A 57,671-nucleotide genomic window follows, 5' to 3' on the forward strand; every position below is an offset into this window, starting at 1 on the left:
CAATACTTGCTCAGCCTTCCGCTGTTCACCAATTTCTTTCCGCACCACTGGGGCTACCTGCGTACCAAATAACTCAATAGCTTTTAAGATACCGGTATGCGAGGTGTGTCCGGTTACGAGTTGTGCCAGGAAACGCGTATTTTTAAACAAGTGATATTGCGACATTATTTTATCGATAGCCATTTGCACGTTGCCCACAACCAACGGTCCGTCGTTGCGTAGATATTCAAATTGCTCTTTGCTCATGGGCGACCAGCCCCGGTCTTTCCCCACCCGGTTCATGAGTGCCTCGTACGATGGGTAAAATTCGTTTGCAGCCTGCTGGTTAGTCTCCGCCAAATAAAACTGAGAGCTGATGCCTAATTGCAGTTGGCTCACATCATGGCCGGCCTTTTCAGCCGATTCGCGGTAAAGTTCTACAAACGGGACAAAGTGTTTAGGTGCGCTACCTAAAATAGCAATAGTCATCGGCAGGTTTAAGCGACCTGCGCGTTTGGCAGATGCAGGCGTACCGCCAACCCCCAGCCATATCGGGATCTCATTTTGCAGCGGTCGCGGGTAAATACCCTGGTTTTGGATAGGTGCACGAAACTCACCTTTCCACGTAAGCTTTTCAGTTTTATTGATCTGCATCAGCATATCCAGCTTTTCATTGAACAACGCGTCGTAGTCATTCAGATTGTAGCCAAATAAAGGATAAGATTCAATAAAAGAACCCCGCCCTGCAAGGATCTCTGCCCGCCCGCCACTGATCAGGTCAACTGTGGCAAAGTTCTGGAAGGTACGTACGGGATCAGCAGAACTTAATACTGTAACTGAACTTGATAGGCGGATGTTTTTGGTAACCGAGGCCGCAGCGGCCATAAAGATCTCTGGCGCCGAGATCACAAAATCCGGGCGGTGATGCTCACCAAAGGCAAAAACATCTAATCCAACTTCATCGGCCAGTTTAACCTCTTCCAATAATTGCTGCACACGTTTGTGTGCATTAACCGCATTTCCCGGTTTGCCATCCGGGCTAACTTCGCCAAATGTGCTGATGCCTAATTCCATGTTTTTAATCCTGTTTTGCCTGGTATTTATAATGTAATTGTTTCAGCGTTTCTTCGGCCACATCGTCTGCGGAATAACCATAACCGGTTACCAGTATGCCTTTGGCACCTGCCGGAGATTGGAGCGCATAAACCGTTGCTTCATCAGCCGGGTCTGAAGGGCCCTCGTAGCGGTATACATCAACAATTTCGAATTCATCTGCTGGGTAGCTTTGCTCGTCAGCTTTAAGATGATTCTGCTCCAGGTTAAAATCAAGCGTAAAGCCCTGCGTTTTTAATTTTTCGATAGCCTCGGTAACCGTGGCATAATGGAATTTCTGTTTCATAGGGTCCTGATCAGTTTTATATAACACAAACTTATAAAAAGCAGTTTGTTTTACGCTTGCCTGCAGGATCAATGTATTGTAAAGATGTGTGCTGCCTAAACGGCGTGTAGCTGTAGCTTTGACATCTATGGCTGCAATGCTAAGTGATGAAACTACCCTGGATCATTTATCATCTCCATCTTTTATAGGGAAGGCAATGATGCAATAATATTTATACTCGGACTTTCTTGCGGTAAGTTTTAACCGACGGGGGGGGCGAGATTTCATTATGCCAGTTATAATCAATCTTTTTAACCACCCATTCTTTTTTACCTTTGTACCGTGGCAGCACCCAGATCAACCAAACCTCCCGTAAAGCGCACCGCAAAACCGCCTGTGCGAAAAAAAGCCGTTAAACCGGCAAACAACTGGTGGAAATGGGCGGCGGCCGTACTGCTGATTGTTCTGCTCTCTCCCTGGTATTATGGATACATCCTTAACGGCTTTACAGCAACTTGGCGCTGGATGAGAGACATTGGTGACGACCCGCATTACCGAAGTTATAAAAGCTTTAAGATCAGGATCCCATCGGGTTATCAAATCCACGGAATAGACGTTTCCTATGCGCAGGGTAAAATAGACTGGCGCAAAGTTAAAGCGATGAAAGAAGATAGTGTACAGGTGAGTTTTGCTTTTATAAAGGCTACCGAAGGACTTCTTATTGTTGATTCCTACTTTAAGCGCAACTGGCGCGAAGCACCAAAATCGGGTATTACCTGTGGTGCCTACCATTTCTTCCGGCCAAGAAAAAACGGATTGTGGCAAGCCAGGTTTTTCCTGCAAAATGTAAAAACAGAAAAAGGTGACTTGCCGCCTGTTGCCGATATTGAAACAATTGATGGGGTAAGCCCGCAAAACATGCGGAAGGAATTGAAAGCCTTTTTAAAGCATATAGAAGGCAAAACTGGCGTAAAGCCGCTGATCTATACTAATATTACCTTTTATCAGGATTATCTGGCAGGTTATATCGATGGTTATCCCTTATGGATAGCACATTACTACCAGCCCAAATTAAAACTTAGCGGTACTACCGACTGGCGTTTCTGGCAGCACTCGGATAAAGCACGCGTAAACGGCATTAACCACGCCGTTGATTTTAATGTATTTAAAGGGGATAGTTTAAGTTTTCAGCAGTTGCTGGTAGAATAGTTGGCGGCTTACAAGGCCCGCATTTTATTGCCTTTAGCCTCATGGGTAACCTCTGCCAGGCCCAGGGCTTCCATAAGCGGCGGAATATACATCCCAAAACGGCCACGCAGCCCTTTCTTTAAGCCATACCAGCCACCAACCGGGTTATCAGCAGATCTGCCCCAGGCTTCCACCGTGCCATCTTTTGCCGGCTTCTGCTCATCGGCACTGCCGAGGTCCATCCAGTCGCCGTGTTCTGTAAGCATGCGATGTAAGTCGTCCAGGCATCGGTAGTCATAATGCAATATCGTTTTGCCAACAGTGCAAACCAAGATGGCCTTACCATCTTTGACATCGGTGTGCATAGTGTAATCTGACGAGAGGGGAGGCGTTTTTAATGCCATTGGATTTTCTTTTGTGCCTAAGTTAACTTCCACAATGGGGTATTTATTGGTTAGTCAAAAATAAGTTATTTAAATGATATGCAGTGGATTGCTGATATTTATTCGATGAAGAACGCAAAGACTTTAGTAAATGTTAACCATTCAATTTTTTGAAAGTGACATTTTTCCATACGCTTTAACGGGAAAAGCTGCGACTGCTTTTGTTTTCTCGAATTTATTTACAAAAATCATTTGCTAAATCGGTTTATAAGCTATTTATTTGCTAAATCAATTTAGCTTTATATGAGACGCATTTTATTTTTGTGCTTGTCCGGCTTGTTTTCGTTTGTTGCAGTATTTTCCCAAACCACGCCTCCATTTAAAAATGGAGATAGGGTGGTATTTACCGGAAATAGCATCACCGATGGCGGCCACTATCATTCCTATATCTGGCTGTATTATTTAACGCACTTTCCTGCAAAGCGGATCCAGGTTTTCAATGCCGGGATAGGGGGGGATGTTGCCCAGCAAATTTTTGAACGGCTGGATAGTGACGTATTTGCCCATAACCCAACAGTGGTTACGCTTACCTTCGGGATGAACGATACCGGCTACCAAAATTTGAAGGGCGCAAAGGCCGATTCGGTTTATGCCGCTAAAGTGGCCATATCGTTGAAAAGTTTTGGCCTGATAGAATCTAAACTAAAAAAATACCCGGAGGTGCGTGAGGTCATGATCGGATCCTCGCCCTATGATGAAACATCGAAAACGAAAGTGACGCCGCTGATCAAAAAAAATGCCGCTATTTTACAGATTTCTGCAGAACAGCAGAGGGCGGCAAAACGTAATAAATGGGATTTTGTGGATTTTAATGCACCTATGACAGCCATCAATCTCCACGAGCAACAGCGCGATTCGGCGTTTACCCTGCAGGGCAGCGACAGAATTCATCCTACGAATGATGCGCAGATGGTAATGGCTTATCTCTTTTTGAAAGCGCAGGGGCTTGCCGGACAAGATGTTGCAGATATTAAGATCAACGCCGCGCTTAAAAAAGTTATAGCTGCCAAGAATTGCGCCATCACTCAGTCGTTTATCAGTACTCACCAAATTAATTTTACATACCTGGCCAATGCGTTGCCGTATCCGATGGATACGATTGCCAGCGGGTTTGGAAGGCCGCAAAAATCACAGATGGAAGCTTTGAAGATTATCCCCTTTACGGATGAATTCAACAAAGAAATTTTACAGGTGAAAGGTTTACAGCATAATAACTACCTGCTGAAGATTGACGGTAAAGCCATCGGCACCTACAATGCGGAGGCTTACGCGAAAGGGATTAACCTCGCCACCATCAAAATTACGCCGCAATATCAGCAATCGCTGGCGGTGATGCATATCAATGAGGAGCGCTGGGCGATAGAACGCCGCCTGCGCGAATATTATTGGATTCACTACTCAATTTTAAAACCTCACGGATTGCTGTTTAACGACGGCGATGCCACGGTTGATTCCTTACAGAGATATGCAAAAAACGATTTTTTTACAGCCATCACCATACCTACCTACCAGAAGGCGCGGTTTAAAGCTGTACGTGATACCTGGCAAAAAGAAATGGACCTGTTAACTAATGAGCTGTATACCATCAACAAACCCCTGCCGCACCGTTTCGAGATCACCCTCGTCAATTAATATTTATGATAAAAAAATTACCTGCTTTGCTCATCGCTTTAAGCAGTTTTGTAATGACCACGAATGTGACAGCCCAAACTACAGCCTATTATATTGACGGCTATCACGGTGGTATCTGGGGGCATTACCCGGACTGGAACACCCGTTTTATGGCGGATATGCTAAAGAGTAATCCCGATTGGAAGATCAATATAGAGCTGGAACCAGAGACCTGGGACAGGGCGAAGGCGGTTGATCCTGCAGCCTATGCCGATTTTAAAGCACTTTTCGCCGATCAGTCCATCAACGGCCGTATCGAGTACGTGAACCCAGCCTATGCGCAAAGCTATAATTACAACATCTCTGGCGAAAGTATCATCCGGCAATTCAGCTACGGAATGAAAATGATCAAAACGCATTTTCCCGAAGCCATATTTACCACTTACTCCAGCGAAGAGCCCTGTTTCACCAGTGCGCTGCCGCAGATCCTTAAATCCTTCGGCATTAAATATGCTTCGCTAAAAAATCCTAATACCTGTTGGGGCGGCTACACAGCTCCGCACAGTGGCGAACTGGTGAACTGGATAGGGCCGGATGGCAGCAGCATTATTATCTCACCGCGTTATGACGTTGAAAAGCTGGCGCCTAAATCTAACTGGCAAACCATTGCCTGGAATAACTCGCCGCAATATATTAATGGTGCCATTGCAGAGGGAATGCGGCATCCGGTAGGCATGACCCTGCAGGATGCCGGCTGGAAGAATGGTCCGTTTATTGGCAAAGGTAATAAGGGCAATATCAAGAGCATTTATACTACCTGGCGCAATTACTTTGGCCATATTGCTAAAAACGATGCCCGGGAAAACTGGAAAGTATCGCAGGAAGACATGCTGGTGAGCCTGGTTTGGGGCTCGCAGGTGATGCAGCATATCGCACAGGAAGTAAGGGTGTCGGAAAATAAGCTGGTCATGGCAGAAAAGATGGCCGCGATGGCAAAGATCTATAAAGGAACTGCCTATCCGCAGTCACCGCTCGACTCGGCATGGCGAACGTTGCTCTTATCTCAGCACCACGATTGCTGGATTGTGCCCTATAATGGTAAGCCGGGCAGTTCCTGGGCCGAAGAGGTAGTGGGTTGGACCAACCATACCAACGCCATTTGCGATAGCATCATCGCTTCAGCGCAGGCAGGCAATGGCGGTATAGCAAATAAGGGCGATTATGTAACGATATATAATACCACGGGGACAGCCCGTACCGAACCGGTTAGTTTAGCGTTGCCGGCAACAAAAGATTTCACCGTGTTTGACAGCAAGGGCAGAGAAATAGTCAGTCAGTTAACAGCAGGTGTTGCCAGCCTTAAGGCGAAGCTGAGTTTTGAAGCGACAGTGCCCGCAATGGGCTACGCTGTGTATCAGCTGAAACCTAAATCAACTGCCGTTGCGAAAACATCGCTGGTTAAAATAATGCCTGATGGGCAGTGCCTAATTGAGACCGATTTATATAAAATGGTCATTGATCCGGCGCACGGCGGGTTAATCAAAAGCATCATTGCCAAAAAGCTTGGGAAGAAAGAATTTGTTGACCAGGCCAATAAATGCGGATTTAATGAAATGCGGGGTAATTTTTATAATGACGGCGGCTTTAAGTCGACCGCAGATGTGCCGGCTAAAATTGAATTGCTTGAAGACGGACCGTTACAGGTTAAGCTAGCTGTAAAAGGTTCAATAGCAGGACAAGTTTTTACCCAGGTGATCACACTGGCGCAGGGACAGCCGCGCATCGACGTAAGGTTAAATATTGATTGGAAAGGTAATCCCGGAATAGGCACGGCCACAGCGCCCAAATCATACCGGCTTGATAATCCGCAGAAGTCTTTTTATGATGATAAAACCAAGCTGCTGGCATATTTCCCACTGAACCTTAAACAACAAAAGGTATATAAGAACGCGCCCTTTGATGTGACGGAGAGCAAACTGAAGAATACCTTTTTCACCCGTTGGGACAGCATCAAAAATAACGTGATCCTGAACTGGGTGGACGTTACCGACGATAAGGGGCAGTACGGAATGGCCATCTTTACCGATCATACCACCAATTACGCACACGGCAGTGATTTTCCGCTGGCATTGGATATTCAGTACTCAGGCCTGGGCTTGTGGGGAAGGGATCATCGCATTAACGGACCAACCGAAATTCATTACGCGCTGCTGCCCCACGCCGGCAAATGGGACCAGTCGGGCATTCAGGCCGAGAACGCTAAATGGAACGAACCTTTATTGTTCAGTAGATCTGGGGAAGAACCGGACGTGCGGGAAAAATCACTAATTAAGGTACCGGCGGGTTATGAGATCACTGCGGTGTATTTCGAGGGAAAAGATCTGCTGGTGAGGCTTTTCAACACCGGAGCGGGTAATGTAAAAAGTAAAGTGATATTTAATTGTCAGGCAGACAGGGCCACACTGGTGGAACTCGACGGCAGGGTATTGCAGGCATTGCCGCTGGTGAAAATTAATGCGGAAACAAGTGCTGTTGTTTCAATGCCGAGGTTTGGAATCAGGACAATCAGATTAGTAAATGCAAGGGGAATATAGCTGACCGCCCTGCCGACGCCTACCGGCAACGCATAAGAAGAGTGAACGCGAACCTGCTACCAATTAATTTACAAAACATTTGCTAAATCGTTTTTTCTTATATAATATTGGGCTTATTATAAAACCTATAATATAAACCAACCTATATCTATAGGTTAGCAAATTTCATCTCCGCTTAAGAGAATTCGATGATCAGTAGCCTGCGCGCTTTATACTGTTGTGTTCATTGGTGGAACGTTTAAGAAAAGAATGTTAAATCATATCAAAAAATACTTAGCGGTCGTTGTCGCGCTCAGCGTATCGGCCATGCCGGCGCTTCGCGCGCAAAGTCTGGCCTCTTATGTCAATCCTTTCATTGGCGCCAGTACAAGTACGGCCGATGCGGGCGTATACCATGGCCTGGGCAAAACCTTTCCCGGCGCCACTACGCCTTACGGTATGGTACAAGTGAGCCCGAATACCATTACCGGCGGCGATAATGGCTCTGGCTACAGCTACGAACATAAAAGTATTGAAGGCTTCGCTTTTACACAAATGAGCGGCATCGGCTGGTTTGGCGACTTGGGTAACTTTTTGGTCATGCCGGCAACCGGGCAGTTAAAAACAAAAGCAGGTACGCTTGATCATCCCGAAGGCGGCTACCGCTCGGCCTATGATAAAAAGAGCGAGCAAGCATCCGCCGCCTATTATAGCGTTTTATTAACTGATAACCACATCAAAGCCGAAATGACGGCCGCGCCGCACAGCGGCATGCTGCGTTTTACCTTTCCGCAAAATAAGCAATCACGTGTCCAAATCGACCTGGCCCGCCGGGTAGGGGGTACCTCAACTTCACAATATGTAAAAGTGGTAGATGCCTATACCATACAGGGATGGATGAAATGTACACCGGATGGCGGCGGCTGGGGCAATGGCGATGGCCATGCTGATTATACTGTTTACTTCTATGCGCAATTTAGTAAACCCCTGAAAGATTACGGCGTCTGGAGTGCCGACATCCCGGATGGCTGGAGCCGCAAACGCGAGGATGTAGGCAGCGAAAAATACCAGGCGCAGGTAGCAAGTGCCGCTATCCTGAAAAGGATTAAAGAAAAGCAAGGCAAGCATTTAGGCTTCTTCACCGAATTTGCTACCAAAGCAAACGAGCAGGTATTGATGAAATCGGGTATCTCATTCGTGAGTATGGCCGGTGCCAAAACCAACCTGCAGGCCGAAATGAAAGACTGGAACTTTGATGCAGCGCACCGGCGTGCAGTAGCCCTTTGGGATCAAAACCTGGCCAAAGTAAGTATCCAGGGTGGTACCATCGAGAAAAAGAAGGTCTTTTATACCGCGCTGTACCATACCATGATCGATCCGCGCATTGTTACGGATGTAGACGGGCAATATCAGGGTGGCGATGGCAAAGCGCATAAGAGCTCGTTCTTTAAAAAGCGCAGTATTTTCAGTGGCTGGGATGTTTTCCGCAGCCAGATGCCTTTGCAGACCATTATTAATCCTGCTTTGGTGAATGATATGATCAACTCGCTGGTAACTCTGGCGGACGAAAAAAACAAAAACTATCTCGAACGCTGGGAACTGCTGAATAGCTATAGCGGCTGTATGTTTGGCAACCCTGCCGTATCGGTCATTACCGACGCTTATGCCAAAGGCATCCGCATATATGATGTTGATAAAGCGTATCAGCTATCTGTTGAGTCGGTAGAAAAGTTTGGCAACGGCGACAAGGGCTACTCGGCCGGGGGCAACAGCATTGCGCTCACGCTGGAATACGGCTATACCGAATGGTGCGTATCGCAAATGGCAGGCTGGCTAAAACATCCGGCCGATGCGGCGAAATACAAGGCACGCAGCGCGAGTTACAAAAATATCTGGGATAAAGACAAGGGCTGGTTCCGCCCGCGGGAAGAGGACGGCAGCTGGAAAGCCTGGCCAGACTCGGGCCGTTTAACGCAGTGGTACGGTACCTTCGAAACCAACCCCTATCAGCAGGGATGGTTTGTACCCCATGATGTAGATGGTATGGTGACGCTCATGGGCGGGAGCGACAAAGTAATTGCAGACCTCGATAACCTCTTTGCCAAAACACCCGATAACATGATGTGGAATGATTATTACAACCACGCCAATGAACCGGTGCACCATGTGCCTTTCCTGTACAACCGGCTCGGTATGCCCTGGCTAACTCAAAAATGGACGCGGGAGATCTGTCGACGGGCATATAAAAATGCTGTAGAAGGACTTGTGGGGAATGAAGACGTAGGTCAGATGTCGGCCTGGTATGTTTTGGCTGCTTCCGGTTTGCATCCTGTTTGCCCGGGAGATACCCGGCAGGAGATCACCAGCCCGGTGTTTGATCAGGTAACGATGAAACTGGACCCCACCTACGCTAAAGGGAAATCGTTTACGATTGTAGCCAATAATAATTTGGCCGCTAATATGTACATCCAAAGCGCAAAATTAAATGGTAAAACCTACAATAAATGCTACCTCGACTTTAAAGACATTGCAGCAGGCGGCGTGCTGGAACTAACTATGGGGGCCCAACCCAATAAAAACTGGGGAACAAACTAATATCTATATGAAGAAATTTTATTCTATACTCCTTGGCATCGGGATGTATACAAGTTTAAATGCCCAGACCGTAGCACCGTTTAAAACGGGCGAGCGCGTTGTATTCGTCGGCAACAGTATAACCGACGGCGGTCATTATCATTCTTACATCTGGCTATATTATATGACGCATTTCCCTAACCGCCGCATGACTTTTTTCAACGCTGGGATTGGCGGTGATGCCATTGGCCAGATAGCCGACCGGTTTGACGCCGACGTGCTGGCCCGGAAACCGACCGTACTAACCCTTACCTGGGGTATGAACGATACCGGCTATTTTGAATGGTACCGTAAAGATGCACAGGCTTTTATGGATAACCGTCTTACAGGAAGTTATAAAACCTACGAGGGTGTTGAAGAGAAACTTAAGAAACGTACCGACATCCGGAAGATTATCATTGCTGGTTCGCCCTATGATCAAACATCAAAGTTTACCACCAAAAATATATATCCCGGTAAAACCGAAGCCTTTGCCAAAGTGATTGCTTACCAGCAGGAATCGGCCAGGAAGAATAATTGGGGTTTGGTGGATTTTTACCACCCGATGGACGCCATCAACAAACGCGAGCAGCTGAAAGATTCCACTTTTAGCCTTACCCCGAACGATCGGATCCACCCGGATAATAATGGTCACCTGGTGATGGCTTACCTGTTCCTGAAAACACAGGGACTGGCCAATAATGCCGTGGCAGATATTAGCATCAGCGCAGCCGGCAAAAAGGTATCAAAGGCAGCAAATTGCACCGTGCTGAACTTGGCGGTTACTGCTAATTCAGTCTCCTTCAATTATCTAGCGAAGTCTTTGCCGTATCCGCTTGATACGATTCCGCGCGGCTGGGGCAATAACAAAAAACAGTCGGAAGCCTTAAAAGTGGTTCCTTTTACCAAAGAATTTAACCGGGAAATCTTAGCGGTGAAAGACCTGAAAGCAGGTACTTACAACTTGCTGATAGACGGCGAACGCATGGGAAGCTGGAGCGCAGCAGATTTTGCAGCGGGGATCAACATGGCAGAAATTACCATTACTCCGCAATATCAGCAGGCTATTCAGGTGCGCGAGCTGAACGAAGAACGCTGGGAAATTGAACGCCGTTTTCGCAACTATATGTGGATAGAGTATGATTTTCTGAAAGGAAAAAACCTCCTGTACAAAGACAATAATGCCGCCATGGATTCCGTCAGCAAGTACGCCCGGAAAGATCCGTTTGTAGGCGGTAACAAAGATAATTATAGCCGCGCCCGCTATCAAAGTGTGCGCGATGCATGGCAAAAAGAAATGGATGTACTTATTAACCAGATCTACGCCATCAACAAACCGCAAACGCACCGGATAGAGATCGTTGCATCAAAATAACGCCCAGATATATGAATATGAAAAAAACCCTAACCTTATTACTGATCAGTGCGGCATCGTTCGCGCTCAAAGTTCAAGCGGCTAACGTTGATACAGCCTTAACACACAGTGCCGCCATGAACAAGGATATCAAAGCGGTGATTGTTAAACCGGCCGACTACTCCGCAGCCAAAAAATACCCGGTTGTTTATCTGTTGCACGGCTTTAGCGGTAACTATAGTGACTGGATAAAAAAAGTACCTGCTATTACTGCATTGGCCGATACTTATCACCTGATTATCGTTTGTCCGGATGGCGCATTTGCCGGCTGGTATTTCGACAGTCCCGTGAATAAAGAATGGATGTTTGAAACCTATGTAGCCAACGAGCTGGTGACTTATGTGGATAAGCATTATGCTACCATTGCCAACCGGAAGGGTAGGGCCATTACCGGTTTAAGCATGGGGGGCCATGGCGCTTTGTTTTTGGCCTTTAAGCACCAGGATGTTTTTGGGGCGGCAGGCAGTATGAGTGGTGTATTGGATATTCGGCAGTTTTCGGATGCCTTTGGTATTGAACAGGTTTTGGGTAAGTATAGCGAGCATCCAGATGTTTGGGAGCAGCATTGCGTGGTGAGCCTGGTTTACCTTTTAAAACCAAACGCGCTGGCGCTTACGTTCGACTGCGGTTACGATGATGCTATGTACAGCGGTAACCAGGAATTGCACGAAAAATTGATGATGCGTAAAATCCCGCACGACTACTCGGTAAGGCCAGGCGGGCACTCCTGGGAATATTGGGCTAACTCGGTAAACTACCATATGCTGTTTTTTAGCCGGTACTTTAATAATCAGAAATGATCTGTCCGGTTCTGTTGAAAACATCACTTATAACCTCTTCAAAACTTATTAAAATGTCAAATAATATTCCTTTATAAGTGGATTTTATTAAAAATAAAAAATTGTAACAAAAACTTTGCTAAATCGTTTTTACGATCTATATTAGCAGTATAGTTCTGTACGGAATTATAAACCAATTATTTAATCAGCAAATACACAGCCCTTTTTAATTTCGTTCAGCGATAAGTGCTAAAACGATTTTTTTAAATTGATACCGTATATAATGCTGAAGCTTAAGTGCTTTATTGTAATAACCTATAATATGAGAAAAATTTACTTTCAGTTTTCTGTGTGCGGTTCGTTGCTCTTCTTGCTGTTGTCGGCATCGTGCAAAAAGGAGGGCTTTTTAAGCCAGACCACCACCTCCAATTTAACGGAAGAGACTGTGTTTAAGGATAGCGCCAATACGGTAAGTTTTTTGGCCGGGATTTACGCCAATGTGGGCTTTAGCGCTGCTGCCGATAGGTTTACTTATGGGCCAAATGAATTCAGTCAAACACCAAACGGTGGTCTCGATGCATCTTCTGATGAGGCCGAGGTCTACAATTCCGGTGGATCCACCGCCTTGGCCTGGGAAACCGGTACCATTAATGCCGCGGTAGTTACCAATGATGCGTACAAAAAATGTTACACCAATATCCGCGGTGTCAACCTGTTGCTTAAAAATATCGCTAAGGCACCGATCAATGCCTTTGTCAAAACGCAGATGAAAGCAGAAGCCCGCTTCTTAAGGGCCTGGTACTACGCCATTCTTTTAAAACATTACGGAGGGGTTCATTTGGTGGGAGACAGTACCTATAATTATACAGAAAGTATCCCGGCTGCACGTAATACTTACGAACAATGCGTCAACTACATTTTAGCCGAATGTGACGCTGCCGCGATTGATCTTCCTACTATTCAAAGCGGTATCAGTTACGGCCGGGCTTCCAAAGGCGCCTGCCTGGCACTTAAATCCCGTGTGCTGCTTTATGCTGCCAGCCCGCTGTTTAATGACAAACCTGCGCTTGGCGGCACAAAAAATGATCTTTTATTAGGTTATGGCAATACCGACCCAAATCGCTGGAAACTGGCAGAACAAGCAGCTGCCGCAGTAATTGGTTTAGGTTCTTACTCTTTATATTCTGACAACTCCAAACCTGGCATCGGATTCCAAAACCTTTTTACCCTGCGTTACAACAACGAATACATTTTCCAGCTGATGCGCCCCACCGGTAACGTGGATCTGGAAGCGCTTTTTGATCCGCCATCACGCACGGGTGCCCATGGCGCATTTCCGCTTCAGGGCCTGGTAGATGCCTTTCCTATGGCTACTGGTAAAGCTATTACCGATCCAACATCAAACTACAACCCGCAAAAACCATATGATGGCCGCGACCCCCGGTTGGAGTTTACCGTAATCCGCGATCAAACATCCTTGCAAAACAGGTTAGTATCGGGCTTTTCTCCGGTTAACATTTACCAGGGTACATTTAACGGCGTTGGGGCTGGTCCAGATGCCGTGCATGTAGGTACCTCTACCGGTTATTATTGCAACAAAATGCTTTCACCGGGCGCAGTTTCCCAGGATTTTATCCACCGTACCGACCGCGTATTACCATTGATACGTTATGCAGAGATCCTGCTGAACTATGCAGAAGCAGCTAACGAGTATGAGGGCCCTACAACTCTAGTGTACCAGGCTGTTGAGTCTATTCGCCAGCGGGCAGGACTAAACCCTTATCAATTGCCTGCAGGATTAAGTAAAGAAGACATGCGCACTGCGATACGGAATGAACGCCGGATAGAGCTTGCTTTTGAAGAGCACCGCTTTTGGGACGTCAGGAGATGGAAGATAGCCGACCAAACCGATAATATCCAAACCACCGGGATGGAAGTTAACCGCAACGGCAACGCCGCTACTTTTACCATATTTAACGTACGCAAACGCAATTTCCGCCCGGCAATGTATTTCTGGCCTCTACCACAATCTGAGGTGGCCAAATCAGCGGATGTGATACAAAACCCAGGCTATTAACCGGTTAAATCAATTAAATGAAAAATAATTTTATACTAATGCGATTGCTGCCGCTTGTGCTAATTGCAGCTCTGGCGGTATCCTGCAAAACAGAAAAAGTTCTTCCGCAGCAGGAAGGCGTAAAAGATATTGCCGGCAACTGGCAGGTCATCCGCGCTACCCGTAACGGTACCGATCTGACCGCCCTGGCAGACTTTAGCAAGTTCCGGATCAATTTTGGTACAGGTACCTATAAACTGGAAAACAAATTACCTTTCCTGGTTACGCAGGATGGGGCCTTTGCTTTAGACGATCCCCAGTATCCGTTTAAAATCACGTTCACAGCTGCCGGCGCAACGCCAATCTCTACGGCATTTACTTACCCCATTGTTAACGGTAAAAGGCAGTTAAGTTTGACTTTCAGTCCGGGTTGTGCCAATAATTCCTACGTGTATGTACTTCAAAAAGTCAATTAAAAAGGCCGAAACCAATTCAATTATGAGATCATATTTACATATAAAGGGTAAAAATTTATGGAGGATGTGTGCCTGCCTTATTTTGGGTATTGCACTGGCCTGCTGTGGTGAGCAGATAACCGGTGTAGACCAGCCGGATACCGCTACCGTTGGTGCTACCATACCCATTACCGTGCATATTTCTATCCCAACTGCCGGCAACGGCGGGCCGGATTACTTAATCTTAGGCGTGCTTGTTCCTAAAGGCTGGAAAGCCGCACAGAACACAACGGTTGGCTATACCAGTCCAACATCTGGCAACGGCACAATGACCCTGGTACCGGATGGTACCTTACCGAAAAATGGCGGCGGGTTAACCTGGTCGGCCTATATGAAAAAAACGTTTGGTAACGCGGGCAACCTGATAGACGATATGGAATGGGTAGCTTATCAGTCGGATAAATCCTTTACCCATAACGGCAATACTTTTACAGCCGATCTGAATATCAGAATGAAGGTAGCTGCTGATGGTAATAATACCCTCGTCAAACTTTCGTACGTGATTGCAGATACGGGCAACGGCTTTACCAGTGACGGTAATGGCACCTACTTTAGCCAGGTGACCAAGCCATGTTTTGAAGTGACCGGCGGCACAGGTGATATTGTAGATTTTTGTAATCCGCAACTAACCATCGTAGATCCGCCAAAATCTCTTGACAATGATTTTGTGACCCTCACCTTTGATGGCAACGTGATAGCAACTCCGCTTAGCGGTGAAACCGAACTTTACCTGTGTGCTACCGCATACACCAATGATGGCAAAACCATTACCGTATGCGAACAAACGGATAAGACCCGGATGGTGCAAACATCTGCAACCAGTAAAAAATACCAGGTAACCTTTTGGCCCAAGTCCTTTTTTGGCACTACCGACGCGCAAACCATCCTAAAAATGGAATACTTCGTAACCAATAAAGCCGGTACCAGTAAAGTGGGTTACGGTAATACACTGGCACCTTTTGTTTACACCTTTAAGTGCGGGTAATAACGCTTTCAATCATCATTGGCCTCCTGTAAAACAGGAGCCTGCTAAAACGATATTTAATTTTTTGCCAACAATTTAAACTTTATAAAATGGCTGACTGCTACTTAAATAAATATTTTACGGCTTTGGTAATCCTGATGCTGGCGCTGGCGACAACCGGCCATGCCATGCAACAGGATACGACCGCTAAAAGCATGACCCGCCCCGGCATGGCGGGCGGAATTTTGCTGGACGAATATGGTAATGCCTTTAGGGGCGTTAAAATAGCCGTTAAAGGCACGGGGGATACTGTTACAACCGATAAAACCGGGCGCTTCGAAATAGCTGCAGGTATAAACAGTGTCTTAATCTTTAGGTATCCCAATTACAATGTACGGCAGGTGACTGTAAAGACTAACCAAGAACTGACGGTAAGAATGTTGGATACTTACATTAAAGCGCCGGCCACCATTAATGTATTGTATGGTACAGCTAAAGCAAGTAATTTTTTAGGTGCTATCTCAACGGTTTATACCAACCAGCTCACTACCACGCCCGCAACGCTTTACACTTATGCATTGCCCGGCCAGCTAACCGGGTTGTATACGCAGCAGTTAAGTGGCTTTACCGCCCCGCAGACTACAGCGCAAACACATGGCGACTTTGTTGGTAACGTGGTGGAGCACAATAACTACTCGGCTAATGATAATACCGAATTTGGTTTATCGCTGCGCGGGCAAACCCCAATTACGATTATCGATGGTGTGCAGCGGGAAATTTCTTCAATCGATCCGGAAAGTATCGAATCTATATCAGTTTTGAAGGATGGCTTGTCTAACATCCTGCTGGGGGTGAACAGCTCCAGAGGCGTTATTTTAGTTACCACTAAGCGCGGAACCATTGGCGCGCCTAAGATATCTTTTACCGCACAAACGGGCGTTCAGCAGCCGTTGGGCCTGCCCACTCCGCTACCGGCCTACCAGTACGCTTATTTATATAACGAAGCCTTGCAGAATGATGGTAAGCCGCCGATTTACAGCGCTGCAGATTTTGCCGCTTACCGTGACCATACCGACCCTCTCCGCCATCCGGATGTGAATTGGTACAATACCATCCTGCGCAAAAGTTCACCCATGACCAGTTATAAGCTGAATGTAAACGGCGGATCGGAAATTGCGCGCTACAGTATCTCTTTAAATTACCTGGACCAGGCCGGTATGTTTAAAACCGACCCCGCAGTAACTTATAATACCAATAACGAACTGAGCCGCTATATCATCAACTCGGATGTAACCGTTAATGTAACCAAGAAATTTACCGTTGATTTGCAGTTATTTGGCCGCATTCAGCAGGGTAATCAGCCTGGCGGGGGTTATGGCAGTATATTAAACCAATTGTATTCAACGCCAAACAATGCCTATCCGGTTCGCAATCCCGACGGATCATTTGCCGGTACCACCACCTTCACTAACAACTTATTGGCGCAATCACAGTATTCCGGCTATTTACAGACCAGCAGCAATGACGTGCTGGCCAACCTGGATCTGAATTATGATATGAGCAGTATCACCAAAGGTTTAAGCGCTAAAGCCAAAGGCAATCTTTCCTTATCATCGCAGAATGTATTGAATCGCGGTCTTCAGAACAATGCTTACACGATCAAGTTAGACAGCACTTATGCAGCCATAGGGGGTCCTGTTTCGCAAAAGAACGATTATTATAACGCAGCTACCGCACGGTATTCGTTTGCACAACTGGCCCTCAATTACGACAGGACCTTTGGCAAGCACAATTTTACCGGCTTGTTGATGTATGATACCCGTAACGTGAATTTGAACTACGATTTAACCAGCGTAACTACCAACGAGGCTTTTAAGGCTGGTTATAACTACGACGGGAAGTATTTTATTGAAGGCGCTGTAAACCGCAGCGGCTATAACCGTTACCCCCCAAACAAACAGTTCGGGCTTTTTTACGCCGGCGGCATTGGCTGGCAAATGGCGCAGGAAAATTTTATAAAAGACAACTTTAGCTTTATTAATTCCTGGAAATGGCGCGCGACCTACGGCCGTACCGGTAATGGTAACGTAGATAATTTCGGCTACTATAACTTTTCGCAAACCTATGGCTCGCCCAACGGCTACCAGTACAGTACCGGAACCTTACGGAGCGATGTGCAAGGTATATTCGCTAACGCGCTGGCCAACCCCTATATCACCTGGGAGAAAGCCGATAAGTTTGACGTTGGTGCAGATATCGAGCTGTTTAGCAACCACTTCAAGATCTCCGCCGATTACTACCGAGACAAATACAAGGGTGTACTGCAGATCCGCGGCAGCAATATTGCTTTGCTGGGTATTCCTTATACCGCCGAGAACATTGGTGTAAACTTATACAAGGGCGGCGAATTCACATTAACTTACCAAAACCATATCAATAATTTCAACTACTTTTTATCGGCTAATGCCTCTATCCAATCAACTAAAATCATCTATAACGATGAGCCGGCTTCACCATATCCCTGGCTGCTGAAAAAAGGGAGCTCCCTGAGCGCTATTTATGGCTATACCGCACTGGGTTTCTTTAAGGATGCGCAGGATGCGGCCACCAGCGCCACCACGACCGGTTACAGCGCACAAGCGGGCGATGTGAAATACAAAGACTTGAACAATGATCACATTATCAATCAGTTTGATATTTCGGCCATTGGCGGGCAGAAAGCGCTTGTTTTTTACGGCGCATCTGCGGGCTTTAATTATAAGGGTTTCAGCCTGAGTATGATTATCCAGGGGCTTGCCAACAGGGAGTTGATGTTCAATAATGCGATGGTCAACCGTTTTGCCGGGATAGGCTTCCTGGGCTTAACTGCTGCCGGGCAAGGGTATGATAATCTTACTGGTAGGTGGACGCCGGAAACAGCCGCCACGGCAACGCTTCCGCGCCTGTCGTTAAATAATGCCAATAACACCGCTAATTCAACATTGTATCTCCGTTCGGGCAATTACATCAGGCTGAAAAATGCCGAGATCGGTTATAACCTGCCTTACACATGGGCTAAAAAGCTCAGGCTATCGGGTATCAGGGTATTCGCCAACGGCGAGAACCTGGCAACCTTATACGGATATAAGGGCATCGATCCGGAAGTAAGCAACGGTGCGTATCCAATTCAAAGAGTAGTTAACGCAGGAGTAAGCATCAAGCTTTAATTTTTTGCCATCATAAACATACGATCATGAAAAATTATAAAAATATTATAGCGGTCCTGGCACTGATAATCATGGCAATAGCCGGCTGCAAAAAATACGAACAGTTTCCCGTGGATAAGGTAGGATTGTCGCATGTATTCGACAGTAAGGACTCTGCCGGTGTAAGCGCCCAAAAGTATCTCTACGGCATTTACTCCGTGTTAAAGAATGGCCATAACCGGGTATCAGGCGATTATTTGGACGCAGCTGGAGATGATGCCATTTCATCCGCATCAGGCCCTACCAATGTGGCCACAATATTATCTACCGCCTCTTACAATTCTTACACCATCCCTGCAGACGAAAACCTTTGGGCAACTTATTACGCCGGGATCCGCCAGGCAAACGAGTTTGTAAACAACATTGATGTAGTACCCGTACTGGCTAAATACAACAATTACTCCATGAAGTACGTGTGGAAAAGCGAAGCGCGCTTTTTAAGGGCGATGTTTTATTTTGAACTGATTAAACGATATGGCGGTGTGCCGCTGATCGGTAATAAAGTTTTCACCATCAACGATGATGTATCGCTGCCAAGAAACTCTTTCGACGATTGCGTAAAATACATTGTAAGTGAATGTGATGCCATAAAGGATACGATGCTGGTTTATCCGGTAGCGGACCCCAATTCAGATAGCCACCGGCCAACAAAGGGAACGGCCCTTGCGTTGAAAGCCAAGGTGCTTTTATACGCGGCCAGCCCCTTATTTAACGGAGGAAACATAGACCCGACCAACACCCTGACTGGTTATACCGGCTTTAGTGCCGACCGTTGGGCAGCTGCAGCGCAGGCCGCTAAAGATGTAATGAATTTGGGTACTTATGCGCTTTTAGATAATTACAAGGATATTTTCCTCACGCAGAATAATTCGGAGACCATTTTCTTTAGGCAGGGTGGTACCGGGAACGGCATAGAAACGGCTAATGGCCCGGTAGGTTTTACCGGCGCTACCGGTAAGGGCGCTACCAGCCCTACACAAGAATTTGTGAATTCCTTCCCGATGGCAAACGGACTGGCGATTACGGATGCGGCATCAGGCTTTGATAGCAATAAGCCGGATGATAATCGTGATCCAAGGCTTACTTACAACGTCATATACAATGGTGCGCAATGGCTTAACACACAGATCCAAACATTTGAGGGTGGCCAAAGCAAACCTAACACGGCTTTACAGCAAACTAAAACGGGGTACTATCTGCGTAAGTTCATGGGCAACTTTGAGAATACCAACACCTACAGTTCGCACAATTCCGACTGGGTAATTTTACGCTATGCAGATATCATACTGGCTTATGCAGAGGCTCAAAATGAAGCGGCAGGTGCAACGCCGGATGTATACAGCGCATTAGGCAGCATCAGGAAACGCGCTGGCATTACAGCCGGCACAGGCGGTTTATATGGTTTGAAGGCCGGCATGACGAAAGACGAAATGCGTACAGCTATCCAGAATGAGCGCAGGGTAGAACTTGGGTTTGAAGAAAGCCGCTACTGGGATATTCGCCGCTGGAAAATAGCCGAAACCGTAATGAATCAGCCACGCTTAGGTGTAAGTATTGTAAAGATCGGATCGGGCTTTAACTATAACCCGCTTACGGCACTGGCTACCCAGTTTGTTGCCCCAAAAATGTACTTGTACCCGGTACCATACGATGAGGTACAAAAAAACCCTAATATGAAACAAAACCCCGGATGGTAATTCCTCAGGATCAATTAAACTAAATTAATTAAGCAGTTATGAGAAAAATAATACTTTTCTTTCAAATAATACTTGCATTGCTACCGGCGGCACTGTATGCTCAAAGTACAACTATTACGGGTAAGGTACGTGATCTTACGGGTGCATTACCCGGTGTATCCGTTGTTGAAAAAGGATTTGCTACCAATGGCGCTATCGCTGATGTTAACGGTAAATTCAGCCTCACGCTAAGGGGAGAAAGCAGGGTGGTGGTAGTCCGGTTTATCGGTTACATTACCCAGGAGGTAAAAGTAACCCTTGGAAAACCCTTGGATATTATACTGCAAACCAGCACTAATGGCCTGGATGAGGTATCGGTAGTGGCTTATGGTACCCGTAAACGTATTACCACCACAGGTTCGGTAAGTTCTATATCTGCCAGCGAAATACGCACGGTACCTACGGCCAACGTGCAAAATGCCCTAACCGGTAAGTTGCCGGGCTTCTTTTCCCAACAGGGATCCGGGCAGCCGGGTAAGGATGCATCAGATTTTTATATACGTGGGGTAAGTTCGCTGAATCCCGATGGTAATAAGCCGCTGATCATCGTGGATGATATCGAGTACAATTATGATCAACTGCAGCAGATCAATGTAAACGAAATCGAAAGCATTTCCATCCTGAAGGATGCATCCAATACGGCTGTATATGGTATTAAAGGGGCCAACGGAGTGTTGGTCGTAACCACCCGCCGCGGTAAATCCGGCATACCCAAAATAAATTTGAGGGTTGAAGGGGGGATGGCGGAGCCTACAAAAAAACCGGTATTTCTAGATTCGTACAACTCTGCGCTGCTAATTAACGAGGCACAGAAGAACGACGGGCTGCAGCAGTCCTTTACGCAGTCGGATCTGGATCATTTTAAAAACAATGATGACCCGTACGGCCATCCTAATGTGAACTGGTACGAAAAGGTTTTTAAGAATCAAACCTTCCAATCTAATGCCAACCTTGATATCTCGGGCGGGACCAATGCGCTGAAATATTTTGTATCAGGAGGAGCCTTAAACCAGGGCGGTTTGGTGCGCGACTTTGCCGACCCCCAAAGTTTGGTAAATACCAACTATTATTTCCGGAGATACAACTTCCGCTCTAACCTGGATCTGAAAGCTAACAAGACGCTTGATCTGCGTTTGGATGTAACCACCCGTTTCTCCGATCTGAATCAGCCCTATAATCAAAATGCGGTTGGTGAGGTTTATAACTTTACTAAACAGACACCTTTTACCGCGCCCTATTTAAATCCGAACGGTACTTACAGCTATGCCTATTCAAATTTTAACCCCGATCACCTGCCAACGCTGAATGCCAGGCTGGCAACCGGAGGTTACCAGCATTCCCGCCGTACGGATTTTAATTTCCTTTTCGGTGCAAATCAAAAACTGGATGCCATTACCGATGGGCTAACTGCAACGTTGCGGGTAGCGTATTCCAGTATTGAGCAATATACCAAACAGATCTTTAATGGAGGTATCCCCGCTTATCACTATGACCCCATAGCCGATAGTTATGCACTTAGGCCCGGTGCTACTTACGTTTACGATACTTATGCTTTAACCGGTAATACCGATATCAACACCAACAATTATAACTTACAAGCCTATTTAAATTATGACAGAAGTTTTAGTAATACCCATCACTTCTCTGGCCTGTTGTTATTTAACCAAACATCAAATACCTTATTTGCGTATCCCTTATTAACCGGCGATCTGGTAGGTGTGCCGCAGAAATTCAGGGGCGTATCGGGCCGGGCCAGTTACGATTACAAACAAAAGTATCTGATAGATTTCAACGTGGCGTATAACGGTACCGACCGTTTCGCGGCAGATCATCGTTACGGTGTATTTCCGGCTGTCAGTCTGGGCTACAACCTGGCTAAAGAATCTTTTTTTGCAAAGGCATTGCCCATGTTCAGTTTATTTAAACTGCGTGGCAGCTACGGCATAGTGGGATCTGATGCAGCGCCAGGCAACCGTTACGTATACAACCAGGTTTATAACACAGGCGGAGGTTATAACTTTGGCCAAACCCAGCAGCCCTACGGATCCATTTACGAAGGATCTTTAGGTAACCCTAATGTGGTATGGGAACGTGCCCGTAAGCTGGATATAGGTTTGGATATGAATTTATTTAAAGACAAAATTTCGGTAACGGTTGATTATTTCCACGATATCCGCTTAGACCAGTTAATTACTCCGGGCAGTACACCATTGATATTAGGGGTTGGCCTGCCTGCGGTAAACATCGGGAAAACCCGCAACCAGGGTTTCGACGGCAGCATTAGCTACCACAGTAACATTGGCGGCTTTCAATACAATGCAGGTTTGGTGTTCTCATACGCCAAAAACAAGATCTTGTATATGGATGAGGCGTCACCGGCTTACCCGTACCTGGCGCAAACCGGCCAGTCAATCGGCCAGCAATTCGGTTACCATTCGCTGGGGTATTATACAGCGGCCGACATTGCTTCAATTCCTGCTTATAAAGCAGCCCATGAGGGCTCTAATGCGGGTAACCCGGTTGCAGTACCGGATAATGGAATTCCGCTACAACCCGGCGACTTGCGTTATCAGGATTTAAATGGCGACGGTATCATCAATGTATTTGATAAACGCGCAATTGGAAATCCAAACCTGCCCAATACCATTTTAGGCTTGTCATTACAGGGGGTGTATAAAGGCTTCAGCGTGAGTGTATTATTCCAGGGTTCATTCAATTATAGCTTTGCCGTTTTGGGTACAGGTATCGAGCCGTTCCAGAGCCAGTTTCAGCCAATTCACCAGGAGCGCTGGACGCCGGAAACCGCGACTACAGCCAACTTCCCCCGTTTAGGTTTAAACCCTACATCGGTAAACAGCCCAACAGCTTACTTCAGCGATTACTGGCTGATCAACGCGTACTATATCCGGTTAAAAACGGTTGATATCGGTTACCAGTTGCCAAATAAATTATTGCCATTTAAAATAAGCAATGCGCGTGTGTATATGAGTGCTTACAACTTGCTGACTTTTAATAATTACAAGAAATATCAGCAGGATCCGGAAATTTCCACCAACACGGCGGGGGATGCTTACATCAACCAGCGTGTCATCAATCTGGGGATCCAGCTAGGCTTTTAGTAAGTTTTAAATCAAGTGTTAAGGGTTAGCGTTAGTAGCGCTAGCCCTTTGTTATTTTAAATGTCGAAAAGGCAGGGGTAAGCAAACAAAGTCAAGACAGCGGCTGAATTTGTTCAGGATGGCACAATGTTCGGGCATGTTCGGGCATGTTCGGGCATGTTCGGGCTTGTTCGGGGTGGTTTACAAATGGCCGGAATGCGAACGCGAACACCACCTGGTATGGCCCCGCTTGCATTGACACCTATAGGAACACTATATTTCTCGGTCCATTTTATACATTAGCAATATGTTTCCTACAATAGGCGATCTTGTTTACTACATGTTCGGGGTAAGGTTTACCTTCCCGGTGCAAACGTTGGGTTTCTTTATTACCCTGTCGTTTTTGCTGGCATATTTGGTGTTTACATCGGAGTTTAAGCGGTATGAAAAAGACGGGAAAATTCAATCCTTCAAGCAGAAGGTGCTGGTACGGCAACCCGTTACCCTGATAGATTTGCTGGTTAATTTTGCGCTGGGCTTTGCCTTCGGGTTTAAGGTGATTGGGGTAGCTTTCCAATTCGCCCATTTTCAGTCTGACCCCAGGGGGTATCTGCTATCTGGAGAAGGCAATTGGGTGGCAGGTTTATTGGCAGGTTCAGCTTTTGCTGCCTGGGCATATCTAGACCGAAAAAAGCACGCCTTACCACAGCCAAAACTAGTGGAACAAACCCGTCACCCATACCAGTTGATGGGGCTTATCGTATTCAGTGTAGGTTTCTTTGGCTTCATCGGCGCAAAGCTTTTTGATGCTGCCGAGCATGTCGATCTGTTAATGGCCGATCCGATCCGCACTATTTTCTCAACCAATGGCTATGCCTATTACGGGGGATTGATCTTCGGCGCACTTACCTATCTGTATATCGGCTACCGGCACGGTATGGCACAGGTGCATTTAGCGGATATCGGCTCGCCGGGCATGATGCTGGCATATGGCATTGGCCGTATTGGCTGCCAGCTTTCCGGAGATGGCGATTGGGGGATTGTTAACCCCTATACTCAACCCGGCTGGCTTGGCTGGCTGCCCAATTGGATGTGGGCGTTCAAATATCCACACAATGCCATCAACGCCGGCATCTCCATTCCCGGCTGTACCGGTAATTATTGTAACCAACTGGTAAACGCCGTATACCCAACCCCGTTTTATGAGTTAACACTCTGCATAGCTATGTTTTTGGTGATGTGGGCAGCTCGGCGCAATATTAAAATACCGGGATTAATGTTTTCTATCTACCTCATCCTTAATGGTGGAGAACGGTTTTTGATAGAACATATCCGGATAAATTTTTATTACCGCTTTTTAGGCTTTACATTTACACAAGCAGAATTATTAGGCGGCTTGATGTTGCTTGGCGGACTGGTGGGTGTTACGATCATTCTCGTTAAGCGTTACAAAAAGCCGGGCCGGGAATCTGCATCATCCTGATTAAATAAAATTATTAATTTCCCCCTGATGAAAAGGCTTGCGCTGGTTGCTTTATGTGTTTGCGGTATCATACTTTCCGCTTTGGCTCAAATCGCTGCGCCGGCTGCAATACAAAATCTCAGTGATATCAGGTTCACAGTAGAGGAGGCACCGGAATGGTCGGCCTTACTAAAGCGGAACTTCGGCTGGTTTGGTGGTGATGGCATATATACCATACCCATGAACGGTGTGGAAGGCAGGCAATCTAAACCTAATGATAAAGTGCTATTCATCTTCAGCGACAGCATGATAGGGGAGATAAAGGATAATACCATGCAGCCGGGCTATAAAATGATCCATAACTCCCTGGCTATCCTCAACGGTAACCAGCCACTGGAGAAGCAGATGAAGTTTTATTGGGATAAGGATGCCAAGGATCAACCGGAATCGATCTTCATACCAAAAACAACGCAAACCGATAGCAACGACTATTACTGGCTGGGTGACGGCTTTGTAAATCAATACAATGCCAGTACCTACATCTTTGGTTACAGGGTACGCAACGTGAGCAGCGGCGCGTTTGGTTTCAGAGAAGTAGGCAATACGCTGATCAAAATTCCGGCTGGCAGTAAGCCGCCCTTTAAGGACGCAGAGCAGATGGATACCCCATTTTACCTCACCGATGGGGGAAATGATATAGGATCTTTTGGCGCGGGGATTTATGTAAACACAAAGGAAGCTGGCTCATTAAAACCCGATGGCTATATTTACATATATGGGGTTAGAGGGATGGCTAAAACCCTGCTGGTAGCACGTGTACTGCCAAAAGATTTTGAAACTTACACAAAATGGACTTTCTGGAATGGTAGCAATTGGGTGAGCGATATGAACAAGGCGGCCGATGTAACTACAGGGGTTTCTAATGAACTCAGTGTATCTGCCTTGCCGGATGGGCGTTATGCGCTGATATTTCAACAGGGTGGTATGAGCACAACCGTTGGGATGCGGATAGGGGCGAGCCCTGCAGGTCCATTTGGGCCGGTTATAAAATTGTGGGATTGCAAGCCCGACCTTGTAGAGAAGACATTTGTAGTTTATAATGCCAAAGCCCACCCGTCGTTATCTAAACCCGGGGAATTGCTGATTAGCTATAACATCAACTCGGTTGAATTTATAAAAGATCTTGGCAAGCATCCCAACCTGTATCGCCCACGTTTTATCCGGGTGAAATTTCAATAATTCTCTATTTAATTTGCGACTTAATGAATAATCCTATACTTTAGCTAAATCAATTTAGCTTTTGCTACCAATTAAACTTCGATGAAAAAACTTTTAATGCTTTCAGCAGTGCTGGTGATGTGCAGTTTTCAATTAAAAAAACCTGTTAAAATAGTATTTTTTGGTGATTCGATCACTGAGTACGGCACAAGACCCGACGGTTATATTACCCTGTTTCGGCAAAAATTAAAAGACAACAACAAGTCGGCCGACTATGAAGTAGCCGGCGCGGGTATTGGCGGAAATAAGATCTATGATCTGTACCTCCGTTACGAGGATGACGTGTTAAGTAAAAACCCGGATTTCGTTGTGATCTGGGTAGGGGTAAATGATGTTTGGCACAAGCGGCTATCCGGCACCGGAACAGATTATGATAAATTCGGCAGGTTTTATACTGCACTTATAAAAAAGTTACAGGCAAAAGGTATTAAAGTAACACTCTGCACACCGGCCGCAATTGGCGAAAAAACCGATTACACCAATGAACTGGACGGCGACCTAAATAAATATTCGCACAGCATCCGTGAACTGGCGGTGCAAAACAATTGCGGCCTGATAGATCTCAGGAAACTGTTTCATGAATATGGACTAAAAAATAATCCGCAAAACCTGGATAAAAATATTTTAACCGGCGACGGTGTGCATCTTAACCCGGCAGGTAACCAGTTTGTAGCCGATTTGATGTACCAGTCGCTTATTAAATAATTAGTTGGTTTATATATTTTGGTTTGAAGGAGGCGGGAGCGCCTCCTTCTTTAAATCGATTAATGTAACCGCCTCTGAAAAGTCTTTATATATACCTCATCTGTAAATGGAAAAAGCGCTAAAGCTCTGTGCCTTTGTATTACTTATTACCGGTAGCTTATCTGCTCAGCAGGCCAATTTGGTTAAGTACGTAAACACCCGCCAGGGCACTAACACCAGGTACGAATTTTCATATGGTAATACCTACCCGGCTACAGCACTGCCTTTTGGTATGAACACCTGGACCCCCCAAACCGGTAAAAATGGTGATGGATGGAAGTATCAGTATTTTGAAAAAAAAATCCGCGGGTTTCAGCAATCGCACCAGTGCAGTTCATGGGTGAATGATTACGCCGTATTCTCCCTGATGCCGGTTACCGGTAAGCTAACAGTTAATGAAGATGAACGTGCAGCAGCATTTGATCATGCCAACGAGATTGCACAACCCAGCTATTACAAAGTAAAACTAGATAATAATATAACCACCGAGATGAGCCCAACCGAACGCGGCGCCCACCTGCGTTTCAGCTTTCCTAAGGGGCAGTCATCTTACCTGGTTCTGGATGGATATACAAAAATGAGCCAGGTAATTATCGATCCGGCGAAACGCACGATAAGTGGTTACGTGAATAACTGCCGCTGGGCACCACAGAATTTTAAAAACTACTTCATCATTACTTTTGATAAGCCTTTTGCTGATTATGGTACCTGGGAAAATATAAAAAATACTACAAAAGCAAAAGAATTAACCGCAGAAGGAATAGGTGCCGGGGCTTATATAAAATTCAAGAATGGCGAAACCGTACAGGCCAAAGTTGCATCATCTTATATTAGCCCGGAGCAGGCATCTGTTACGCTCAAAACTGAGTTGGGTGGCTATAAATCATTTGATGATACGCATAAAGCAGCCGACGAAGTTTGGAATAACTTATTGGGCCGCATGGCTGTTGAAGGTGGATCGGAAAAGGACAAAGCGACTTTTTACTCCTGCCTTTATCATGCTAACCTGTTCTCACACCAGTTTTTTGAGTATGGCAAGGATGGTAAACCTTATTACTATAGTCCGTACGATGGAAAATTGCATGACGGCTTTATGTACACCGACAATGGATTTTGGGATACCTTCCGTGCGCAATTTCCGCTAAATACGGTGCTGCATCCAAAAATGGAAGGGCAGTTGGTTCAGGCTTTGCTGGATGCACAAAAGCAATGCGGCTGGTTGCCAGCTTGGTCGTTCCCGGCAGAAACGGGGGGCATGTTGGGAAACCATGCAATTTCGCTACTGACAGACGCCTGGGCGAAAGGCATCCGCACCTTTGATCCGAAGCAGGCATTGGAAGCCTATTATCACGAAGCTACAAACAAGGGCCCTTGGGGAAGCGCTAACGGCCGGCCGGGCTGGAAAGAATATTTTGCCAATGGTTTTGTGCCTTATACGAAGAAAACAGAGGGAGCTACCGCCTGGACGCTCGAATTTGCCTATGACGACTTTTGCGCTTATGCTTTGGCAAAAGCAACCGGTAATACCTACTATGAAAATGTCTTTGGCAGGCAGATGTATAACTACAAGAACCTGTTCGACCCGAAGACCCGGTTTATGCGTGCCAAAGATGAAAAAGGCAATTGGATAGAACCGTTCGACCCGATGGACTGGGGTGGGCCCTACACAGAGGGTAACGCCTGGCACTGGACCTGGTCGGTTTTTCATGATACGCAGGGGCTTATTAACCTGATGGGGGGCGATCATAATTTTACATCCAAAATCGATTCCGTTTTTAGTGAACCTGGCACCATCAAAGTTGGCGGATACGGACAAGTAATTCATGAGATGACCGAAATGGCCGAATTTAAAATGGGACAGTTTGCACAGGGTAATGAGCCTATTCACCACATGCTATACATGTATAACTACGCCGGCCAACCATGGAAAGCCCAGATGCATTTACGTGAAGTGATGGATAAAATGTACAATGCAACAGAAAACGGCTATCCCGGCGATGAAGATGAGGGCCAGATGTCATCATGGTTTGTTTTGAGTGCCGCAGGATTTTATAGCGTTTGCCCGGGAACAGACCAATATGTGATCGGTAGCCCCTTGTTCAAAAAAATGACCATCGCTCTGGAAAACGGAAATAAATTCACCGTAGACGCAAATAACAACAGCCCGCAAAATGTGTATATTCAGTCGGCCACTTTAAATGGCACGCCGTACACCCACAACTTTATTACGCAAAGCGATATCATGAATGGTGGCACACTTCGCCTGGAAATGGGGCCGAAACCAAATTTAACCCGGGGGTTAGCTATTGCCGATAAGCCGTTTTCGTTGACCACAGCCAAATAGGATCAGGAGTGTTTTTTGGAATTTTGTTAGATTATTGCGGAGACTTATTTAGTAAAAGTAGCAAGATAACCACGAAAATTGGGGATAGCTTTGGTTGCTGTAAAGAATTCGTTTATTTTACCGAACCAATTTTAACAAAATTCAATCCTGCGTATGGACAGCAAGCCAAAGTTTACCGAACGTAAATATCTCGTCATACTGTTGTTTGTTACTTCCCTATTCTTTCTTTGGGGCTTGGCGTTAACACTTGGAGATACGCTTAACAAGCATTTCCAGAACGTTCTGCACGTTTCCAAATCCAGATCGGCCTATGTGCAATTGTCGTTATTTGGTGCTTATGCTGTTATGGGTATACCGGCTGGCTTATTTATGAAACGGTTCGGATATAAGAGCGGTGTATTGCTGGGCTTATGTTTGTATGCCACTGGCGCGTTTCTATTTATCCCTGCAGCAAATGCGCAATCCTTTAATTTTTTCCGGATTGCATTATTCATACTAGCCTGTGGCCTCGCAACACTGGAAACCGTGGCGCACCCCTTTGTAGCTTCTTTAGGCGATCAGCGTACCAGCGATCAGCGGATCAACTTTTCTCAATTTTTCAACGGCCTGGGCGGCATCCTTGCACCGTTCATTGGAGGCTACTTTATTCTTCAGGAAGGCCGGGAGCACTCAAATGATCTCATCGCTGTAAAGAATTTATATTTCATCATCGGTACAGTTATAGTTATAGTGGCCGTGCTGTTCTCCTTTGTGAAGGTCCCGTCATTAACTGATCCGCATGCTGTTTCGCCTCAAATGGATGCAGTAGGCGGGAAACACACCGAATCCAAAAGCTTGATCCAGCATAAGCATTTTGTTTTTGCGGCAATTGCCCAGTTTTTTAATGTTTGTGCACAAGGAGGCACGTGGGCATATTTTATCAATTATGGGCATGATATTATGGGGTATTCATCTGCAACTGCCAGCTATTTTTTCGGAATCAGTTTGCTTATGATGGTGATTGGCAGGTTACTTGGAACGCTGCTGATGCGGTATTTTGTTACACCCAGCAAGTTGCTCTGGATCTTTGCATTGTGCAATGTCTTCATGTGTTTGGTCGTAGCACAAAATCTGGGGACAGTGTCGTTCGTAGCCCTCATCATGATCAACTTTTTCTTCAGCATCATGTTCCCAACCATTTTTAGCCTGGGGCTCAAAAACCTCGGCAAGCAAACAGAACAGGCTTCGTCGTTTATTGTAATGGGCGTAGTAGGTGGGGGCATATTTCCCATTTTAATGGGTTTGGTTGCCAACCATAATGTGGCAACTGCTTACTATTTACCAATAATTTGTTACGCAGTCATTTTTGTCTTTGGCTTTAATTATAAGCGTTTGAATAAGGCTGCTGTAGAAGAATAAATGCTTACACAAACAGAGTAGGTAAAGCTCCATTTTAAACTGAATCCTCGCATTAAATCGTTTTATAACAGCGGAGTATTAATGTTGTTAACTATATTATTTTATATTTGAATTTAATAAAATAGCACGTGAAAAAACTTTCTATAGTTGATATTGCCAACCACCTAAACGTATCAAAAACCACCATATCGTTTATTCTCAACGGCAGAGCGCAGGAAAAGCGGATAGGAAAGGAATTAGTGGAGCGGGTTCAAAAATTTGTTGATGAGGTGGGTTATAAGCCAAATTCACTTGCTAAAAGTTTACGCACCGGCAAGTCTAATATCATAGGGCTGATGGTAGAAGATATCTCCAACCCCTTTTTTGCTGCTATTGCCAGGCTAATAGAAGACCGGGCTTATAAAAACGGTTACAAGATTATTTATTGCAGTACCGATAATGATACGGTAAAGACGCAGGAACTGATCAACATGTTTCGCGACAGGCACGTGGACGGTTATATCATTGCCCCGCCTGAAGGTATTGAGGAGGACATCAACTCTTTGATTAAAGACGGCATGCCGGTGGTGTTCTTCGACAGGCATTTGCCTAACGTCAGCACTGATTATGTAGAGATCGATAATCTATTTGGTACTTATAATGCTACCCGTCATCTAATTCAGCAGGGGTACAAAAAAATTGCCTTTATCACTTTTAAATCGCTGCAAACACAGATGACTGCAAGGGTACAGGGATATAGTGATGCGTTGAAGGAAAGCGGCTTTGAACCCATGATAGAAGAGATTGTATTTAACCCGGATGAAGAGCAGATCATCGAGCCTATTCATACCTTTCTTACTAATAACAAACAAATAGATGCGGTGATATTCGGTACCAATCACGTAGGTACCTGCGGGTTAAAGGTTATCAACGCGCTGGGTATCAAAGTTCCATCAGAACTTGCGGTGGTATCATTTGATGATTACGACGTATTTAAACTCTTCTCGCCCCCGGTAACTGCATTGGCTCAACCTATAGAAGCCATTGCAGATAATGTGATCACAGTGTTGCTTAATAAGCTCAACGCTTCCTCCAAAGATCATAAGCCCCAATCTATCATTCTCAAAACTGATCTCAATATCAGGGGATCTTCTAAAATGAAGCAATAAACTTTTTGGTCAATTCCTGTCCACTTGGAGTTGTTGATTTAGCAGCAAACTGCGGGATTAAAATATCGCCAGGGTGTAATTATTATTCTGATAGGTTGTATGGCGACGGGTTGTTTCTTTAGAAGAAAATTATAATTTAGCGGGATCATCTGCCGTTGTTTACTTGGGAGGTTTTGTGCCTTTGAGGGCGTATTGCCCGATGCCGATTGTAACCGATCCAGGAATACCGAATAAAATGCCAAAAGGGAAAAATTACGATTCTGATTTTTGTGGAAGTCTGCCACTTAGCCATATCAATATCATCCAGGATTATGGTTACTTACTAGTTTTAGAAAACGATACGCTCCGTATTATCCAGGTGAGCGAAAATATTGCTGAGTTGCTGTCGTTGGATTTGGATACCATAGTTGGGAGTTTGCTTGCAGATTACACCGATGCATCTATAGTTTCCGAATTAAAACAACGTTTCGGTGAGCAGATAAAAGATAAGATACCTTTTATCCTGCAGCTCGGTGATCAAAAAATGGCAACTCTGGCACATTTTAGGAGTGATTGCCTGGTGCTTGAATTAGAAAAAGCTAACCCGGAGAATGAGCGTTCCTTCACAAGTGTATTTGATGATTTAAGGTACGCCATGGCAGCAATTGAACATGCCGGCAGTATTGAAGAAGTAAGTGAAATTGCCATTGCCGAACTACGTAAGATTAACGGATTCGATGGGGTTATGATGTATCGTTTTGATAGCGACTGGAATGGTACCGTGTTAGCTGAAGAAAGGGTTGAAGGGCTGGAGAGTTACCTGGGCCACACCTTCCCCGCCTCGGATGTGCCTAAACAAGCAAGGCAATTGTATCTGCAAAACCCATACAGACTTATTCCAAACCGAAACTTTAAGCCGGTAAGGCTTTATCCGGTTATTAATCCGCAAACAAAAACTTTTACAGATCTGGCCGATTGCAACCTAAGAGGCGTTGCTGCCGTGCACCTGGAATATTTAAAAAATATGAATGTGCAGGCATCCATGTCTATCCGTGTGATTTATCATGATCAGTTATGGGGCCTTATTGCCTGCCACCACTTAACACCGCGCTACCTTAGCCTGGAACTTTGCGGCGTGTGCGAACTGCTCTCGTTACTTATATCTAATAAGGTTACTGCAATTTTATACAAGCAATCTTTTGAGGAAGAATCCAGGCTGCAGCAAATTCAAACAGCTTTAGCATCGGCAGTGTACGCCGAGAACGATTTGGTTGCCGGGTTAATGAATGCTGAAAAGACAAACCTGTTGCAGTTATTTAATGCGAATGCTGCAGTAGCTGTAGTTGATGGGCAACAGCATATAATAGGCGATGCCCCGGATGAATCCTTCATCGAAAACATGGTGCTTTGGTTACAAAACAAGCAAACCGACCGTGTTTTTGCTACAGATCAATTGCCCGAATTGTTTGAAGACGCTCTGCCATACGCTGAATCCGCTAGTGGCGTATTGGTTATACCGGTTGATGCTGAAACAGGTGATTTTATCATTTGCTTCCGGCCGGAGGTGGTACAAACTATCAAATGGGGTGGCGACCCCAATGCTGCGATAAATTTTGAACCTGATGGTAAAAACTATCATCCAAGAAATTCCTTTAAAATATGGCAGCAAACCGTGCATCACACCGCCATATCGTGGACAGAACAACAACTGAGGGCAGCAGAAAATCTGCGAAGTTTTATTTACGAATTTATTACCCGCAAAATATAAATTAGATTTTGGCAAAGGCTAGCAAATTACAATTCATGGAATCCAGCTCTCCGGATCGCTTTATCATAGCTATCGGCGCATCGGCCGGTGGGCTGGAAGCCATCCATGAGTTTTTTGATCATATGCCGGCCAACTCGGGTTTTACTTTTGTGGTGATACAGCATCTTTCGCCAGATTATAAAAGCTTGTTGGTAGAACTTGTATCCAAACATACCCACATGCAGGTTTTTGAAGCTGCTAACGATGTGACCCTACAGCGCGACTGTGTGTATATTATCCCCAATAAAAAACTGATGACCATCCGCGGGCACAAGCTTAAGCTTGCGGATAAGGTAAAAGATAAATCGCCCAATACAGCCATTGACACCTTTCTGTTTACAATGGCTAAGGAGAAAAAGGAGAAGGCAATTGCGATTATCCTCTCAGGCACCGGTACAGACGGTACCAAAGGTATTGAAGCCATAAAGGAATATGGCGGCATGGTAATAGTTCAGGATCCGGCAACAGCGAAGTTTGATGGGATGCCCAATAGTGCCATTACTTCAGGCAATGCAGATCATATTTTGGCACCGGCAAAAATGCACGCCGAGGTTTATAATTACGTGCATCAGATCAATATCCCACAGATAGAAGAGGGTGGCTTTGATGATGGTAAACTGAACGACATTTTTACGCTGGTATCAAAAAGCAGCGGGCATGATTTCAATCTATACAAAACACCCACTATTTTAAGGCGCATTACCAGGCGTATGGCGGCGGTAGCACTGTTGCATTTGGAAGATTATGTTGCTTTGCTGCACAAGGACCCCGCTGAAGTTAAACTGCTTGCCAAGGATTTTTTAATTGGAGTTACCAGCTTTTTTAGAGATAAGCAAGCGTTTGAGTTACTGGAAAAAGAGATTATCCCCAATATTGTTAAAAAGAAAAACGACGGCGATATCCTTAAAGTTTGGGTATGCGCCTGCAGCACCGGGGAAGAGGCCTATTCAATTGCCGTATTGTTGAATGAAAAGGTGGAGGAAAGCGGTAAAAACATCGAGATCAAAATTTTTGCTACCGATGTTGATGATGCCGCTATTGAAGTTGCAGCAAGGAATTGCTATCCGCTTACCGCAGGCAGGGAAATTCCGGAGCATTTATTGAAAAGATATTTTATAAAAGATAACAAAAGCTATTCGGTTCTGCCGGGCATCCGCAAGCAGATTGTTTTTGCGCGCCATAATGTGATCAAGTCGCCACCATTTATCAAGAACGATTTGGTCACCTGCCGAAACATGCTTATTTACATGAATAGCCTATTGCAGCAAAAAGTAGTAGCTACATTCCATTATGCACTTAATAAAGAGGGGTACTTATTCTTAGGGTCAAGCGAAAATGCGGCAAGTATTAAAGAGGGGGTAACTGAAATCAGCAGCAAATGGAAAATCTACCAGCGATCCGGCGCTATCACTTATGGGCTTCACCATACCTACACCGCAGTTGCGCCTGGTTTAAAATATGATGAAAAACAAATTCCTGTAAAAAATAGCGATAAGCCAAAGTCCATAGATGAAGAGTTTCGTGACCTGCTGATAGAGGAGTTTGGTCCGGTTGGTATTTTTATCGATAAGAGCTACACGGTAAAAGAAACGATTGGCGACTTTAACAGGTTTTTGATGATGCCCGAAAAAAAGCTGGATCTAAATATCCTCAATATGGTGGGCAAGGATGTTTCTATTGTACTGAATACCGCAATCCGCAAAGCCTGGAAAGAGGGAAAGAAAGCGCATATTGATAATATTAAGGTTAAGCGCGAAAAAGAGGTTATGCTTTTGCAGATCACCGTTAAGCCGCCGGATAGCCGGTCGCCGAATGGCTACACCCTCGTTTTGTTTTCTGAAAATAAGGCCGAGCCGGTGAAGCAAGGTATTGTATTGCCACCGGTAGACGGCGACCAGCATGGCGAGTACCTGATGGAGATGGAGGCAGAATTAAGCGAAACCCGCATTAATCTCCAAATGGCTGTAGAGGAGATGGAGACTACCAATGAGGAGCTTCAATCCAGCAACGAGGAACTGCTTTCGGCAAATGAAGAATTGCAATCTGGGAATGAAGAATTGCAGTCTCTTAACGAAGAATTACACACCCTGAATACCGAACATCAGCTGAAAATAAGGGAGCTGGTGGAACTTAATGACGATCTGGATAATTATTTCAGGAGCACTGCTATCGGTCAGATCTTTATCGATGCTAATTTACGTATCCGTAAGTTTAACCCTGCGGCGGTAAAACTGATCAATTTGATAGAAGCGGATATTGGCAGGCCTATTAATCATATCTCCAATAACATTTTGTTAGATAACCTGGTGAACGATCTGCATACTGTTCTGGGCAAGGGAAAGATGATAGAAAAAGAAGTAGCGCTTAAAAGCGGTACCAACAGCCTTATGCGCATTATGCCCTATATCCGCAAGGATAAGCAGCCGGATGGGGCGGTTATTACTTTTGTTGATATATCGGTAATTACCGAACTGAATAATATGATTACCGGCGTGTTTAACGCCAACTCATCCGCTATTCTTGCATTTCGCGAAATAGCTGCCACAGGCAGTAAGCCAAAAGATTATAAGTGTATAGCCTTTAATCAATCTGCTTTGTCGCTAATTGATAAAACGGCTGACGACATGAATGCACAGCCATCTATCAGCGAGTTTCCCGAACTGATGGCGGCCATGAATTTTGAGCAATATTCGAAAGTCGCCGAAACGGGTAAGCCCGTTCAGGCAGAGATCCAAACTACAGACGGCCGGTATTATCAATTATCCAGTGCCAAAATGAATGATGGTTTTGTACTTAGCTTAAGCGATGTAACCATCCGTAAAAATGCGGAGAAAAAGCTTAAAAAGAATTATAATGAGTTGATAACTGCAAGAGAGGGGCTGCGGAATCTCAACCAGCAATTAGAACAGAGGGTGCAGGAACGTACCCAAAAGCTGGCAGAAAGCGAAGAGCGTTTTAAACTTGTATCAAAAGCTACCAACGATACCGTTTGGGATTGGAACCTGGTGACCAACACCATGTGGCGCAATGAGAACTTTACCGTAATGTTTGGCTACGGGCAGGGCGGAGAAAGCAATAACGTGGATTTTTGGTTTAGCAAAATCCATCCTGACGACCGCAAACGGGTAGAAAGCAGTGTATACCAGGCCATAAATAAACATGAGACCAACTGGTCTGCCGAGTACCGGATACTTAAGGCGGATAATACTTATGCAGCAGTGCTTGATAGAGGGAGCATCTTAGAAGATGAATTACAGACCCCATACCGGCTGGTTGGCTCCGTAGTTGATATAACACGGCTGGTAGAAACAGAAAGGCGTTTGAGCAGCAGCGAAAGCAAATTTAAAAAGGTGTTTGAATCCAACCTGATAGGGATGCTTTTCGCAACGCTGGATGGCGAAATGCTGGAAGCTAATGATGCATTTTTAAACATGTTAGGCTATACCCGTAATGATCTGGAAAGTAAAAAGTTGAACGGGCAAGAAATCACGCCGGAAGAATATTTGGATATCAGTAACTGGGCGGTAGCGCAGTTGAAAGAGCACGGTGTTTGCCCGCCTTTTGAGAAAAGATATAATAAAAAAAATGGTGGGACTGTATCTGTCCTCATGGGGTCGGCGCTGTTAGATGACAATGACAGTGTAACTTCAGTAAGTTACATTATCGATATCACCCTGCAGAAAGAAGCGGAAGCAAAGAGACAGCAGTTACAGAACCTGGTGCAGAAACAGCAGGCCGAATTCTCTGATATTTTTAGTAATGCCCCTGCTTTGATCTCTATAAGGCGGGGTGCAGAATTGCGTTATGAATTTGTAAACAAGGCCTTTGCCGAATTTGATGGCTGCGAAAATTATCAGGGCAAAACGGTGCAGGAACTGCATCCGGAATTTGCCGGATCGGAGTTGCTGGAGATAGAGAAACAGGTTTTCAACACAGGTAATCCATATTACGGCAAATCTCACTCCATCAAAAAATTGGGTTGGAAAATAGGTGATGACGTGGAGCGCTGGTTTGATTTTGTGTATACACCCGTTTTTGCAGATAATGGCGTAATTGATGGGATAGCGTTTTTTGGATTTGAAGTAACTGAATTGGTGAACGGGCGTAAAGCCACCGAGGAACTAATGCATAAAAAGGATGAGTTTATGAGCATTGCCAGCCATGAGCTAAAAACACCTATTACCAGTTTAAAAGGGTCGCTGCAAATTGTTCAACGAATGATAGAAAGGAATGGTGAGCAGGGGCAGATGTCGAGATTTATTGATAAGGCAAACAGCCAGACTGATAAATTAACAGACCTGGTTGGCGACCTGCTGGACGTAACCAAGATCCAGGAAGGAAAAATGCTTCTCAATTACTCTACTTTCAATGCCGTTGAAATGGTTAAAGATTGTGTGGACGATGTAAAAGCACAGGGCACAAATCATAAACTTATTCTACAGGCCGACTGCAGCATCAACGCTACGGCCGACAAAGCCCGCTTAGAACAAGTGGTGCATAATTTCTTAACTAATGCCATTAAATATTCGCCGGATGCTGACACGATCCTTATTAGCTGCTCTATGGTAAACGAAAGTTTTAAAGTATCGGTAAAAGATTTTGGCATCGGTATTCCGGATGATAAAAAGCCCTATATTTTTGATCGTTTTTACCGTGTTCAGGAGTCGTCCACTCATTTTTCCGGCCTTGGCCTTGGGTTATTTATATCCGCCGAAATTGTGAATAGACATAATGGCCATATTGGAGTGGATAGTACCGGCCAGGATGGCTCAACGTTTTGGTTTACGATCCCGGTTCGGTAGGCACCGCTGAAGCATCATGATTTTTATTTCGTAGCAGGCAAAACATCATAATCTGAAATTTAGCGCTATTTATATTTTTTAATTCTGTTTAAGCAATTATTGTTAATACTAAATAGCGTATAGTATAACAATTTGTTAACATGTGGGTTAAGACAAAGCGATACCTTTCGATGTTATTTAGATCACATGCTCGCTATTTTATCCCTCCCGCTTATTGGCGAAACCGAATTGAGCGGTTCGCTCTTACTGGTGTTCTTTGTTTGTCTGTTAGCTGTAGTAGGCTTTGAGTTTGTTAACGGCTTTCATGATACGGCAAACGCCGTCGCAACAGTAATTTATACCAAGGCGCTAAAGCCAGCTTATGCAATTCCCTGGTCGGGCATGTGGAATTTTTTGGGGGTATTGCTTGGTGGCGTAGCAGTAGCAATGGGTATTCTTAAACTACTACCCCTTAATGATTTGATGGCCCTGCCGATCGCTGTAGGAGCCTGTATGGTTTTGTCTGTACTGCTCGGCTCTATCATTTGGAACCTGGGCACTTGGTACATGGGTATACCATGCTCTAGTTCGCACACGCTGATTGGCTCAATGATTGGTGCCAGCCTTGCTTTCACGTGGTACTACGGTGGCAGCGGGGTAAACTGGGAAAAAGCGAAAGAAATAGGTTCGTCCCTCATATTTTCACCGCTGCTCGGTTTTGGCGCTGCCATGCTACTAATGTACCTGCTTAAGAACGTTTTTAAGGCAGCACATTTATTTCATATCCCGGCGGGAGAAAATGACCGGCCACCATTGATGACACGGATACTGCTTATCACAACTTGTACTTTGGTAAGCTTTTTCCATGGGAGCAACGACGGGCAAAAAGGAGTTGGTCTGTTGATGCTTATCCTCATTGCATTTGTTCCGGCAAGGTTCGCGGTAAATCGCAATATTTCAGATGCTGAAATATTAAAATCACTTAAACAAACTCAAGTGGTAATAGCCAGGTATCCTGCAGATACCAATGCACGCAAATTACTTAATCTGGTTGCGCAAACTGAGACGACCATTCAGCAAAAAAGCCATACCAAGACCGAGCACACTTATAAATTCCGCAAACAGCTCCAGGATGTAATAAATGGCATGGCCGTACTGCACCACGAAGACAATACTGCGATAGCCGGGCCTGATCGCGCGGCGTTGCAAAAGCTTTCAACAGCTATAGACCGCACGGTTGATTTTGCGCCGCTGTGGGTAGTGCTGACCATTTCTATTTCCCTTGGCCTTGGTACGATGATCGGTTGGAAACGAATCGTCGTTACTATCGGTGAGAAAATAGGGCAGCAACATTTGAACTATGCTCAGGGTGCCACCGCAGAAATTGTTGCAGCATCCACTATCGGATTAAGCACTGCCTTCGGTTTACCTGTAAGTACCACGCATGTACTATCCAGTGGTATTGCCGGTGCAATGGTAGCATCTGGGGGTACCAAGAATCTCAACAACGGTACTATTAAAAATATCGCCATGGCCTGGGTGCTTACTTTGCCCGTTGCCATTATTTTATCCTTCCTTTTGTTTATGGGCTTTCATCTTTTTATTTGATAAATTAGTTATATGAAGCAGATTCTTGTTGCCACCGATTTTTCTCCCAGCGCTGCAAATGCTATGGCCTACGCGGTTTCATTGGCGAAATTGCTGGATGCTGATATCTGCGTTATCCATGCCATTCATCCAACCGAGGGGATCAATAATAATACGTATAACGCGATATTTATAGAGGATTACTACAACGCTAAACGACAGGCTTTAAAGGAGTGGGTATCCGGCTACGAAGGGGTAGAAATATCTACCCTATGCAGCGTAGGGTTCTTGAAAAACGTAATAACCCAGTATATTGAAGAAAATCATGTGGAGTTGCTGGTAATGGGGATTACCGGTTCTACGGGGATCAGCGGCATTGTAGGTAGTAATGTGAGCATGATGGTGAGCAAAGTGAAAATTCCTACGCTCATCATACCGCTGGAAAGCAAATTCTCCAAAGTGCCCAGTATAACGCTTGCCACTGATTACGAAACCCGCCTCTCTGCAGAAGATGTGCGCTCACTCAACGAAATGGTAAAGGCTTTTGGATCGGAACAAATGCAGGTACTTTATGTTACCGAAAAATCCAATCCGAAATTTATTGAAACACGTGAATTAAAACTGCGCGCATTGATCAGGAATATCGAATTAAAATTCAACTATATAACTGACAGCCGACCTCTCAATGGTATCCTCGACTTTGTAGAAAAAGAACAGACTGATCTCCTTTGCCTGGTAAAACACCATCATAATATCGTATACCGCCTTTTTAACCGCAGTACCGTGAACCAGGTAATGAACAGGTCTGTTAAGGCAATACTTGTCTTGCACGAATAGCTGAAGCAAAATTAGGTTTGTTATATTAAGCATAAAAAAATGGCTGCCGGAACGTTTTTCCGGCAGCCATTTTTGCGTTATTGGTAATCTATTTGGAACCTACCAGAATTTAACATATAGCATGGTAAGCAGCATTAAGGTTACGATGATAAGTGCCAGTGTACCCTTATCAACCTTAAACATATGTTTAGGGATATCCAACGCTTTAGGGTTGATCTTAGGCCCTGCAAGGCTGATAACTGCCATTACAATTACCGTAAAGAAAAAAGAAAGGCCCATACAGATCAGGAATGGAATCTGCCAGGTTCCTTTTGCATCGCCGGTTGGGAAAGCGGTGTACAGCAGCGTTTCGTGCCCGAATAGGGCGGGAGCGAAGTTGTTAAATAACACCGACATGGCAAAGCTGGTTAAAATACCGGCAATGGCCGCAGTTCCCGTTGTGCGTTTCCAAAAGAAACCTAAGATGAATATGGCAAAGATCCCCGGGCTAATGTAACCGGTGTACTTTTGAATATAAGTAAAACCTCCTTCGCCGCTGATCCCTAAAAGATCTTTCCAGGTGAGGATGATAGAAAACGCCAACGCTGCCAGGATCACAATTTTGCCCGTGATGACCATTTTCTTTTCGCTTGCACCTTTATCGATGTGCTTCTTGTAAATATCAAGCGTAAATATGGTACTGATACTATTAGCCTTACCCGCCAGTGATGCAACGATAGCAGCTGTAAGTGCGGCAACCGAAAGGCCCTTTAAGCCGGTGGGTAAAAAACCAAGGATGGCAGAGTATGCATTATCCGAATTGAAGTGCCCGCCCGAATTCATTTCCTGCTGAAGTCCACCATTTTTGTAGAGTACATACGCGGCAATACCCGGCAAAACCACGATGATCGGCATTGCAAGTTTCATTAAACCGGCAAACAGGATTCCTGTACGTGCAGTTTTTAAATCAGCACCCAAAGCGCGTTGGGTTATATATTGGTTACAGCCCCAGTAGTTAAGGTTTACAATCCATTGGCCGGCAAAATACATGGCGATACCCGGCAGTGCCAGGTATTTATTGATTTCCGCCTGTGGCGCGCCCGGTTGTGGTTTCGCCATGATCATTTTAAAGTGATCCGGCGCATCTTTGAACATTGCAGTTAAACCGGCAATGGCATCATGACCAAAACCAAATTTTTCGCTTACCAGTGTGAGGGCAATATAAGTGGTAGCCAAACCGCCCACTACTAACACGAGTACCTGTATTACATCGGTAAAACCAATCACCTTCATGCCGCCTAGTGTAATGAACAAAGCAAAAACGGCTAGTGCGATGATGATTTCGTGGAGATATCCGCCACCGGCAAGGCTGTTAATGGCCAGGGCACCGAGGTATAAAATGGATGTCAGATTTACCAGCACGTACAGCAGCAACCAAAAAATGGCCATGATAAAGCTTACCGTTTCGTTGTAACGGGTATGCAAAAACTGCGGCATGGTAAAAATCTTATTTTTGAGAAAGATGGGGATAAACCATACTGCAACGATAATGAGCGCTATGGCGGCCACCCATTCGTAGGCTGCAACAGCTAAACCAACTGCAAAGCCCTGCCCGCTTGTACCGATGAACTGCTCGGCCGAGATATTAGAGGCGATGAGTGAAGCACCGATGGCCCACCAGGTAAGCGATCCTTCGGCGAGGAAAAAATCCTTGCTATCTGATACACCTTTTATTTTTTTTCGGCTGTATACCCAATAACCGTAACTGGATACTACCACGAAATAGATCACGAAGATGATGTAATCTATATGCGTAAATTTATTCATAATTTAATTTTAATTAGGTTTTATTGTTTTGGTAAAGCAGGCAGCAATGATCCCATCCGGCTGCCTGCTTTATATAAGATTATCGGTAAGAAACTTCGTTCCAGCGTAATTCGTTGCGGAATTGTTCAATTGTAGTTCCTTTGCCTATGCGCAGAAACTCTATCCCGGCCATATCTGCAAAATCCTGCAACTGCTCTGCGGTTAAATTCTGGCTGTAAGCGGTATGGTGCGCACCACCGCCGTAGATCCAGGCTGCACAGCCTGTTTTCATATCGGGCAGTGGCTTCCAAAGCACTCTGGCCACGGGAAGTTTAGGCAGGTCGTTCTGCGGTTCAACAGCTTCTACCTCATTGATCAGTAACCGGAAACGGTTGCCCATATCAATTAGTGATGCATTAAGCGCATTTCCCCCTGCCACGTTAAATACCAAACGCGCAGGATCTGCTTTGCCGCCAATACCCAGCGGATGAACTTCCAACGCAGGCTTGCCGCTGGCCAATGACGAATCAATCTCCAGCATGTGTGAGCCTAAAACCAGTTCGTTATTAGGGTCAAAGTGGTAAGTATAATCTTCCATAAAGGCATTTCCACCAGGCAGTCCGCTGCCCATTACTTTAAAGGCCCGTACCAGTGCGGCTGTTTTCCAGTCGCCTTCGCCTGCAAATCCGTAACCGGCCTCCATCAAGCGCTGGGAGGCAATGCCCGGCAATTGCATCATGCCATGCAGATCTTCAAAGGTGTCGCTGAAGCCCTTAAAGCCGCCGTCTTCCAGGAATTTCTTCAATCCCAATTCTATTTTGGCCGCCTCGTAAACCGATGAATAGGCTTCGCCGCCTTTTTTCAATCCGGCATCCATTGTGTAGCTTTCTTCATACTCATCGGTCAGGGCAGTTACTTCAGCTTCGCTGATGCTATCTATCACGGCCACCAGATCGCCAATTCCATAGGTATTTACAGAAAAGCCGAACTTGGTTTCTGCTTCAACTTTATCACCATCCGTAACGGCAACAAAACGCATGTTATCGCCAAAGCGGGCAAATTTTGCGCCTTGCCAATCGTGCCAGCCAGCTGCAGCGCGCGCCCAGCCGTTGATCTGGTTCAGCACTTCCTGGTCTTGCCAGTGGCCAACCACTACCTTACGGTTTTTGCGCAGGCGCGATACCATGAAACCAAACTCGCGGTCGCCATGGGCGCTTTGATTCAGGTTCATAAAATCCATATCTATGCTGCTCCAGGGAATATCACGGTTGTATTGCGTGTGCAGGTGCAGCATGGGCTTCTGCAGTATGTTCAGCCCGCGAATCCACATCTTGGCAGGTGAAAAAGTGTGCATCCAGGTGATGATACCGATACAATTTGGCGCTACGTTAGCTTCCTGTAAAGTATTGTAAATCTCTTCTGTTGATTTTACTACGGGTTTGTAAACTATGCGCACCGGAATTTTGCCTGCATTGTTGAGGCCCTCTGCAATATGCTGAGAATGAATGGCTACCTGTTTAAGGGTTTCTTCGCCGTATAAGTTCTGGCTCCCGGTGATGAACCATACTTCAAATGTTTTTAGATCGATCATGTAATTATTTAATGAATTATTGAATGAGTGATTTAGTGATTGTTTAAGGTGTTATAATGGCGATAACTTAAATAAGGCGGCGCCGTGCAGGTTAATGTTTTGCTTGTAGGATGTATTAAACTGGCCAACATCCTGCTTCTTCCACAGATCGCGCACTTTTACGTTGCCTTTTAACCCCAGGCTGGCAAAATCAACAGAAATAGTTTTGTTATTTTCGCCGATATTAAAAAGTGCCACGTAGAGGTCACTACTGCCCTGCACATGCGAATACCAAACCATCCCGCCATCTTTTTTATACAGCTGTTTTGGGTTCTCTCCTTTTTGATTGGCAGCCAAGACTTCGGCATTGGTAAACAGTTTCAATTCTAGTTCACGATTTTCGGGAAGGTTGCCGCCTATCATTAGTGGCGAGCGGTAAATGCTCCAAAAGGTCATGTGGGTATATTGCTCATCTTCGGTAAAGCGGCTATAGCGTTCGTTGCCCACGGGCCCCCGTTTAGAAAGCTTACCTATTTGGATCATGTCGCAATCGGGCCAGTGGCTTGGGCCGCTAACGCCTTCCCAGCTTTTGGCATAATCAAACATATGCAGAATCTCTTTCCAGTTATCCCAAAAATCATCCGCCATGCGCCACATGTTGGCATATTGGGTAGCATGTGCCGACTGTGCCAAAGGTGTTTCGCCCGGCGAGAGACTTAATACCATCGGCCTGCCGCAACTTTGTATCGCTTTTTGGTAGCCTTCTACTTCGGGTTGGCTATATGGGCGTGAAAGATCATCTACCTTAATAAAATCTACACCCCAGGAAGCATAAAGTTCCAGTATGGAGTTCAGATATTCCTGCGCACCTGGTTTTTTCATATCCAGGCCATACATGTGGTTCATCCAGGGGCATTTTGAGTTGGTGTCGGCAACCATATCTGCTGTGATACCATTGGTGCCTTTAACGGGCGATTTAGACCAAACCGCCTGGCGGGGAATGCCCCGCATTACATGAATGCCAAACTTTAAACCCTTACGGTGCACGTAATCTGATAGTGGCTTAAACCCGGCCCCGTTTATTGCCGATGGGAACTTATTAGGTTGCGGCATCAATCTGCCCCATTTATCCATTGTTAACCATGGCACGTAAGAACCATCATACAAACGCATCTGGAAAGGGTTGCCAATATTGCTTCCCGGTGGGTTGTCATAGCTCCATAAAAAGTCCACCACAATATATTCCCAGCCAAAAGCCTTTAGCTTGCTAGCCATGTAATCGGTATTGGTTTTCACCTCATCCTCGTGCACAGCCGAACCAAAACAGTTATAACTGTTCCAGCCCATCGGCGGGCTTTTCGCGATTATATTTTGCGCGGACAGGTTAACGCTGAAAAGGGCAACCACTAAAAACGTAAACAGGTAGCGTATTCTCATATTCTATAGTTGATTTGTGATCTCAAATCGCATATCTCAATGTTCACATTTAACTCTGTCCGTAGTAAGAATCCGGCCCGTGTTTCCGTTCATAATGCTTTTTTATCAACGCATCTTTCAACCGTGGCGCATTAGGGTTGATCTGTTCGGTTAGCAAGGCCATCTGTGCTACCGCTTCTAAAACTGCACTATTATAGACGGCTTTATCAGCTGTTTTGCCCCATGTAAAGGGGGCATGGTTACCCACTAATATCATTTCTACTTCCTCGTAGCTTAGCCCAAGTTCTTTAAAGTGATTGATGATCTGGAAACCGGTTTGGTATTCATAATCGCCCTGTATCATTTCATCGCTCATTGGCGGCGCGCAAGGGATATCGGTAGTTAAATGATCGGCATGTGTGGTGCCAAATATGGGAATGCAGCGTTGCGATTGCGCCCATGCTGTGGCAAAGGTGGAATGCGTATGTACAATACCGCCAATGTTTTGCCAATTTTTATACAACACGGCATGTGTTTTTGTGTCTGATGACGGGCGGTGATCGCCTTCAATCGTATTGCCTTCAAAATCTACGATCACCATTTTATCGGGCGTGAGGTCATCGTACGGTACGCCGCTGGGCTTAATCGCAAATACGCCGAGTTCGCGGTCGGCGGCGCTCACATTGCCAAAAGTAAAAAGCACAAGGCCAAGTTTTGGCAATTGCATATTTGCCTGGTAAGCTATTTTTTTGAGGTGTTGATAGTTGACCATTTTTATGCGTTTTGAAGGGCGGGGTCAGATTTCAATTCAGTTTGTTGCGCAATATAGCCGCCCAGTTTCTTAAATTCCTGGTAGCGTTTTTCATAAATATTTTTCAATTCAGGATTCGGTTCGTAAACTGCATCAAAGCCGCCACCCATAGCGTTCATGGCATCCTCCACATTGGGGTATATGCCGGCTACAACCGCAGCAAACATAGCCGCACCCAAAGCGCAGGTATGCGTAAACTGGTGAATGCGGATAGGCATGCCCAATATATCGGCCATCATCTGCATTACAAAAGGTGATTTTTTAGCAACCCCTCCAATACCGATAATTCCTTTAACAGGAATGCCTTCGCTGATGAATCGATCTACGATACTTTTAGCGCCAAAACAGGTAGATTCGGCTAGCGCACGGAAAACACGGGGGGCATCACTGCCCAGATTAAGGCCGGTTATTGCCGCTTTCAAGGCTTGGTTAGCGTCAGGCGTGCGCCGGCCGTTCAGCCAGTCTACCGCCAGTTCGCTGGCTTCGTCAATAGGTAAAAGTGCAGCCTGTCTGCTTAATTCAGGTATAATCAAATCTGCCAGTTCCTCTTTTAACGCATTGGCTGTAGCAGCGTCGATAAGCTTTGATTCCGAAAGCAGGTTGTTCAACGGCCATGCTACCATGCTTTTAAACCAAGCATAGGTATCGCCAAATGCAGATTGCCCGGCCTCTAAACCCGCCATGCCTGGGATTACGGATCCGTTTACCTGCCCGCAAATACCTTTAACCAGGGTGCCTTCTATTTCCTGCGATGGGGCTACTAATATATCGCAGGTTGAGGTGCCCATAACTTTACTTAGAAAGTAAGGCTCAATCTGCCCGCCAACTGCACCCATATGCGCGTCGAAAGCGCCTGTACCAATTATCACATCGGTCGAAAGGCCTAACCTTTCGGCCCATTCAGGGCTTAATTTTCCTGCAGATTGGTCGGCAGTGTAAGTGTCTTTATATAATTTGGCGGTTATGCCGGTGAGAATTGGGTCTAATGAACTGAAAAATTCATCAGGTGGCAATCCGTCAAACTCTTCGGCCCAAAGCGCCTTGTGGCCGGCCGAGCAGCGTCCACGTTTAATTTCACCTGCATTTGTGCCACCGGTGAGTAGGAAGGGGATCCAGTCGCAGTGTTCAACCCAGGAGTGCATGGCGGCCTTAACCGCCCCATCTACTCTTAGCACATGCAGCAGTTTGGCCCAAAACCATTCGGACGAATAAATACCGCCTACGTATTTTAAGTAATTGATATCAAATTTTTCGGCATGAGCGTTTATCTCGGCTGCTTCTTTTATCCCGGTATGATCCTTCCATAAAACAAACATGGCATTAGGGTTGGTTTCAAATTCGGGCAACATAGCCAACGGTGTACCAGCAGCGTCGACCGCAACCGGGGTTGAGCCCGTGGTATCTACCGATATACCTTTAATAGCTTTGGCAATAGCCTCGCCGCCAGCAATCCGGATGCAGTTCTTTATGGTGGATTCTAGGCCTTCGATATAATCTAAAGGGTGTTGGCGAAATTGATTTTCGGTTGGTTTGCAATACAAGCCATCGCGCCAGCGGGGATAATTAAATACAGATGAAGCTATTTCTTTGCCATCTGCGGCGTTTACAATCACAGAACGAACAGAATCCGACCCGTAGTCGATCCCGATCACATATTGATCCATACTCATAAATTGGTTTATAATTGTCTAATTAACACTTATTTATTTACAATTGGAAATATTTACCCGAAAAGATTTAATTTATTTAAGCGTGGCAAACGCTACGATTAATTCTGAAGTGTATCAGGGTTGGGGATAATATTGATAAATGCCTGGAAATTAGCAGAGTACTTTTTCATATCCAATCGATAGTAATAAGCGCCGCGTTTGGATCCTGCTTTATCTTTATCAGTAAGTTTGATAAGCAAGCCGGTAGCCAGTACCCTTTTGCTAAAGTTACGTTTATCAATACTGGCGTTAAAAACACTTTCGTAAAGGTTTTGCAGTTGGGGTAAAGTAAAGCGGGGCGGAAGCAGTTCGAACAAAATGGGGTGCAGGGCAGCCTTGTACCGGATACTTTTTTTAGCCATCTCCACCATTTCCTGGTGATCAAAGATTAATTTCGGCAAACTGTCAAGCTGAACCCATTCGGCATGAAAGTCGGCACTGATTTGCTTCTCATATTTGTGGATATCTATAAGCGCAAAGTAACTTACCGAAATAGTGCGCTCGATAGGGTCGCGGAAGGTATTCCCGAACGAATACATTTGCTCCAGATAAACCCCTTCTAGGCCGGTTAACTGTTTAAGAATCCGGTTCGCCGCTTCGTCAAGGCTTTCTGTTGGCTGCACAAAGCCTCCCATAAGGCTCCAGTTGTCTTTTTCAGGATTGAAACTCCTTTTAATAAGCAATAGTTTCAGCGTTTCGCCATCAAAACCAAATACGATACAATCCACCGCCAGCAGATACCTGCTTTGTTTTGAATATTTAGTCATCCGATGCAGTTGGGATCATTTTATTTCAGCAAATATACTTTACACTAACTAATATTATAAGCGCTTTATCAAAATCATGACAATTGCGCGGTATTTGTCTTTCCTACGGTATTATAACAAATTGTTTAATGGTATTTTTGCAAATAAGAAGACTATTGACTCCGTATTAACTGCTAAAACTCCTTTCTGTTTTTTACCATCCACCCTTGATGGTGTTACCCTGTTGTGGAAAAGCAATTGTAACTATTAAAGCTATTCAAATCCGGCGCTCTCACTTGGCCGGTGCTGAGAACGTACAAATGATTTGTACTACGTTTCGGCACGGTTGAAAACAGATGCCGCAAATATATTTAGTAAAGTGTATTTGTCTGGATAAAGCTCGTGTTGGCGGTATTGAGGAGGGGCGTGCCTTCTATTATTTAGCCAATTGCGAATATGTCTTGTAGTTAAATTAGAATAGTTAATTGTGAGCAAAACATTTAAATTTTGATTTAAAATGTTTTGCCTATTTAAACGTCTAATAGTTTAACAGCTTACCCTGTTGCGGCAGGCTTTATTTTATACTTTTGCACAAATTATGCTAAAACACCTACTAGTCGCTTTTTTAACATTAAGTTCGTTTTCAGTTTTTGCGCAAAATAAGCAAATCATCAGCGGTACCATAAAAGACGCCGCAACAGGAGAAACCCTGATAGGTGCTACTGTACGGATCAGGGAATTACCAAACTCCGGGGCGGCAACCAATAATTATGGCTTTTACTCGATAGCCGCTCCCACCGGTAATATAACCCTGATAATTACCTATATCGGGTACGAAACGGTATCCATGCCGGTAACCCTTCAGAAGGTACAAACCATTAACATCTCATTAAAAGCCAAAAGTGATCTGCAGGAAGTGGTGGTAAGAGCCAATCGACCGAATAATGACCAGATTGCATCGCCGCAAATGGGAGTGGAGAAGCTAAACATGGCGCAGATTAACCGCGTACCGGTAGTACTTGGCGAGAAAGATATTTTAAAAACTATCACTTTAATGCCCGGCGTGAAATCGGGCGGGGAGGGTAACTCGGGCTTTTACGTACGTGGTGGTGCTTCGGACCAAAATCTTATCATGCTGGATGAGGCCACTGTGTATAATGCTTCGCACTTATTTGGTTTCTTTTCCACTTTTAATTCCGATGCCATAAAAGATGTTAGTTTGTACAAAGGCGGCATGCCGTCTGAATACGGCGGGCGCTTATCCTCTGTGCTGGATATTAAGATGAACGATGGTAACAATAAAGATTTTACGGTGCAGGGCGGCTTGGGTTTGATTGCCTCCCGCCTTAAAATTGAAGGCCCCATAGTTAAGGATAAGGGGTCTTTCATGATCAGTGCCCGGCGAACTTATATCGACGTTTTTTTAAATGCATCTAAAGATACCACCATTAAAGGAAGCTCTCTTTATTTTTATGATCTCAACGCCAAGGCTAACTATCACTTTGATGACCGAAACGCCATTTATTTGTCGGGTTATTTTGGTAAAGATGTGCTTGGTCTAAAAAACCTTTTCGGCACTAACTGGGGTAATTCTACAGGTACGCTAAGGTTTAACCATGTCTTTACCAATAAGCTATTTTCAAACACATCGCTCGTATTCAGTAATTACAACTATGTAATCGAAAGCTTTCAAAGCGCTACCAGCTTCAAGGCAACCTCTAAAATTACCGATTTTAACTTTAAGGAGGATCTGCAATATGCCGTAAATAATGAGCATCGCCTTAAATTTGGCCTCAATATTTTGCACCATTCCATTGCCCCCGGCGATATTACTACCGATGCGACTTCCAGTTTCAATACCCGCAGCGTAGAGCGAAGGTATGGCTACGAGAACGCAGCCTATATAAATGATGATTGGAAGGTAAATGATAAACTAAGCATTCTTTATGGTGTAAGGTTAAGCGGCTTTTCCTTAATCGGCCCCGGCACTTTTAAAACTTACAATGCATCAGGTAATACTACTAGTTCCGCCACTTACGCATCCGGGGCATCTGTAAAAAATTATTACAATCTGGAGCCGCGTATTTCTGCTGGTTACCAGTTAAATGAAGCCAGTTCGGTAAAGCTATCCTATAACCGCAATACTCAAAACATTCACCTGCTTACCAATTCAACCACCAGTTCGCCAACGGACCTGTATGTAATGAGTAGTAATAATATCAAGCCCGAAATTGCAGATCAGATTTCAGCTGGTTGGTATCGCAATTTCAAGGATAACATTTTTGAATTCTCGGCAGAGGTATATTACAAAAAGCTGCAAAACCAGATAGATTACAAAGATGGTGCGCAGCTGATCGTTAATGAAAATGTAGAATCGCAGTTAACCTTCGGCTCGGGCAGGGCTTACGGTTTGGAACTATTCCTGAAGAAGAAGTACGGGCGATTTAATGGTTGGGTAGGATATACCTTGTCAAGGGCTGAAAACAGGTTCCCTGCCATAAACGGCGGAAATTATTATGCAGCCCGGCAAGATCGCACGCATGATCTTTCGGTAGTTGGTATTTACCAGTTAAACAAGCGCTGGTCGTTCTCCGGCTCGTTTATTTACCAAACGGGCAGCGCGGTTACCTACCCAACAGGCAAATATTCCGTAGGCGGTTTAACTACATTTTCTTATTCGGAACGGAACGGTTACCGTAAGCCGGATAACCACCGACTGGACATAGGGGCCACACTGGAGGGAAAACAACATAAAAAATACCACTCCAGCTGGACGTTTAGCATTTATAATGTGTACAAACACCGCGACCCATACAGTATCATGTTCCGGGATAGCAAAACAATGCCCGGTACCACCGAGGCTGCTGCCACAAGTATTTTTGCAACCCAAATACCATCTGTCACCTGGAACTTTAAATTTTAAGCCATGCAAGTATTTAAAAAATATAGTCTTTTGTTGCTGATACTGCCAGTAATGGCTTCGTGCACCAAAGTGATTGACCTTAAATTAGGTAACGACACCGGAAAGCTGGTAATAGAGGGTAATATTACCAATAAACCCGGTGCGCAAACCATAATGCTCAGCCGTAACGTTGCCGTAACCGCTACCAATAATTATCCGGCTGTGAGCGGCGCCACAGTTACCGTAAAAGATCAGGAAGGCCGTATTTACCTGTTTAACGAAACTTCGGCAGGTATTTATACCAATAGCTTGCTTACGGGTGCAGTAGGGAACACTTATACAATGTCTGTCTCCACTGATTCAAAAATATACAGTGCCAGTTCGGAAATGCCGCAACTAATTCAGTTAGATTCATTGACTGCCAAAAATTCGGCCATAAGTTCCAGCAAGCAGCGTAAAGTCCTTACCGTGCATTACCAGGACCCACCGGATATGGCTAACCAATACCGGTTCCTGATCTGGATCAACGGCGTGCAGGTAAAAACCGTTTACGCTTACAACGATGACTTTAACGACGGGCGGTACGTAAGCCTGGATCTGCGCGTGCGTGATAACGACGACAGCGATGTAGGTGTTTTTGCAGGCGATAGCGTAACGGTAGAGATGCAATGTATAGATAGACCAATTTATACCTATTGGTACAGCCTGCAGCAGCAGGGGGCAACCAATCCCGGCGGCAGTGTTACCCCGGCAGATCCACCAACAAATATTTCGCCTGTATCCCTGGGTTATTTTAGTGCGCATACCACTTTGGTGAAAAGCTTGGAGGTGAAATGACGGGGCGATTTGGATTAGCTATGCTTAAAGTTTTTTTTATACCGAGAGCATAAATTTGCAATACAGTATGCCCTTGTTTAACTCAAAATCAGGCGAACGTGTAGCTGGAAAGCTAATTTTGGTTTAATAGGGCCTTAATTGGTAGCCTGTGTCTTGCCTTTTGTATCCTGTTACCTCGGAGGGCTGTTGTGTTGAATAATGCTTAAGAATTAGAGCAAATGTTCGGCAGGCGTAACTAAAAGATAATTGCTGGTTTGGTGATAAGTTTGTTGACGGTAGCACTGTTAGGAGGGCGGCCTGCTTATACTATAAGCAGGCTTGTCATTGTACTATCTTTAAAAGATTTGGAAATGCAGGGTTGCCATAAAGGCTTCCCGCTTTTAAGTTGATCACCTTATGGCTTTCTAAAACATGCGCAAAAAAAGCCGGTCGGCTGTTGCCCCATTTTACCGAGCTGTTCCTGATCACTATATCAGTAGCGTTATCAAGGTAAAAACCAGAAGTATTACCTTTGATAAGCCCTTCTACATTGGCGGGGCGGCGGTCGTATATTCCGCCGGCTATCTTTGTGGTTTTATTGATTCGCAGATCTACATTGTCAAAATACACGCCGCTGATCTTATCAGCAGATTCGCCGCCAACATAAATGCCGTTCTCGCTTTGACATTTAATGTTGCTGAAGTAAATGTTTTTTACTTCTCCTACTTTACCTTCCTTTTTTCCGGGAGGTAAACGCCAGCCTGCATCTTTGTTAGCGGTATTTGCTCTGCGGTAAGCTGTTACATAAATCGGTTCTGCCTTACCCCACCATACGTCCGAAAAAAGATGTGCATCAACAATGATGTTCGAAAACACAACATCGCTTACGGTGCCTTCGTCGCGGTTTTGAATGCCCAGCCCACGGTTACTATTCTTTATAATACAATTGTTGATCAATACATGGCTGATCCGGTCTACATTTTCCGATCCGATCTTGATAGCGCATGAGCTCGAGGTCATGGTGCAATTGCTAACCACTATGTTTTCGCAGGCACCATATTCTTGATATTCGCGCCTGTTCTTTAAACAAATACAGTCATCTCCAGATTCGATAAAGCAATCACTGATGCGTACGTTCTTGCTATGGTCCAGATCGATACCGTCGCTGTTGCGAACCTTAACGCTGTTTAAAAGGGTAATGCCGCTAATTACTACATCGTTGCAGCCCGCCAAATGGATGGTCCAATATGCAGCGTTGCGGATAGTGAGATCGCGGATGCGTAATTTACTGCAATTTACAAGCGTTAGTAAATGCGGGCGCGGGTCTACCGCATTAAAAGGCTTTAATTCGTAGGAGTCATCCAGTTCTTTACCCATAAAGGCGATGCCGTTTCCATCTATAATACCGCCGCCGCAAATACTGATTTCCTCCAGGTCCTTACCACCTATCCAGATGGTACCCTCTCCTTTATTTTCGCGAAATGCACTCTCTTTATAAACAGATTCATCCGCATTGGCCAAAATCCTGGCCCCGGCCTCCACATACAATTCAACGTGCGACGCTAAATTAAAAGGCCCAGCCATATAAGTACCTCCGGCGGGCACAAATACCCGGCCACCCCCAGCTAAAGTACAGGCCTTTATTGCTTTTTGTAAAGCAAGAGCGTTATCCGTCCGTCCGTCTGCTTTAGCGCCATACCGCGTGACATCGAATATTCGCTGTGCCCGTGCAACCAACGGTAGTGTTCCGAAGGTAGTAAGTACAAGCATTGCGATTATAAAACTGTTTTTTTTTGAGCTCATATCTATAGTATTTAACCGCGGGGCCTTGGTGCCTACAAACTGCAAAGAGAAAAAAAGAACTGCGCGTTCAATGAGCAATAAAAACCTTCTATAATTTAACCGTAGGCGGCAAATATTTCGCTATTAAATCCTCGTAATACGGCTTCAACTCCGCTACCACCGGAGGCTTTGGGCTTTTGGAATAAAGATCATACGGATTAAATTTGTCTACCCATTTAAACATTTCATGATCATGAGCATTAAGCAGATGATCGTAAGCCCGCTCGCGGTGTTGCGAATAAAAAGAGTGATAGCGAATCATATACAAAGCAGGTTCGGGCAGATGGTTTTTTGTAATATGATACAAATACTCATCGTGGCCCCAAGACATGTGAATATTATCTAATCCGCATTGATGCGTGTAAACACCGTATTTGGTATTGTAACGCTCATCATAACTGTCGGGGTTGTCTGCAAAAAACTCCGGATAAACGATCTTATCTGAAAATTTACAGCCAACAGGGAACGAATCGCCAACCACATTCCACTGTGGTTCGCCAAAAAGGCATAGTACTTTACCCAAATCATGAATAAAGCCCGTGAGTACAAACCAATCCGGGTGCCCGTCTGCACGGATAGCTTCTGCGGTTTGTAAAAGATGCTGCAATTGATCCAGCGATGTATCAGGATCAGAATCATCAACCAGGGTATTTAAATATTCCATCGCCGACCACCAGGGCATCTCCTTTTTGTCAAACTGCAGGAAGTTGGCTTTTTTGGCCAGGACGTTATCATAAGTTTGATATTTATGGTTGAGCCTGTAAAACTCGCGCACGGCGGCATGTTTAGGGTCATCGTAATTTCTGAATTCTTCTTTCTTCTTTTCCGGTCCGGGTTCCGGATAGCGGTCTAACACATCATCTTCCCACTCTTCAATACTTGACAACGGTGAATGTTCGTTTTGATTTACGCTTTCCATAACAGCTTAATTTTTAAGGTTTGTAATACCGGCTACCGGGTTTGGCGTCCGGATAACTAATTTTAAATTGGTTAAAAGTCCGTTTACTAACGGCAATTTAAAGGTAAATTATTTCAGTAATTGTTTACACTATTAATGAAATTTTATTCACGGAACCTAATCCCCTTCAGATTTATTTCCCGATGAACCATTGTTTACCCGGTTGCGGCTAGTTGCAGGTGTTCATTAACTTGATGGCATCAATTGTTTTTCTAAGCTGTTTGCAATTAAAACAAGCCTTACCAAGCAATACTTAAATGTCACGCTCCAAAAATACCATATATTGCTGCAAGTTAATCACCTTCAAAACTCACCATCGCTTTTATCACACCATTGGCAGGATTTAACCAGCTTTCAAATTTGTCGCTAACCTCATCAAATTTAACCCTGTTGGTTATATAGGTTTCAGGCTTTATGTTCCCGCTTGTTATCTCCTTAATCACCTGTTCAAAATCCTCCCGGGTTGCGTTACGACTGCTCATAAGTGTTGCTTCCCTTTTATGAAATTCAGGGTGACTAACAATAAGTTCGCCTTTTTGTAGACCCACCAAAACATAACGCCCACCGTGAGCCAGATAATAAAATCCGTTATTTATGGCCTTTTGGCTGCCCGTTGCATCAATTACCACAGTGGGCATGTCGCCGTCAGTTATCTCCTGAAGCCGGGTGGTCATGTCTTCGGTTTGTACGTTAATCGTAAATTCAACCTTAAGTTTTTCCTGGCAAAACTGGAGGCGCTGCCCGTTCATATCGGCTGCAATTACCCGCCCACCAACTAGTTTGGCAAATTCCATAATGCCCAATCCTATCGGGCCGGCCCCAACAACCAGCACAAACTCATCTTTTTTAATTTCGGCTCTGCAGACACCATGTGCGCCAATGGCCAAAGGTTCTACCAGGGCCAATGCATCATAACTCAAGCCTTCTCCCTTTACCAGTAAGCGCGCGGGCACCTGTACATATTCGGCCATGCCGCCATCGGTATGTACGCCACATACCTGTATACTTACACAGCAATTTGGCTTTCCCGAACGGCAAGCTATGCAATGCCCACAGTTGTAGTAGGGTATAAAGGTAACCGCTTCTCCTTTTTCAAAGCCCACCGCTCCACCGGCATTTATCAATTCTCCCGAAAGTTCGTGTCCTAAAATTCGGGGATAACTAAAAAATGGCTGTGTACCCTCGTAAGCATGCAGGTCGGTACCGCAAATGCCTATCCGTTTAATTTTTATTAGTGCGTTCCCTGGTAGCATAACCGGCATCTCTGCAGTTCCGTATACTAATTGCCCCGGTTTGGTGCAAGTTAATGTCTTCATTTAATGTTTTGTTAGATACTGTAAATCGATTCACTTTATAACCGATTTTCAAGATCGGAAATACTATTTTTTATTTGATAATTTTAGCCTGTTTCGGTTGACGATGAATGGCAGATAATTGGCGTTGATTAAACCTTCCTCACTTAGTTTGTGCCAAAAGTCCATCGGAATAAAAGCATCCGCCAAATCCACATTTTGTTTAACCCGAACCGGTTCTGATGTATTTAACGCGACACTGGTAACGGCCGGCGCACTCATGCCAAATTGTACACAGGCAGCGGCGGGTTTAACTTTAAAGTCATTACAGATGGTGGTGAACCTGTTCCGCCAGGTAATTAGCGCCCTACCTTCATCTGTTTGCACATCAACCGGGCGGTAATTGTAAAACCTACCCCCGGTTAAAAATCCTGCGTTAAAAACTGCAGAATTGATAACAGTTATTCCTCTCGTTTCCAGTTCTGCCATAAAGCTTACTAATTCTGCAGGATGGCTGTGAATCGTCATACTGTTGGCTATCATCACCCAATCCAATGCTACATCTGCTGTTATGCGCTTAATAACCTTCCAGTCTTTAGCGCCTACGCCAATTGCTTTCACTTCGCCTTTTTGCTTTAGTTCAGTCAACGCGCGATAGGCATCCAATATATCCTGGTAACGATTGTTATGGTCGTCATCATTAACAGCTGCTATAAGGTATTCATCAGGATCGTGTACGGATACCAGCGAAGCTTTATAACCATTGAGAAGCTGGTTGCCTTGTTGGTAGCATTGAAGTATGCCATCGTAACTGATGGATTGTACGGCATCATATTCAAGGTTTTTCCAAACACCTGGTTCAAAAGT

At 45.1% G+C, this 57,671-nt stretch carries 37 protein-coding genes (2 of these 37 running past the window's edge); 24 read left to right on the top strand and 13 right to left on the bottom strand.

The window, feature by feature from the left end; genetic code table 11:
* Both A0256_12845 and A0256_12850 read right to left on the bottom strand, forming a co-directional pair.
* A protein-coding gene (locus tag A0256_12845) for a luciferase (GenBank protein AMR32247.1) crosses the window boundary here: on the bottom strand, positions 1 to 1,053 show its 5' portion. The gene continues 9 nt to the left of window position 1, outside the view; only the first 1,053 of its 1,062 coding nucleotides appear in the window; the start codon lies at positions 1,051 to 1,053; its stop codon lies beyond the left edge, outside the window.
* A gap of 4 nt (positions 1,054 to 1,057) precedes the next feature.
* Positions 1,058 to 1,378 carry a hypothetical protein gene (locus A0256_12850; GenBank protein ID AMR34537.1) on the bottom strand — a complete coding sequence of 107 codons (321 nt, stop codon included), beginning with the start codon at positions 1,376 to 1,378 and terminating at the stop codon, positions 1,058 to 1,060.
* A 321-nt stretch (positions 1,379 to 1,699) separates the two neighbouring features.
* On the opposite strand from A0256_12850, the gene A0256_12855 reads away from it, so the two are divergent.
* Positions 1,700 to 2,566, top strand: a complete 867-nt coding sequence (locus A0256_12855) for a glycoside hydrolase (GenBank protein AMR32248.1) — start codon at positions 1,700 to 1,702, stop codon at positions 2,564 to 2,566.
* 8 nt (positions 2,567 to 2,574) lie between these two features.
* On the opposite strand, the gene A0256_12860 is transcribed toward A0256_12855, so the two are convergent.
* Positions 2,575 to 2,949: a hypothetical protein gene (locus A0256_12860; protein ID AMR34538.1), complete on the bottom strand. Its 375-nt coding sequence runs from the start codon at positions 2,947 to 2,949 to the stop codon at positions 2,575 to 2,577.
* A 282-nt stretch (positions 2,950 to 3,231) separates the two neighbouring features.
* Between A0256_12860 and A0256_12865 the strand changes: the two genes are divergently transcribed.
* The 21 genes from A0256_12865 to A0256_12965 all read left to right on the top strand — a co-directional run bounded on the left by A0256_12865 (position 3,232) and on the right by A0256_12965 (position 40,957).
* Positions 3,232 to 4,620, top strand: coding sequence for a hypothetical protein (locus A0256_12865; protein AMR32249.1), 1,389 nt, complete (start codon positions 3,232 to 3,234; stop codon positions 4,618 to 4,620).
* A 53-nt stretch (positions 4,621 to 4,673) separates the two neighbouring features.
* A complete protein-coding gene (locus A0256_12870) occupies positions 4,674 to 7,193 on the top strand; it encodes a hypothetical protein (protein ID AMR34539.1) in 2,520 nt (839 codons plus the stop codon).
* A 249-nt stretch (positions 7,194 to 7,442) separates the two neighbouring features.
* The gene (locus tag A0256_12875; protein AMR32250.1) at positions 7,443 to 9,767 is read left to right on the top strand and encodes an alpha-1,2-mannosidase; all 2,325 of its coding nucleotides are present in this window, start codon (positions 7,443 to 7,445) and stop codon (positions 9,765 to 9,767) included.
* A 7-nt stretch (positions 9,768 to 9,774) separates the two neighbouring features.
* Complete coding sequence (locus tag A0256_12880; GenBank protein ID AMR32251.1) at positions 9,775 to 11,160, top strand: hypothetical protein; 1,386 nt, start codon at positions 9,775 to 9,777, stop codon at positions 11,158 to 11,160.
* A 17-nt stretch (positions 11,161 to 11,177) separates the two neighbouring features.
* Positions 11,178 to 11,999, top strand: a complete 822-nt coding sequence (locus A0256_12885) for a XynC protein (protein ID AMR34540.1) — start codon at positions 11,178 to 11,180, stop codon at positions 11,997 to 11,999.
* A 301-nt stretch (positions 12,000 to 12,300) separates the two neighbouring features.
* Positions 12,301 to 14,055 (top strand): hypothetical protein, encoded by a 1,755-nt coding sequence (locus A0256_12890; GenBank protein ID AMR34541.1) that lies wholly within the window; start codon positions 12,301 to 12,303, stop codon positions 14,053 to 14,055.
* A 38-nt stretch (positions 14,056 to 14,093) separates the two neighbouring features.
* Positions 14,094 to 14,510, top strand: coding sequence for a hypothetical protein (locus A0256_12895; protein ID AMR32252.1), 417 nt, complete (start codon positions 14,094 to 14,096; stop codon positions 14,508 to 14,510).
* A 64-nt stretch (positions 14,511 to 14,574) separates the two neighbouring features.
* The gene (locus tag A0256_12900; GenBank protein ID AMR32253.1) at positions 14,575 to 15,534 is read left to right on the top strand and encodes a hypothetical protein; all 960 of its coding nucleotides are present in this window, start codon (positions 14,575 to 14,577) and stop codon (positions 15,532 to 15,534) included.
* 89 nt (positions 15,535 to 15,623) lie between these two features.
* Positions 15,624 to 18,719 carry a SusC/RagA family TonB-linked outer membrane protein gene (locus A0256_12905; protein ID AMR32254.1) on the top strand — a complete coding sequence of 1,032 codons (3,096 nt, stop codon included), beginning with the start codon at positions 15,624 to 15,626 and terminating at the stop codon, positions 18,717 to 18,719.
* 26 nt (positions 18,720 to 18,745) lie between these two features.
* A complete protein-coding gene (locus A0256_12910; protein AMR32255.1) occupies positions 18,746 to 20,455 on the top strand; it encodes a hypothetical protein in 1,710 nt (569 codons plus the stop codon).
* Positions 20,456 to 20,493: 38 nt separating this feature from the next.
* Positions 20,494 to 23,613 carry a SusC/RagA family TonB-linked outer membrane protein gene (locus A0256_12915; protein AMR32256.1) on the top strand — a complete coding sequence of 1,040 codons (3,120 nt, stop codon included), beginning with the start codon at positions 20,494 to 20,496 and terminating at the stop codon, positions 23,611 to 23,613.
* Positions 23,614 to 23,932: 319 nt separating this feature from the next.
* Entirely contained in the window at positions 23,933 to 25,075 is a 1,143-nt protein-coding gene (locus A0256_12920; GenBank protein AMR32257.1) for a diacylglyceryl transferase, read from the top strand.
* Positions 25,076 to 25,102: 27 nt separating this feature from the next.
* Positions 25,103 to 26,293, top strand: coding sequence for a hypothetical protein (locus A0256_12925; protein ID AMR32258.1), 1,191 nt, complete (start codon positions 25,103 to 25,105; stop codon positions 26,291 to 26,293).
* A gap of 81 nt (positions 26,294 to 26,374) precedes the next feature.
* Positions 26,375 to 27,037 (top strand): G-D-S-L family lipolytic protein, encoded by a 663-nt coding sequence (locus tag A0256_12930; GenBank protein AMR32259.1) that lies wholly within the window; start codon positions 26,375 to 26,377, stop codon positions 27,035 to 27,037.
* Positions 27,038 to 27,143: 106 nt separating this feature from the next.
* On the top strand, positions 27,144 to 29,420 hold the full coding sequence (locus A0256_12935; GenBank protein AMR32260.1) for an alpha-mannosidase: 2,277 nt from the start codon (positions 27,144 to 27,146) through the stop codon (positions 29,418 to 29,420).
* Between the two features lie 153 nt (positions 29,421 to 29,573).
* On the top strand, positions 29,574 to 30,818 hold the full coding sequence (locus A0256_12940) for an L-fucose transporter (protein ID AMR32261.1): 1,245 nt from the start codon (positions 29,574 to 29,576) through the stop codon (positions 30,816 to 30,818).
* Positions 30,819 to 30,946: 128 nt separating this feature from the next.
* A complete protein-coding gene (locus A0256_12945) occupies positions 30,947 to 31,966 on the top strand; it encodes a LacI family transcriptional regulator (GenBank protein ID AMR32262.1) in 1,020 nt (339 codons plus the stop codon).
* A gap of 235 nt (positions 31,967 to 32,201) precedes the next feature.
* Entirely contained in the window at positions 32,202 to 33,713 is a 1,512-nt protein-coding gene (locus A0256_12950; GenBank protein AMR34542.1) for a phytochrome, read from the top strand.
* 35 nt (positions 33,714 to 33,748) lie between these two features.
* Positions 33,749 to 38,554 (top strand): chemotaxis protein, encoded by a 4,806-nt coding sequence (locus tag A0256_12955; GenBank protein ID AMR32263.1) that lies wholly within the window; start codon positions 33,749 to 33,751, stop codon positions 38,552 to 38,554.
* Between the two features lie 186 nt (positions 38,555 to 38,740).
* Positions 38,741 to 40,141: a phosphate transporter gene (locus A0256_12960; protein AMR32264.1), complete on the top strand. Its 1,401-nt coding sequence runs from the start codon at positions 38,741 to 38,743 to the stop codon at positions 40,139 to 40,141.
* A 12-nt stretch (positions 40,142 to 40,153) separates the two neighbouring features.
* A complete protein-coding gene (locus tag A0256_12965) occupies positions 40,154 to 40,957 on the top strand; it encodes a hypothetical protein (protein AMR32265.1) in 804 nt (267 codons plus the stop codon).
* Positions 40,958 to 41,056: 99 nt separating this feature from the next.
* Here the strand turns inward: A0256_12965 and A0256_12970 are convergent, their stop codons facing one another.
* The 6 genes from A0256_12970 to A0256_12995 all read right to left on the bottom strand — a co-directional run bounded on the left by A0256_12970 (position 41,057) and on the right by A0256_12995 (position 49,015).
* Entirely contained in the window at positions 41,057 to 42,763 is a 1,707-nt protein-coding gene (locus tag A0256_12970; protein AMR32266.1) for a sodium transporter, read from the bottom strand.
* A 79-nt stretch (positions 42,764 to 42,842) separates the two neighbouring features.
* Positions 42,843 to 44,333 carry an L-arabinose isomerase gene (locus tag A0256_12975; protein ID AMR32267.1) on the bottom strand — a complete coding sequence of 497 codons (1,491 nt, stop codon included), beginning with the start codon at positions 44,331 to 44,333 and terminating at the stop codon, positions 42,843 to 42,845.
* Positions 44,334 to 44,384: 51 nt separating this feature from the next.
* Positions 44,385 to 45,749 carry a hypothetical protein gene (locus A0256_12980; GenBank protein AMR32268.1) on the bottom strand — a complete coding sequence of 455 codons (1,365 nt, stop codon included), beginning with the start codon at positions 45,747 to 45,749 and terminating at the stop codon, positions 44,385 to 44,387.
* A gap of 49 nt (positions 45,750 to 45,798) precedes the next feature.
* Positions 45,799 to 46,500 (bottom strand): ribulose phosphate epimerase, encoded by a 702-nt coding sequence (araD, locus tag A0256_12985; protein AMR32269.1) that lies wholly within the window; start codon positions 46,498 to 46,500, stop codon positions 45,799 to 45,801.
* 2 nt (positions 46,501 to 46,502) lie between these two features.
* Positions 46,503 to 48,209 (bottom strand): ribulokinase, encoded by a 1,707-nt coding sequence (locus A0256_12990; protein ID AMR32270.1) that lies wholly within the window; start codon positions 48,207 to 48,209, stop codon positions 46,503 to 46,505.
* Between the two features lie 98 nt (positions 48,210 to 48,307).
* Complete coding sequence (locus tag A0256_12995; GenBank protein ID AMR32271.1) at positions 48,308 to 49,015, bottom strand: DNA mismatch repair protein MutT; 708 nt, start codon at positions 49,013 to 49,015, stop codon at positions 48,308 to 48,310.
* A 577-nt stretch (positions 49,016 to 49,592) separates the two neighbouring features.
* Here A0256_12995 and A0256_13000 point away from each other — a divergent pair.
* Positions 49,593 to 51,917 carry a collagen-binding protein gene (locus A0256_13000; protein ID AMR34543.1) on the top strand — a complete coding sequence of 775 codons (2,325 nt, stop codon included), beginning with the start codon at positions 49,593 to 49,595 and terminating at the stop codon, positions 51,915 to 51,917.
* 3 nt (positions 51,918 to 51,920) lie between these two features.
* Positions 51,921 to 52,733 (top strand): hypothetical protein, encoded by an 813-nt coding sequence (locus A0256_13005; GenBank protein ID AMR32272.1) that lies wholly within the window; start codon positions 51,921 to 51,923, stop codon positions 52,731 to 52,733.
* A gap of 321 nt (positions 52,734 to 53,054) precedes the next feature.
* On the opposite strand, the gene A0256_13010 is transcribed toward A0256_13005, so the two are convergent.
* From A0256_13010 to A0256_13025, 4 genes are all read right to left on the bottom strand, one after another.
* The gene (locus tag A0256_13010; GenBank protein ID AMR34544.1) at positions 53,055 to 54,482 is read right to left on the bottom strand and encodes a glycoside hydrolase; all 1,428 of its coding nucleotides are present in this window, start codon (positions 54,480 to 54,482) and stop codon (positions 53,055 to 53,057) included.
* Between the two features lie 121 nt (positions 54,483 to 54,603).
* Positions 54,604 to 55,473 (bottom strand): inositol oxygenase, encoded by an 870-nt coding sequence (locus A0256_13015; protein ID AMR32273.1) that lies wholly within the window; start codon positions 55,471 to 55,473, stop codon positions 54,604 to 54,606.
* A gap of 332 nt (positions 55,474 to 55,805) precedes the next feature.
* Positions 55,806 to 56,828 carry an alcohol dehydrogenase gene (locus A0256_13020; protein ID AMR32274.1) on the bottom strand — a complete coding sequence of 341 codons (1,023 nt, stop codon included), beginning with the start codon at positions 56,826 to 56,828 and terminating at the stop codon, positions 55,806 to 55,808.
* A 63-nt stretch (positions 56,829 to 56,891) separates the two neighbouring features.
* A protein-coding gene (locus A0256_13025; GenBank protein AMR32275.1) for an L-fucose dehydrogenase crosses the window boundary here: on the bottom strand, positions 56,892 to 57,671 show its 3' portion. It continues 282 nt past the right edge of the window; the window shows 780 of its 1,062 coding nt (coding positions 283-1,062); its start codon lies off the right edge, out of view; it ends in the stop codon at positions 56,892 to 56,894.

The sequence above is a fragment of the Mucilaginibacter sp. PAMC 26640 genome, assembly GCA_001596135.1.
Taxonomy (GTDB): Bacteria; Bacteroidota; Bacteroidia; order Sphingobacteriales; family Sphingobacteriaceae; genus Mucilaginibacter.

Bases quoted from the DNA above. Each gene is read 5' to 3' on its own strand.
- A0256_12850 (AMR34537.1), bottom strand. From the start codon at position 1,378: ATGAAACAGAAATTCCATTATGCCACGGTTACCGAGGCTATCGAAAAA.
- A0256_12860 (AMR34538.1), bottom strand. From the start codon at position 2,949: ATGGCATTAAAAACGCCTCCCCTCTCGTCAGATTACACTATGCACACC.
- A0256_12865 (AMR32249.1), top strand. From the start codon at position 3,232: ATGAGACGCATTTTATTTTTGTGCTTGTCCGGCTTGTTTTCGTTTGTT.
- A0256_12870 (AMR34539.1), top strand. From the start codon at position 4,674: ATGACCACGAATGTGACAGCCCAAACTACAGCCTATTATATTGACGGC.
- A0256_12875 (AMR32250.1), top strand. From the start codon at position 7,443: ATGTTAAATCATATCAAAAAATACTTAGCGGTCGTTGTCGCGCTCAGC.
- A0256_12880 (AMR32251.1), top strand. From the start codon at position 9,775: ATGAAGAAATTTTATTCTATACTCCTTGGCATCGGGATGTATACAAGT.
- A0256_12885 (AMR34540.1), top strand. From the start codon at position 11,178: ATGAAAAAAACCCTAACCTTATTACTGATCAGTGCGGCATCGTTCGCG.
- A0256_12890 (AMR34541.1), top strand. From the start codon at position 12,301: ATGAGAAAAATTTACTTTCAGTTTTCTGTGTGCGGTTCGTTGCTCTTC.
- A0256_12895 (AMR32252.1), top strand. From the start codon at position 14,094: ATGCGATTGCTGCCGCTTGTGCTAATTGCAGCTCTGGCGGTATCCTGC.
- A0256_12900 (AMR32253.1), top strand. From the start codon at position 14,575: ATGTGTGCCTGCCTTATTTTGGGTATTGCACTGGCCTGCTGTGGTGAG.
- A0256_12905 (AMR32254.1), top strand. From the start codon at position 15,624: ATGGCTGACTGCTACTTAAATAAATATTTTACGGCTTTGGTAATCCTG.
- A0256_12910 (AMR32255.1), top strand. From the start codon at position 18,746: ATGAAAAATTATAAAAATATTATAGCGGTCCTGGCACTGATAATCATG.
- A0256_12915 (AMR32256.1), top strand. From the start codon at position 20,494: ATGAGAAAAATAATACTTTTCTTTCAAATAATACTTGCATTGCTACCG.
- A0256_12920 (AMR32257.1), top strand. From the start codon at position 23,933: ATGTTCGGGGTAAGGTTTACCTTCCCGGTGCAAACGTTGGGTTTCTTT.
- A0256_12925 (AMR32258.1), top strand. From the start codon at position 25,103: ATGAAAAGGCTTGCGCTGGTTGCTTTATGTGTTTGCGGTATCATACTT.
- A0256_12930 (AMR32259.1), top strand. From the start codon at position 26,375: ATGAAAAAACTTTTAATGCTTTCAGCAGTGCTGGTGATGTGCAGTTTT.
- A0256_12935 (AMR32260.1), top strand. From the start codon at position 27,144: ATGGAAAAAGCGCTAAAGCTCTGTGCCTTTGTATTACTTATTACCGGT.
- A0256_12940 (AMR32261.1), top strand. From the start codon at position 29,574: ATGGACAGCAAGCCAAAGTTTACCGAACGTAAATATCTCGTCATACTG.
- A0256_12950 (AMR34542.1), top strand. From the start codon at position 32,202: ATGCCAAAAGGGAAAAATTACGATTCTGATTTTTGTGGAAGTCTGCCA.
- A0256_12955 (AMR32263.1), top strand. From the start codon at position 33,749: ATGGAATCCAGCTCTCCGGATCGCTTTATCATAGCTATCGGCGCATCG.
- A0256_12960 (AMR32264.1), top strand. From the start codon at position 38,741: ATGCTCGCTATTTTATCCCTCCCGCTTATTGGCGAAACCGAATTGAGC.
- A0256_12965 (AMR32265.1), top strand. From the start codon at position 40,154: ATGAAGCAGATTCTTGTTGCCACCGATTTTTCTCCCAGCGCTGCAAAT.
- A0256_12970 (AMR32266.1), bottom strand. From the start codon at position 42,763: ATGAATAAATTTACGCATATAGATTACATCATCTTCGTGATCTATTTC.
- A0256_12975 (AMR32267.1), bottom strand. From the start codon at position 44,333: ATGATCGATCTAAAAACATTTGAAGTATGGTTCATCACCGGGAGCCAG.
- A0256_12980 (AMR32268.1), bottom strand. From the start codon at position 45,749: ATGAGAATACGCTACCTGTTTACGTTTTTAGTGGTTGCCCTTTTCAGC.
- araD (AMR32269.1), bottom strand. From the start codon at position 46,500: ATGGTCAACTATCAACACCTCAAAAAAATAGCTTACCAGGCAAATATG.
- A0256_12990 (AMR32270.1), bottom strand. From the start codon at position 48,209: ATGAGTATGGATCAATATGTGATCGGGATCGACTACGGGTCGGATTCT.
- A0256_12995 (AMR32271.1), bottom strand. From the start codon at position 49,015: ATGACTAAATATTCAAAACAAAGCAGGTATCTGCTGGCGGTGGATTGT.
- A0256_13000 (AMR34543.1), top strand. From the start codon at position 49,593: ATGCTAAAACACCTACTAGTCGCTTTTTTAACATTAAGTTCGTTTTCA.
- A0256_13005 (AMR32272.1), top strand. From the start codon at position 51,921: ATGCAAGTATTTAAAAAATATAGTCTTTTGTTGCTGATACTGCCAGTA.
- A0256_13010 (AMR34544.1), bottom strand. From the start codon at position 54,482: ATGCTTGTACTTACTACCTTCGGAACACTACCGTTGGTTGCACGGGCA.
- A0256_13015 (AMR32273.1), bottom strand. From the start codon at position 55,473: ATGGAAAGCGTAAATCAAAACGAACATTCACCGTTGTCAAGTATTGAA.
- A0256_13020 (AMR32274.1), bottom strand. From the start codon at position 56,828: ATGAAGACATTAACTTGCACCAAACCGGGGCAATTAGTATACGGAACT.